This is a genomic window from Flavobacteriales bacterium (genome assembly GCA_016699575.1).
GTDB lineage: Bacteria > Bacteroidota > Bacteroidia > Flavobacteriales_F > PHOS-HE28 > PHOS-HE28.
Map to the genome: position 1 here is coordinate 3,224,356 of CP064979.1, position 57,671 is coordinate 3,282,026.

The following is a 57,671-nucleotide window of genomic DNA, read 5'->3' on the forward strand; positions in this document are numbered from 1 at the left end:
CGACCAAGAGGTCGATGCTGAACTTGAAGAACAGCTCCTTGAAGTCGTCGTGGAAGAGCTTCCAGCCGAGGAATTCGATCTCTTTCATGGTGTGCGATCAGGCGGCGCGTTGCAACCGGTGGAGCTTGCGCAGCACTTCGTTGAAGTTGTTGTGTTTGATGTCGGCGTGCAGCAGCACCATGCCGATGCAGTACTTGCTCATGCCTGCGGGCCGGTAGCCCATGGATCGCATCGTCTCCACCAATGGTGACGAACGGTCCGCCCGCTCCTGCTTGAGTTCGGCGATGCAGATCCCCTCCAGCGAACGTTCACCATCAGCGCTGGTGAAGCGCAGCGAATGGTCGATGGTGAGCCGCTCGGGCCTCGACCTATGCACTAAGGTGTAGCGCGTGAACGAGTTCCAGAGCTTGGCCTCGAACGGACCCTGCATGCCGCTTTTCGCTTCAACGTAGGCCTGCTGCTCCGCATCCAGCTCGGTGGGGATCGTGGGCACTTTGCGGCGTGCTTTGTCTGTAGCGCCGCGACCGGTCTTGCGCTTTACCTCCAAATAGCAAAGCCCACTGCCCACATACTCACGGAAACGCACCTTGCTGCGGAACGTGCGGCCGTTGTGGTGGTCGAAGTAGCTCCTGTCGTCCGCGCGATCGAAGTAGAGAGACCGGTAATCCGTTCCGCGCTTTCCATCCACCTCCAAACATCGGAAGTGGGGTTGGAGTTGATGCAGGACGGTGGCCAGATCACGTTCGGCGAACACGTACTTGGTATCGGTGCGTGTGAGCAGCTGCACGCCGTCCATCTCCTTCAGGGAAATGGGCTGGAAATTGGTGATGACCGTTTGCTTGTCCACGATGGCCGGGCCGCGAACTTAGAAACCCCGGGCGCGCCAAGGCCCATGGCACCGGCGGACTACCTTCGGCACCCTCTGAAATGGCAAGACAACGGACCTACCGGCTCATCTATCTGGAGCATCCAAGTTGGAAGAGCCTCCCAGCCAGCGATCGCGACCTGCTGTTGGCTGCCCAAGCTGCCGCCAGAAAGGCCTACGCCAAGTACAGCAAGTTCAAGGTCGGCGCGGCTTTGCGCACCACCGACGGCAGGATGACCATTGGCAGCAACCAGGAGAACGCGTCCTTCCCGGCGGGCATTTGTGCGGAACGGGCTGCATTGCACGCCTGCATGTCGCTTTCACCGTCCGCCTATGTCGACGTGATCGCGGTTGTGGTCCCGAAGGCGAAAGGCAAGGATCCCATCCCGCCGTGCGGCATTTGCCGGCAGGCTCTGGTGGAGCAGGAACGTCGCCAAGGCGGACCATTGCGCATCCTGCTCGGTTCACCGGGCGGTGAAGTGCTTGAACTGGCCAGTGCCGAGAGCCTCTTGCCATTGAGCTTTGACGCAGGGTACCTGAAGTGACCGCGGCCGGAAGCCCCTGAAAGCCCCGGCTATATTTGGCCCGAACGCGGAAGCCGACATACGCGAACATCCTCTCATGCCCACGAAAACGGCCCCGGCCAAGACCGTCAAGGCTCCAGCGAGCAGCACCTTTACCAGGGAGACCTACCTGCGTTGGTTCAAGGACATGTTGCTCATGCGCCGCTTCGAGGAGAAGACCGGCCAGCTCTATACCATGCAGAAGTTCGGTGGGTTCTGCCACCTGTACATCGGACAGGAGGCCATCCTTGCCGGGATGATAACAGCCATCAAACAGAGCGATAAGGTCATCACCGGTTACCGCGACCACGCGCACCCGCTCGTGCTGGGGACCCCTGCGAAAAACGTCATGGCCGAACTCTACGGCCGAACCACCGGCACCAGCAAGGGCAAGGGCGGCAGCATGCACTACTTCGACAAGGAGCGCAACCTGTTCGGTGGCCACGGCATCGTGGGCGGGCAGATCGGTCTGGGTGCGGGCATCGCCTTCGCGGACAAGTACAAGGGCAACGACAGTGTTACGCTCTGCTCCATGGGTGATGGTGCCGTGCGCCAAGGCATCCTGCACGAGACGTTCAACATGGCCATGACCTGGAAGCTCCCGGTGGTATTCATCATCGAGAACAACCAATACGCCATGGGGACCAGCGTGGAGCGCACCAGCAACGTGCGCGAACTGTACACGCTGGGCGAGAGCTACGACATGCCGGGTGAACCAGTGGATGGCATGAGCTGCGAAGCCGTGCACACAGCCATCGCCAAGGCCTGTGCGCATTGCCGCGAAGGCAACGGTCCGTACCTGCTGGAGATCAAGACCTATCGGTACCGCGGGCACAGCATGAGCGATCCCCAGAAGTACCGCACCAAAGAAGAGGTGGAGGAGTACAAACAGCAGGACCCCATAGAATCCGTGCGCAAGATCATCCTACAGAACAAGTGGAGCAATGAGGCCGAGCTCGAGAAGTGGGACGAGGATGTGAAGAAGGAAGTGGAGGAAGCCGTGAAGTTCGCCGAGAGCAGCCCGTTACCGGCCGCCGAAGAGTTGTACAACGACGTTTACAAGACACCGGACTACCCGTTCATCAAGGACTGAAAATGCCTTCACCACAGAGGCACAGAGCGCACAGAGAAGGGAAGACGACCTCCGTGACCTCTGTGCCTCTGTGGTGAACAAACGACAACGACCATGGCCGAGATCGTACGCATGCCCAAGTTGAGCGACACCATGACCGAAGGTGTTGTCGCCAAGTGGAACAAAAAGGTGGGCGACAAGGTGAAGAGCGGCGACGTCCTCGCTGAGATCGAGACCGACAAAGCGACCATGGAGTTCGAGGCCTACCTCGATGGCACGCTCCTGCACATCGGTGTGCAGCAGGGCCAGACCGCACCGGTCGATTCGCTGTTGGCCATCTTCGGGAAGGAGGGGGAGGACATCACCGCACTGCTCGCCGAAGCCGCAAGTGCACAACCCAAGACGCAGAAAGCCGAGAGCGCACCTGCTCCAGCACCTGCCCCATCAGCAGCACCAGCACCAGTTGCAGCCGCAGCACCAGCGCCTACGGCGAAACCCGCCCCCGCTCCCGTTGCTGCCCCCGCTGCGAACGGCCGGGTGAAGGCGAGTCCCCTGGCAAAGCACCTCGCGGAGGAGAAGGGCATCGATATCGGTCGTGTTCGGGGCAGTGGTCCCGATGGGCGCATCACAAAAGCAGACGTTGAGGGTTTCACAGGCGGGGCTGCGGGTTTCAGCGGTCCGCAGGTGGAACGCTTCACCGAAGTGGCCGTGAGCCAGATGCGCAAGACGATCGCCAAGCGCTTGGCCGAAAGCAAATCCACCGCTCCGCACTTCTACCTCACCATCGAGCTCGACATGTCGCGGGCGATGCAAGTGAGGGAGGCCATCAACTCGAGCATCGCACCGGACAAGGTCTCGTTCAACGACATGGTGATCAAAGCTGTGGCCGTTGCGCTGAAGCACCATCCCAAAGTGAACAGTTCGTGGCTGGGAGATCGCATCCGCTTCAATGAGCACGTGCACATCGGCGTTGCCGTGGCCGTGGAAGAAGGACTGTTGGTGCCCGTGGTCCGCTTTGCCGATGGCAAGCCATTGCGGACGATCGGCGCTGAAGTGCGGGAGTATGCGAAGAAGGCCAAGGAGAAGAAACTGCAACCGCAGGACTGGGAAGGCAACACCTTCACCATCTCCAACCTCGGCATGTTCGGCATCGAGGAATTCACCGCCATCATCAATCCACCGGATGCGTGCATCCTTGCCATTGGCGGCATTCTGGAGAAGCCCGTCGTTCGCAACGGCGCTGTCGTGCCAGGCCACACGATGAAGGTGACACTGAGCTGCGACCACCGTGTCGTTGACGGGGCTACTGGTGCGGTATTCCTCAATACGTTCAAACAACTGCTCGAAGAGCCTGCTTTGTTGCTCGGTCACGGGGCCATCTGACCGTGGTGCATCCAAAGCGCACTTATCTGCCAGCGAGGGCGACCGGAATGACGAGAGCGATCTTTTTGATGCTGCAAGGCCTACTGCCGTGGTCCTTGGGTGGAATGCATGCGTTGGCCCAGACCGGAACAGGCACTGCTCCAACCGTTGCGCCCGATACGGCTGTACTGATCGAGCTGGCCCACGCCGTGGACAGTCTTGTTCGGGCAAGCAGCACGGCTGCGTTGCCACTGGCCCGGAAGGAATACGCCCTAGCGCTGCCACTTGCCGGGTCCAAGTGGGCGGCGATGGCTGATCGCGATATGGGGAGCGCATTGAACCTGGCCGGGCACGCGGATTGCGCATTGGCCCATTACCGCTCGGCCATGGAGCGTTTCGATGCACTGGGAATGGGTTCTGATGCTGCGGCTTGCTTGGAGCGCATGGCAACGCTCAATGTTGTGCTCGGCAACTACTCCGCAGCAACGGAGCTGCTGGACCGGACGATGAGGTCGGAGGTGGTGCTCTCCGAGCCCAAGCTCATGGCGCGTTGTGAGTACGCTCTGGGCTATTTGAACGCGGAGCGCGAACAGATCGATGTTGCCCTTGGCCACTTTGAACGAAGCCGCTCGATCGCGAGCGCGGCATCCATCCGCAAGGCGGAGGCCCTCGCTGTGCACGGGATGGCCCGCGTCCTCTGCATGCGCGGTGCATACGAGAACGCCTTGGCCACCTATGACACGATGATCGCTTTGTCGATGGCCGCGGATGACGCGCTCTTGCAGGCACAGGGCATAGTGGGAAGAGCGGGGGTGCTGGAAGAACTGGGTCGTACGGATGGATCCCGAAAGGACTATGAGAGCGGCTTGAGCTTGCTCACGGGGCTGAACAATCGGCCGTGGATGGCCTTTGTGCATGGACGCATCGCTTCGGCAGCATTGTCCACCGGAGATCTGGCGACGGCAGAGGAGCATGCGCTGGCCGGCTTGGCGCTTTCAAAGCTCATCGGCGCCAAGAGGGATGTCGCGGACCTCTACGAAGTGCTGTACCGCCTGAACGAACGCGCGGGCCGGAGCGACAGGGCTTTGGACTACATGAAGCACCATGTTGATGCATCCGTTGACTTTGCCCGGACCAGCGGCAACGTCAGCTTGGACCAATTGACCGGACAGCTGGCCATCACTGAGCAGTTTTACGCTGACAGCCTTTCCCAGACCCACGTCCACTACAGGAGGTTGTTGGATGCCGGGTCCGCGAAGTCCCGGACATATGCACGCTGGTTCTGGTTCGCTGCCACCATTGCGCTGGTGCTCTTGGGCCTTGTCTTGGTTGGACGACGTGCATGAACCAGATGCCCCGGTGACCGGTCGCGTGTTGAAATAGAAGACGTTGCGGTTGCGTTAGTGCGGCAAAGACCGTCATGCACCGCTCCACCTCTGCTGCCCTGTTCAGGTTCGCGCCTCCAGCGAATTGGGTCCTTCTCTCCATCGGGTTCTGCCTGGCCTTGCTGGCAGGACGGCTCGAATGGAGCGGCCGTACCTCGTTCTACTTTCTCTCCTGGAACCTGCTTCTGGCATTGGCTCCTTTGGTGTTCTCCCTTTTGGCCCTGGCGGTGAGCAAGGCTGGTTGGAAGTATGCGGCCCTTCTGGCCCTGGGGCCTTGGCTGCTCTTCCTGCCCAATGCTCCCTATATCCTCACGGACCTGCTCCACCTCAAGGCCAGGGCGCCCATACCGGTCTGGTACGACCTTACCATGTTGCTCGCTTTCGCGCTCACCGGTCTGATGCTGGGCTATCTCTCCATGGTCTGCGCCGAGCGTGTACTGCTCGGTGTTCTGAGGCGGCCATGGGTGGTGGTCATCCACGGCTTGGTGCTGTTCCTCTGCGGCTTCGGAATCTACCTCGGACGCTTCCTCCGTTGGAATTCATGGGAAGTGGCCACGCGGCCAAGTGCCTTGTTCACGGTGATCGGTGATCGCCTCCTTCACCCGGCAGACCACCCCACAACCTGGGGGACCACTCTGCTGGTCGGTGCGATGCTCATCATGGTTTTCGCTCTGGTGCGGCATGTGGGAGGGAGCATTCGCGAGCACGCGGTGGTCGACCGATGACATAGCGATGGGGACGAAGGCTTGGCGATCTTTCACCCCGTGCAAGCCTTCCTCGATACCCCCATCGAGTACCTGAAGGGCGTGGGCCCCCAGCGCGGGGAGCTGCTGCGCAAGGAGCTGGTCATCGGCACCTTCGGCGATCTGCTCCGGCACTATCCGTTCCGTTACGTGGACCGGAGCCGGTTCCACACCGTTGGCGAGGTGACGGAAGAACTGCTGCAGGTCCAATTGCGCGGCCGCCTCACGGGCATCAAGACGGTGGGCGAGAAGCAGGCGAAGCGGTTGGTGGCCAGGCTCACCGATGACACCGGGGCCATGGAACTCGTCTGGTTCAAAGGCATCCGCTGGTTGCAGCCCGTGCTGAAGGAAGGCGGTGAGTACATCGTCTTCGGGAAACCCTCGCGCTTCCGCGACAAATTCAACATTGCGCACCCTGAGATCGAGGCGGCCGAGCAATGGCAGCAAGCGGGCCAGGCTCAACTGCAACCGGTCTATTCAACCACGGAGAAGGCGGCTGCAAAGGGCTTGAACAGCCGGGGTATCTGGAAACTCCAGCAGGTATTGCTGCCCCAGTTGGCCGGTCAAGTGGAGGAGACGTTGACGGAGGAGCTCGTGGCCGTGCTCGGAGGCATGTCCAAGGAAGAGGCGTTGCGCCAAGTGCACCTGCCACGCGACCAGTCCGGCCTCGACACCGCCGTGCGACGGTTGAAGTTCGAGGAGCTTTTTTTCATCCAGCTCCAGTTGCTCATGCAAAAGGTGCTGATGCAACGCGACGTGAAGGGCAATGTGTTCGGGCAGGTGGGCGATCTGTTCAACTCGTTCTACAAAGAGCATCTGCCGTTCTCCCTTACCAACGCGCAAAAGCGGGTTGTGAAGGAGATCCGGGCCGACATGGGCAGTGGGAAACAGATGAACCGCTTGCTACAGGGCGATGTGGGCAGCGGCAAGACGTTGGTGGCTTTGCTGAGCATGCTCATCGCGCTCGACAATGGTTTCCAGACCGTGCTATTGGCGCCCACGGAGATCCTCGCGCAGCAGCACTTCAACACCTTGGGCCGTTTCGTGAAGGGCATGCCCTTGCAGGTGCGCTTGCTTACAGGCAGCACACCAACGGCTGAGCGCAAGGGGCTGTTGGCGGCGTTGGTGCGCGGCGATGTGCACATCCTCGTGGGCACGCATGCCTTGTTGGAGGACCGTGTGAAGTTCAAGCAGCTTGGGCTCACCGTCATCGATGAGCAGCACCGCTTCGGTGTGGCGCAACGCGCCCGCATGCAAGCAAAGGCCGTTGTGCCGCCACATGTGCTGGTGATGACCGCGACACCCATTCCGCGCACATTGGCCATGACGCTGTACGGCGACCTCGACGTGAGCGTGATCGATGAACTGCCGCCGGGCCGCAAGCCGATCAAGACCGTGCACCGCACCGATGCCGCGCGCAACGCCGTGCTGCACTTCATGGAACAGGAGATCGCGAGAGGGCGCCAGGTGTACGTTGTTTATCCGCTCATCGAAGAGAGCACCAAACAGGACCCGGCCGCTGAGCAGAAGCTGCAGCTGAAGGACCTGATGGACGGCTACGAGAGCATGGTGCGCCGGTTCCCATCGCCCCTGTACGCCGTGAGCATTGTGCATGGCCGCATGGAGCCGGAGGCCAAGGAGTTCGAGATGCAACGCTTCAAGAAGGGTGAGACGGACATCCTCGTCAGCACCACGGTCATCGAGGTGGGTGTGGATGTTCCCAACGCCAGTGTGATGGTGATCGAGAACGCCGAACGCTTCGGGTTGGCACAACTGCACCAGTTGCGCGGACGTGTCGGTCGTGGGGCCGAACTGAGCTGCTGTATCCTGATGACCGGTGATCGTTTGGGCAACGACAGCCGCACGCGCATCGAAACCATGGTGCGCACCCAGGACGGGTTCGAGATCAGCGAAGTGGACCTGCGGCTGCGGGGGCCGGGCGATATCATGGGCACGCAGCAGAGCGGTATACCCCAACTGCACCTGGCCGACCTGATCGCCGACGCTGAACTGTTGCAACAGGCCCGCCGCTATGCTCAACGTATGCTTGATGCCGACCCCGGTCTACGCGATCCGAAGCACGCGCGTACGGCCGGGTCCCTGCGTGATCAGATGAAGGACAAGGCCGTGTGGGGCAGGATCGGCTAGGCGTCCAAAGCCGCCTTCTTGCGGATGCTGTCGGGGTCCAGGATATGCGCCAAGCAGCCCACGGCGATGAGCAGTTGGGCAACTGCATACGCCAGGATCACGAAGGCGGGGTGGACCGTGCCCGGCGAAACGAAACGATCGTTGGCGAGCAACGTGTCGCTGAGCATGAAAAGCAACGCGCCGAGCATGACCATGCGGAAGCTCCTGGCGAAGGTCCGCTGGTATCGGAAGGCTGCGGCTATGGCCATGAGGGTGATCGCCCCGGCATGAACGAGAACAGGCACCAACAGGTCCTGGTCCAATCGCCTTGATAAGTAATTGGCCACGAAAATGCCGGCCAGCAATAGCACCACCCCCAGCACCGAGCCCAGCACAAGCCCATCAGTGCCTTCGGCTTCGAAGATGTTCTGCGCGAAAGCGACGGTGTAGCACAAATGCGCCAAGGCGAACGCAGCCAGACCGATCAGGAAGAAGAACCCATCCACATGGTCGAACATGAGCATCACGTCGCCAAGAAGAGAGAAGAACAAACCCGCTTGCACAAGCAAGGTGAAACGATCACCATAGCGCCTGCTCCGGATGTAGAACCATATGCCCAAGGAGATCATGAGCAGCGGTTTGCACACGTACTCCAATGCGTGCCAGCCACGGGAACGGCCCAGGATGCATCCACCGGTTGCAAGGGCATAGATCACCATGAAAACGATCGTTCCGCGCCGGAGCTTCATCGAGGGCCAAACTATCATCCGTCAGAACGTGGCCCTAAAAACCATGGCGGGCACACCGCGATGCACGGTGTGCTTCTCGAAGTGCATGCCGTTGCGCCGGGCCACCGCCTGGCTCTTCAGGTTCCCGGGGTCGATGAGCGAAATGACCGAGGGCGCAAGTTCGTGCCGTTGCGCGAAGGCTTTGCAGGCCGCGGCAGCCTCAGCCGCATACCCTATACCCGTGGCGGATGGCACCAAGTGGTAGCCCACCTCCAGTTCGTCCACTTCATCCACGCTCTGTGTCAACAGCCCGATCATTCCCACGGGCCGTTCCGTTCCCTTCAGCAGAACAGCATGCAATCCGGAACCATCGGCTACCATCCTGTCCAGGGAGCGCTGCAGGAAGAACGCACAATCAGCGCTGCTGCCCAAGGTGAACGGCATGAAGCGGATGGACCCCGGGTCGTTCATGTATTCCATCCACCACGAAGCATCGTCCGCGACAGGTCGGCCGAACAGCAACCGATCCGTGGTGAGGCCTTCGAGCGTCGGTACGGGCAGCTTGATCACGTTGCGAAAATGGGGACTGGACGCGCTCCTACATTCGCGCGGCTTTCAAAGCCCGTTTTCCCAAACCACCGCCATGCGCATTTCCTGGAATTGGCTCCGCTCACTGATCGATACGGACATCACTCCGCAGCAGGCGGCCGATGTGCTCACCAGCACTGGCCTCGAAGTTGAAAGTGTGGAATTGTTGGAGCCGGTGAAGGGCATGTTGCAAGGTGTTGTTGTGGGCCATGTGTTGAAGCGCGAGAAACATCCCGATGCGGACCGGCTGAGCGTTTGTTCCGTTGATCTCGGCGGCGACGCGCCGGTCGGCATCGTTTGTGGAGCAGCGAACGTGGCCGAGGGCCAGAAGGTGCTGGTGGCCACGGTGGGCAGTGTGCTGCACATGAACGATGGTAGTAGCATCACCATCAAGAAGAGCAAGATCCGTGGTGTTGAAAGCAACGGCATGATCTGCGCCGAGGATGAACTGGGCTTGGGGGACAGCCATGACGGCATCATCGTGCTCGATCCCGCGGCCCCGGTCGGCGCTGCGGCGGCGACTTTCCTTGGGCTGAAGACCGATCATGTACTGGAGATCGGCCTCACCCCGAACCGATCGGATGCGTTGGGCCACGCCGGTGTCGCGCGCGATCTGGTGGCGGCCCTCAATGTGCGGCGGGCAGCAGGCGCGAAGGTGCTGTGGCCTTCCGTGGACGGCTTCAAGCAGGATGACGACGCACGAGCGCTGCAGGTAGAGGTGAAGTCGCCTGCAGCTTGCCCGCGCTATGCCGGACTGACGCTCACCGGAGTGCGAGTGGGGCCCTCACCAACTTGGTTGCAGGACCGGCTGAAGGCCATCGGACTGAAGCCCATCAACAATGTGGTGGACGTGACAAATTATGTGCAGCATGAGGTGGGACAACCGCTTCACGCCTTCGATGCGGACAAGTTGGAGGGCGACCGTGTGGTTGTCCGCAATGCCGGGAACGGTGAGGTGTTCGTTACGCTTGATACCAAGGAGCGCAAACTCTCGTCCGATGATCTTGTGATCGCCGATGCGGTGAAGCCGGCGTGCATTGCAGGTGTCTTCGGTGGTTCTGAAAGCGGCGTAGGCGAAGGCACCACGTGCGTGTTCTTGGAAAGCGCTTGTTTCAGTTCGGCCTCCGTGCGCAGAACAGCGCGCCGTCATCAATTGAACACGGATGCATCCTTCCGCTTTGAACGCGGTGTGGATCCCGAGAACACCGTTTATGCACTGAAGCGCGCGGCCCTCTTGCTCACGGAAGTCGCGGGAGCCAGGGTCTCATCGCCCATTACGGACATCGTAGCGAACGCTTCAGTTTGGGCCCGTGTAGAACTGTGGTTCGATCGCATCAATGCCTTCATTGGTACTGAACTCACCGGCGACGAGGTTTGTTCAGCACTCTCCGCGTTGGACATGCGGATCGTGGAACGAACGACGATCGGGGTTGTGGTGGAGGTGCCCCCGTACCGGACGGACGTAACGCGACCGGTTGACGTGATGGAGGAACTGGTGCGCATCATCGGGTTCGATCGCGTGCCACTGCCCGAGCGGTTGAACATGCCAGCTCTACAGCACGCCGGGGTTTCGCTCGACGGTGTGCAGCAACGCGTGTCGCAGCACTTGGCCGCGCGCGGTTTCCGTGAGACCATGAACCCATCCTTGGTGAACGGCGGTGCTACGGTGAAGGCAGGCGCTGCAGGTACTACTGAAGTTGTGGTGCTGCAGAACCCACTGAGCACGGAATTGGATGCACTGCGGCCCAACCTGCTGTTCGGGCTGATACAGACCGCCGCGCACAACTCGGCGCGCCAGCAGCGCGATCTGCGCTTATTCGAGAACGGCCGGGCCTATGCCGTGAAGAACGGCATCACCGTTGAGGAAGAACGCTGTGCATTGGTCATGACCGGTCGGCAGGAACGCGACCGCTGGCGGGCCGGTGACAAGGCCGTGGAATTGCCCGACATGAAAGCCGAGGTGGAACTGTTGTTGGAACGCACCGGTGCCACCGATGTGCGGTTCGTTCCCATGGACCATGCGCTACTGAGCAATGCGGTGGAAGTGAGGACGGGGAATTCGCAGGTGGGTGCGATCGGCACTGTGCGATCGGAGATCCGTGCCTCCTACGACCTGTCCCGGGACGTGCACTTTGCCGAACTATCGTACGCACCGCTGGTAAACCTGATCAGCGCCAAGCGGACCACCTATGCCGAAGTGCCGAAGTTCCCGGCGGTACGCCGTGACCTGAGTTTGTTGCTGGACCGCTCCGTGACCTTCGAGCGCTTGAAGGACGTTGCCTTGGCCAGTGAGCGAAAGTTGCTGCGCTCGGTGGATCTTTTCGATGTGTTCGAGGGAGGGAAGCTGCCTGTGGGAAAGAAGAGCTATGCACTGAGCTTCCACTTGCTTGACACCTCCAAGACGCTTACGGATGACCAGGTGGACAAGGCGATGGCACGGATCCGCGCAGCCTTCGAGAAAGAGCTGGGTGCTGAGCTGCGTGGATGATCAGCGGCTGCTACAACGTGCAATGGCCGCCAGCGCTTCGGCCTTTCCTCCAACGCTCGCGACACGCGCACCGTCCATCGGGTCGTAATTGGTGAGCCACGTGCAAAGGATGTCCCGCACGCCGGTGGGCAGTTCTTCGAGGTCGTCAACGTCCATGGTCAGCAACGAGCGGTCAAGTGGCAGCGCGATCACCTTGTCGTCGCGTTCGCCTGCATCGATCAGCTCGATGATCCCGATGGGCTCGATCTCCAGCACAGTGCCGGTGGGCAGGGCCGCGCAGAGGACGAAGACGTCGAGTGCGTCGCCATCGCCACCCTTGCTTTTGGACGCCATGGTACCGGGGATGAAACCGTAGTTGGCCGGGTAAGGCAGGTACTTGATGCGCCGCGGTGATCCGTTGCGCATGCCGATCAGGTAGGACCGTGTTGCCGGGTCGTACTCGCGCTTATCGCTGCTGCCCGCCGGTATTTCCACTACGGCCTGCACATGCCCGTTCACGGAGCGGGTGCTCAAACCATCAATGTCAGCCATCCGTTGCGCGCAGGAGCATTTGGCAATGGCGCACGGCAAAGGTCGCGACAAGTCGGCTGGTCAGCGGAACCGATAGGAAAGGCCGAACAACACGCCCATTGAACTGCTGTGGCGGATGACATCGCCACTGCCCAGCGCATTGCCGAAGTGCCCTCGAACACCGGGTTCGATACCAATGGACCAAGCGGTACCAAGGCTGTAGCGCACGTAGGCCCGCGCCGTGTACCCGAATACCATGTCGGTGAACGGAACGGTTCCGCCATCGCTTGACCCCGGGAGCGGACCGCGATGACCGCTGAGGATGCCGACCGTCGGACCGCCGCGCAGACCCACACGCCATCGGCCTTGCGCAAGGTGCGCATCCAACAGCAAGGGGATCTCGAAGTAGCTGGCAACGTTGCGCGTGGCCACCGCCTCTCGCTCACGGATGGTGGTTACTGTGGTGTCCGTGGTCCAATCGAGCACATTGATGGTGGTGTTCACCTGCTGGGTCACGAAATGCATGGTATCGTTCTGGATCACCGTGTCGATGACGATCGTTACGGTTGTGTCGATCGTGTTGAAGAAGTATGAGTTCCGTAACTCCTGTTGGTGCCGTAATACTTCATCCTGGCTGAAGCGCTCTTTGTAGCTGGCGTAATGCACACCAAGGCCGACGCCGAAGTTGCGCCGCATCACCATCAACTCGCCACCGAGATCCCAAGCCTGTTCGCCGCTAACGCCGCCGATCCACTCGGTGCTCGTGCCACCTGAGTACTTGTTGTTCGCCCAGGAAGGACCCGCCCACAACGTGGCCTCCAGAGGCCCCGGTCGTTTGCTCGGTGGCTGGATCACATCAGGCACAACCGCACTGTCCAGTGAAGTTGTTGCTACGACCACGGCATTGCTGTCGACCAATTCGATCCCGGCCTCTGGTGCAGCGGCCACCTCAAGCTGATGGGCGCCGTCTTGTGGTACCGTGACCGGCTCGGCGTTCGGCGGCGGTGCGACTTGCAGTGGTTCCTCAAGCACACCGGTCTGGTCCATTCCGTTGGTTGCGGACCGTGCATCCTGTTTTGATTCGATGTTCGTTCCCGCGCCGGAGAGATCCTCGTTGATCCCGCTTTCCAACGGGCGGTCGGCCACAGTAAGGAGCCCGGCATTTACCTCCAGGGTTGCGGCGTTCGTAGTTGCATTTTGCGCTAAAGGGGCGCTGCGCTTCTCGCTTGCCGCTACTGGAGCGGGGGCTGGTGCTGATCCAACTGCTTCCACGGTCTTTTCGGTTGGCCCTCCGGTCGTTTGTGCCCGCGTTCCCGCCGTTCCCCCGACGGCCTCAGTCGCTGTGGTCACAGCGGCCGTGGACACGGCATCCACCTGAACGGGTGTTCGAGCAGCTTGAACCGACTTCGTGCCTTCGACTTCCACAGTACCGGGTGAGGCCTGTGTTCCCGCCATCGTACTGTCCTCCTGTGTCCCGTACCAAAGTGCGCCACCACCCACAAGAAGCAAGGCCGCGGCCCACAGCCATGCAGCAGGCCGACGCTTGCGTTGGGCATCGAGTGCGGCATGCACGCCTTCCCAATGCGCTTCATCGAACGTGAACCCGCGCTGCGCCAGCTTCCAGCGGGCGAGTTCATCGAATTGCTCTTCGTGCTTCATTTCACGGCGAGTGTTGCGGAGCGGCTGTGGGCCACCTCCAGGATGGCGCGCTGCAGGATGCCGCGCGCGTGGTTCACGTGCCACTTGCTGGTGCCTTCGCTCATGCCGAGCATCGTGGCGATCTCGGCGTGGCTGTATCCGTCCACGGCGAACAGGTTGAACACGCTGCGCGACATAGGTGGTAGTCGCAGCAGCAGTTCGGCGAAGGCTTCCGCCTCCATGTTCTTCAGGTAGTCGTTGGCATCGGCCTGATCGGAGCTTTCCAATGGTCCGTCGTGCGTTTCGGTGGCCTTGCGCTCCTTGTTGCGGCGGAACGCGTCGATGACCGTGTTGATCATGATGCGCCGCGCCCACGCATCGAAGGGCACCTCGGGGCGCCGTTCACCGATGCGCTCGAGGATCTTCAGGAACCCTGCGTTCATGGTGGCCACGGCGTCCTGTTTGTTCCGTTCGTAGCGGGTGCAGATGCCCATCATCATGTGGTGCAGGGCGCGGTACAGTTCGTACTGCGCTTTCGGCTCCTTGCGGATGCACCGTTCGATGAGGCTCTTTTCCATGCCGCTGTTATGGTCGGAAGGGCACCCCGACGGATCGGGATGCCCTTCTTACCAACCTTTGAAACAACCTCAGTTCCCCTTCACAATGCGCTGGTTCAGCACGCGCTCACCATTGCTGATGCGCAGCATGTAGAGACCTGGCGCAAGCTCCTGCGTACCGATGACGAGCTGGCTGCGTCCACCTGCCACTCGGGTTTGTTCGCTCAGCACCACGCGACCGTTGGCGTCAACCAATTCGATGCGTGCATTGCCTCCAATGGCGTCCACTATCGCGATGTTCAGCTCGTCGGTCGTCGGGTTCGGCCACGTTGCAAGGCCACCGTTCACGTTCAGGTCACCCACGCTCTGGATGCCGTTCTGCACATTGATGGTGAAGCCCTGGTCGCGCTGGTCGTTGCCACCACTGAAGCCCGTGTAGAGACCGTTGCTGTCCACGAAAACGGAATCGCAGTAGGTGCTCGTGCAGCCAGCGCCGTCATCGATCGTCAAGCAGAGCGAATAGGGCCCACCGTTGGCGTACTGGTGAGTGGGGAAGGGGTCGGTGCTGCTGGTGCCGTCGCCGAAGCTCCAGAAGTAGGCGTACGCACCGCTGCCGCCGCTGCTCAGGTTCCAGATCCATAGTTCGTTCGGGATGGGCTGCGGATTGTTCAGGCTGTCCACGGTGAAGCCTTGCATAACCCAGAAGCCGGCCTGGCATGGCGCGTTGTTGCTTCCCGCACAAATGCAGTTGGCATCCCACATATCGTTGCTCGTGAGCGGGTCGTTGTCATCGCAGGGAGTGCCCGGCATGGCAGGGCCGTTCAGCAGGCCATTGCAGTCGTACGCGTTCAGTACCACACCAGTGCACACGCAGTTCGCGTTCCAGGTATCCTGCACAGTGAGGCTGTCGCCATCGTCGCAGAGGGTGCCGGGCATGTTGGGGCCATTGAGCAAGCCCAAGCAATCCACCAAGCCGTTCGTAACACAGGTGCAGTTGAGGTCCCAGATCCCCGTAACGATCATACCACCGATGCTGTCCACGCAGGCGGTTCCCGGCATGTTGTTGCCCCCGGGGATGCCCAAGCAGTCCACTTGGCCGCCGCCCTGTCCGACGCAGGCGCACATGTTCGTCCAAGCGTCGCCTAAGGTGTTGGGGTCGCCATCATCGCAAGGCGAACCAGGAGTGTTCGGGCCCCAAAGGATGCCCATGCAGTCGTACCAGGGGATATTGTTGCTCACGATGCCCAAGCTGTCCACGTAGATCGTATCGCAAGTGCTGCTCGAGCAACCGCCGCCATCCGTGATCGAGAGGCACATGGCATAAACACCAGAGGCGTTGAAGGTGAAGGTCGGTTCGAATTGGGTGTTCTGGCTACCGTCGGGCATCCACCAGTTATAGGTCAAAACAGGAACGCCGGTACTTTGATTGGTGGTGGTGATGTTCCATGGAGAGGTTTGCTGAATGCTGAACGCAGCCTGGCAACCGTTCCAGATGCTCCCTTGGCATACGCAGCCGGGTAGCCACGTATCACCCACTGTATTGGGGTTCCCATCATCGCAGGAGGCACCAGTTACGTTCGGGCCGTTGGGTATCCCCAAGCAGTCCAGGTTGCCACCATTGCATGCCCATGACACACTGGTGTAAGCCGTGTCCAAGAGGAAGTTGAACGACGCGGAGTCGTAGTCCGTGATGATCGCCCCGCCGCACATGGTGCTTAGTTCGATCATGCCCCAAACACTGCTGATGCCCAAGGTTGCAGAGAACGTGCAAGTGGCGGAATCGACCGGGACCGTTACCGACAGTTGGGGCATGGTGCCTTGGATGGTCGAAATGGTTACCACTTGACCGGGATAACACCCGGCAATGGTTCCCGAAACGGACCACCAGTAAGGGTACTGGGCCGAGGCCGTCGCGCCGACCAGCAAGATGGCCCCGACGAGCAGTGAGCGTAGTGTGTTCAACATGTTGAAGAGTGTTTGTGTCTTTGGCTTCTGACCACATACACGCGGGATGCTTGCCGCGGGTTGGGTCGGCTTTCACGTTTTGTCCCTTAGCTCAATACCGCCGCGACCAGTCCATCATCGGCCTCGTTCGGCAGGGTCACCTTCAGCAATGGGGTGCGCTTCATCTCCTGCTCGATGCTCCAGACCGCGTTCGGGTTGCGGGCCCAGGCACGGCGTGCAATGCCGTTGTTCACGTCCCATAAGAGCATGCTCTTCAATCGGCGATCGCTGTCCGCGCTGCCATCGAGCACCATGCCGAAGCCGCCGTTGATCACCTCGCCCCAGCCCACCCCGCCGCCGTTGTGAAGACTGATCCACGTAGCGCCACGGAACGCATCGCCCACGAAGTTCTGCACGGCCATATCGGCGGTGAAGCGGCTGCCATCGCGGATGTTGCTGGTCTCGCGGTAGGGACTGTCGGTGCCGCTCACATCGTGGTGGTCGCGGCCCAGCACAATGGGCGCGCTGATCTCGCCGCGTTTGATGGCCTCGTTGAAGGCCTGCGCGATGCGGATGCGGCCTTCGCTGTCGGCGTACAGGATGCGGGCCTGGCTGCCCACCACGAGCTTGTTCTGCTGCGCGCTGCGGATCCAGTGCAGGTTGTCCGCGATCTGCTGGCTTATCGCGGCGGGCGCCTCCTTCAACATGGCCTCCAGCACGTCACCGGCAATGCGATCGCTGGTGGCCAGGTCCTTCGCGTCGCCGCTGGTGCACACCCAGCGGAACGGACCGAAGCCGTGGTCGAAGCAGAGCGGCCCCATGATGTCCTCCACGTAGCTGGGGTAGCGGAAAGGCACCCCCTCCCGACCTCCCCCGGTTGGGGAGGAGGAATGCGGTTTATGTAAAAAAACATCGGCTTCCGCACGACCCGCCTCCAGCAGGAAGGCGTTGCCGTAATCGAAGAAGTACATGCCGTTCTCCGCGAGCGTGTTCACTGCCGTCACGTGGCGGCGCAGGGTCTCTTGCACGCGCTGCTTGAAGGCGGCGGGGTCCTGCACCATCAGCGCGTTGCTCGCCTCGTAGCTGAGGCCCACTGGGTAGTAGCCACCGGCCCAGGGGTTGTGCAAACTGGTCTGGTCGCTGCCGAGGTCCACCTTGGTCTTGCGCGCAGCGAGGCGCTCCCACAGGTCCACGATGTTGCCGAGGAAGGCGATGCTGTGTGCTTTACCCTTCCGCTGCCAGACGAGCGCGGCATCGATGCATGCGTCCACATCGGTGATCACCGCATCCACCCAGCCCTGGCTGTGGCGCTTGTGGGCCGCGGTGGCGTTCACCTCAGCGCAGATGGTCACCACGCCTGCGATGTTGCCGGCCTTGGGCTGCGCGCCGCTCATGCCGCCCAATCCGGAAGTGACGAAGAGCCCCATGACCCCCTCCCGGCCTCCCCCGGTGGGGGAGGAGGAATTGCGCTGGCGCAACATGCGCATGGCGTTCAGCACCGTGATGGTGGTGCCGTGCACGATCCCTTGCGGACCGATGTACATGTAGCTGCCGGCGGTCATCTGGCCGTACTGCGTTACGCCGAGCGCGTTGAAACGCTCCCAGTCGTCTGGCTTGCTGTAGTTGGGGATCATCATCCCGTTCGTCACCACAACGCGCGGTGCGTCTCGGTGGCTGGGGAAGAGGCCGAGCGGATGGCCGCTGTACATCACCAGCGTCTGCTCGTCGGTCATCTCGCTCAGGTACTTCATCACCAAGCGGTATTGTGCCCAGTTCTGGAACACCGCGCCGTTGCCGCCGTAGGTGATCAGCTCGTGCGGGTGTTGTGCCACGGCCGGGTCCAGGTTGTTCTGGATCATCAGCATGATGGCTGCGGCCTGTTTGCTCTTGGCTGGGTAGTGGTCGATCGGCCGCGCGTGCATCGGATGCTCCGGACGCAGGCGGTACATGTAGATGCGGCCGTGCTCCCTCAACTCCTCCGCGAACTCGGGCGCCAGCGTGGCGTGGTGCTTCGGGTGGAAGTAGCGCAGGGCATTGCGCAGGGCCAGCTTCTTCTCTTCGGCGGTGAGGATGTCCTTGCGCTTGGGCGCGTGGCTCACGCCGGGGTCGAGCGGGCGCGTAGGGGGAAGGACATCGGGGATGCCTTCAAGGACGGTTCGTTGGAAGCGAGCGAGGTCGCTTGAAATTGCTGTGACGGACATGTGGCGAAGATCGCCAGTTCGAGCTGATCAGCGAGCGACCACGAGACGTTGGGGTGGGGCGTCATTCACGCGCACCAAGTAGACTCCAATATCCAGATCGGCAATGTCGATCGGCTGTCGCTCCGACGTGATACGGACGGAACGGAGCAATCGGCCTCGGATGTCGTGCAGTCTGACTGTCGCACCCATCTCAGCGCTAGTCAGGGAGAAAGAGTCCTTCGATGGGTTGGGGGCTAAAGTGGATTTGATTGCATCGCCTCTTCGTGGCCAACATTCCAAGTGATAGAAGGAGCATGAAGAACGGTGTCACCACCTATGATCGCGCCAACGAGTTCGACGCGTAGTTCAACGCCATTGGTCGCTCGATACTGAACGCGCCGCAGCCCAAGACTCTCCTCATACCAGGCATCTACAGGCGTCGACAATGAGGGGTGCAATCCAGGTTGTAGTTCCTCGTCAAAATCGAAGCCGCAAGCTGGTTCGCCCCAGTTCGTGAAGTTGAAAGCGTGTGAACGCATCATCCGATGCCCATCTTGGTTCAGCTTGTATGTGCTCACATAGCCGGTGTTGATCCCGCTGTTTCCGGGTACCCAACAAATGCTAGTATCCATGATCATGCCCGGATACGAACCAATGATGGGGTGGTCGAGAAGAACGCTCGTTCGTCCGAAATGCCAACTACCGATTGGCATGGGCCAGACAGGCTCGCCTATCAAGCTCCCATTTTGAACGTTTCCGTTGACCATCGCGAAAGACGTTGAGTAGATCACCGAATCGCCGACGTCTGAGCGTCCTTCGATACGAACGCTCCAAAAGTCGCTTATTGAAGCTGCGTTCGATGTCATAGGAAACCAGTAGGCGCTGATCACCTCGTATGTCAGTTCATCCCCAGCTTGGAAGTCGAAGTAATCCAGCGGATCGGGGAACAACACCCCAACATCAGCTCCTTCCACTCCGAGCAAGCCGTATGGGATCCCGGCATGGGGGAAGTTCAATAGCCCGAATGATCTGCTGAGCACAAGAGTGTCCCCAGTACTCAGTGCTATGCGGCCAAGTGTGTCTGGCAGGCCGAAAACGTTACCAGGCAAGCGAGAAATTACCGTTGCGGTGACTCCGGAGTTCGGCTCGAAGATCCAAGTGGTGCCGACCCCTGCGGCGCTCTTGATCAGAAACGTGTCCATGTGGTTCACCAACCAGTCATCGCCGGATCGAGTGCAGTTCAGACCAAGAAATTGTGGTTGATCGATGCGGACGTAGCATCCATCACACGGCCCACCCAAACTTGCCGGGCACGTATCGCATACCACCCCGATCCTGTTCAGATGGTAGAGGAAGCTGTCGGGACCCAACGTGTCGATGTCCGTAACGAAGATCTGGTTGCTGATGGTGTCGGTGCCGTCGTTGGAGTAGTTGTACTTGTATGCCGGGTTCAGCAATGCCCAGTCTTGTGCGCTTGAAGCGGCAGCTGATAGTATTAGAAAGGACAAGCTCAGGTGTCGCATCGGCCAGGGTTGAACGAATGTAGACCGTCCGGACCCTCACCCGCGCTGCCTCAGCCCACCTTCCCCTTCTTCCGCTTCCCGTGGAACCCGTACGGGCAGTGCTTGCAGCCGCTCTGGCAGCAATGACCACGCTTCAGGTGGTACTGCTCCGTGAAGACGATGTAGCCGTTCTCGGCGAAGTAGTAGTCGCCGGGCTCGAAACCCATTCGCCGCAGCCGCTCGGTGCGTTCGGGGTTCTCTTCCTGTTCGGGCGGCTTTGTCACGGCCACGAAGGTCGGGGTGCTGCGCAATAGGGCCTGCTGGGGGCTGCGTTCTATTCACGCCCGATCGTTGATGGGCCGGTGGACAGGCTGTGGATAATACCCGCTCGGCCCCGGTAGGTTTGGGTTCCCGCTCCAGCACCATGTTCCCCACCAGCCTTGTTCGATCGTTGATAACCGGACCGGTCGCGGTGTACCTGCTGCTGACCCTTCCCGCTTTTGCCCAGGCCGCCCCTCCGCCCGATGGCCCCGGCGACCGCCTGACGGCCGAGGAGTACATCGAACTTTGGAAGAGCGTGGCGGTGCAGAAGATGAAGCAGCACGGCATTCCGGCCAGCATCACCCTGGCGCAGGGACTGCTGGAGAGCGGCAACGGCAACAGCGAGCTGGCGCGGGCCAGCAACAATCACTTCGGTATCAAATGCACGCCCGACTGGAACGGCGGCAAGGTGTACCACGACGACGACCGCAAGAACGATTGCTTCCGCAAGTACAAGGATGCCGCCGACAGCTTCGAGGACCACAGCAAGTTCCTGCAACGCTCGCGTTATGCGTCGCTGTTCGAGCTGAAGACCACCGACTACAAGGGTTGGGCGCACGGACTGAAGAAGGCGGGCTACGCAACTGACCCCAACTACCCGCGCAAGCTCATCGAACTCATCGAGCGCTATGAGCTGCACAAGCTCGACAAAGGGCAGGACGTCAGTTTCCGCAAGCGCGAAAGCACCGATGCGGCAACCGACAGGAAGGACCGCGGAACGAAAGGCAACAGCGGCTCCAAGAAGGAGCGTGGCGACAAGCGGTCGCGCAGCAGCGATGATGAAGTGACCGTGAACATTGGCAGCGGCCGCGCGGTGGAGAAGTTCGAAGGCCGCGTGAAGTTCACCCGCGCCAAAGCCGGTGATTCCATCCGCAAGATCGCGGAAGACATGGAGACCATGCCGGGCTGGGTGGCAGGGTGGAACGACATGGACAAGGACGCCAAGCTCGAAGAAGGGCAGGTTGTCTTCCTCTCACCGAAGCTGAACAAGAGCAAGCGCTCTGCAACCCATGAAGTTCGCGCCGGCGACACGCTCTGGAGCATCAGCCAGCAGCATGGCGTGAAGTTGAGCAAGCTGTGCGCGTACAACGGCCTTGCACCGGATGCCTCCTTGCAGAGCGGAATGACGATCCACTTGCGCAAGCCGCGGTGAACCCCGGGCACTAGCTGCCCACCTTCACCTTCAGCGAAGCCGCCACCAGCACAGCGCGCTCCTTCATCATCTCAGCGTTCGGCCCGGCATAACGCTCATCAAGCGCAGCGTTGAAGTGCCCAAGCCAGATGCGGAAGTGCTCGTCCGTCATGGGCCGTTGTTGGTGGTGCCGCTTGTGCGTGCCCATCATGTCGCCACGGTAGTCGAGGTCGCCGAAGAGCACCATGTTCCAGAACGCGGCGATGCGCGGCAGGTGCTCGTGCAGGTCGAGGTGGCGGAAGTGGTCCGCGATGCCTTCGTCGGCCAGCAGGCGATCGTAGAAGCGCACGACCAACTCGTCCACTTGTTCCTTGGTGGTGATGTCCGTGAGCGGGCTCATGGTTTGTTCAAGGATAGGGGCGCCGCGCGCAGACCGCCGCTGCCATCGCCCACGATCGCTTCGGGCTTGCCGTCATTGTTGATGTCGCCTACCACGATGTAGCGCGCGCCACTGATGGGCAGATCCAACAGGGGCTTGCGATCCGCACCGACCAGCAAGCACTCCTCGTGATCGGCGCAGCACGCCCCGACGACCGTGCCCCATTTGCCGCTGGCGGACAGCGACAGGCGTGCCGCGGAGCACTGCAGAACAGTGTATGTGCTGCTGTTCCCGTTCAGGATGTGCAAGGAATCGCCGGATACGCGCGCGATGAGCAAGGTCTTGCTCGATGCCTCCAACGTGCAGGTCATCGCCGTTGAAGCGCCTGCTGCTAGCGTACTAGTTGCGCCATCGATCAGTGTGCTGCGCAAAGCCCCGGTGCTATCGGCCCAGATCACTGCACAGTTCCCGATGTTCATGCCCAGGCGCACATCGAGCACGCGTGCACCGGTGCCGATGCCTGACTTCGGCTTGTGCCGCACGGCTCCTTTCCGGTCGAGCAGGAGCAATGTGCCGGAATGGTCAGCAACGAAAACGAAGTCGTTGTTCTTCACGCGTAGATGCCGCGCGGCTTGGTCGGTGTAGGTTGCCAACCGCGCAGGCGCCCAGCCTTGCACGGGTTTGCCGTCAGGCATCAGGTTCAACAGGCCGCCTTCTTCGGTCGGCACCACGAAGCGGTAGTCCTTGTTGCCTTCATAGTCGAACACCGCTACCGGTCCGCTGCATTTGTCCTTCACGGCAACGGGCCAGCCTTCCACGTCCTTGCCATTGCGATCGATCATGTGCACATGCTCGGGCGTGCACAGCACCACTTGCAGCTTTCCGTTCTTGAAGCGGTCCACCTGCATTGCATCGCCGAGCATGGGGCCATCCAGCTCGCGGGTCCACATCAGTTTGCCCGTGCTGCCGATGGCGTGCAAGCGATGCTCAGTGTCCTGCACCAGGATGTAGCGCGCGCCCGTCACGTGATCGTTCATCAGCATGGGCGCCCGTGCGATCGGAGAGCGCAATGCCATGCTCCAGAGGCCGTTGCTGGTGCTTGCTGCTGTTGCGCCGGTGTCGTTCGCGGCCGTTCCGCCGTGCTGCAAACGCAGGCTTACGTGGTGGAACCCGTGCTGTCCTGGCGCGATGCTCAGCTCCAGCGCTGAAAAACGGGCGATGGAGGATGCGTGTGCCTCCCAATGATCCATGCCTGCGTTGGAGAGATGCCCTTTCGTCCATGCCCCTGCCGCTGCAGGTGCGCACCACCACGTCAGTGCCGCGGACGTGCTCGCCTCGCCGAGGAGCTCCATGTGGCGCGGGTGCTCGGCCAACGAAGTGCCGTCCGTCCACGCATCAATGGCGCGGTGCACGGTGGCCACGGTGTTCGACAACACCACCTTGTCGCCGAGCAAACACCAGTACGGTTGCTCCAGTGCATCGAACGGCGGGCCGAGCAACATGCCGTACGGGTCGGGGATGGGCAAGCGGGCCACCAGCATGCCCCGATGCCGCGACGTGTCGCAACCTGCACTGTCGCACTGTGCCAGCAACGAACGCTCCGCAGCAGCAGGATCGCTCGCCTGCAACGCCGCCAGCACGGCGAAGCTGCTGTCGCGCGGAACGATGGCCGCAAGCGCCGAGCCCTCCACCCAACGGAAAAGGTCCTGGTCGCGCACGGCATCGGTGCTGCGGCCTTCACCAGCGAGCCATGCTTCAGCATCGCCGATGTGCCGCACGTTGAGTGCCACCGCTTCCGCAGGCACCACACGAAGGGCGGTGTTCAGGCCGGCTTCCTGCTCACGGAGTTCGCGCAACGAACGATCATCGCTCGGCGCAAGCAGCAGCCCGCTCAACAGCAGCGCATCGGGTTTGCTGCGCACGTCCAGAGCCGCCCAGCCTGCGGGCCACTGCAGCGGCTCGGCGCTAGTTGGAGCGAGGTGCTTGCCCAGCATGCGCGCAACGCGTTGGGGATGGAGCAGCACATGCGCCGCCGCACCTGCCCCCAGCGTTGCATGCGCCGCTTTGAAGGTGCTGTCGGCCATCAGGTCGGCACCGTTCTTCAATTGCAGCAGACCTTCCTCCACCATGCCTTCATCGGAGCCGATCAGCAACAGACCGTTCGTCCAATGCACATGCACCGGGCCCATGCGTTCTCCTTTCGCACTGGGGAACGTCTCACCCGGGTTGAAGGTGCGCCCATTGACATCGCCGCCTTTTTCCATGGCGTTCAACAACGCCGGCCAAGGCGCGGCACGATGGTCCTTCGGTCCTGCTAGCACGGCCAACCAGCCCGTTCGTTCACCGCGTGGCATCCACGCAACGAGCGGCAGGCTTTTCGCGCCACTTTCCTCCAGCGCGTTCAACGCTCGGCCCAGGAGCGAGTCGAGCGAAGCCGCCTCGGCAGTGTTGCCAAACGCGCTCCACACCTGGCTAGCGCCGGTGAAGGCGTTCCACGCTTCCCGGCCGCCGCTCAGTTCCACGATCACGGCGCTCTCGGTGGGCACGGCCGCCCACGGGTCGGCGGGCCGCGCTACCGGTCGCCACCACTCGATGAAGGACCACGCGGTGCCCGCCAGCACGGCAGCCAGAACAAGCCAAAGAAGTACGCGGCGCCCGGACATTGTGCGGCGAAGCTATCGGCGCGCGAAGTGGTGGTGGGGTTGCAAAGGCCAGCGTGTGCACACGGTCCTGTGGACCGTTAGGAGTGCACTTCTTCCGCGTATTCCAGCCTGAACGACTTCCTGTGATGTTCGGTAGGTCCATGCAACCGCAGTGCATTCCGGTGCTCTCCGGTGGGGTAGCCCTTGTTCACCGCCCAATTGAAGTGCGGATGGGTATTGTGCAAGTCCTGCATCAGGGCATCGCGATGCGTCTTGGCCAGTATGCTGGCCGCGGCGATGCTCTTGAAGCGGCCGTCGCCTTTGATGTGGCACACGTGCGCAATGCCGAAGTAGGGCGTGAAGCGGTTGCCGTCGATGAGCAGCAGATCGGGACGGCGCTTCAGACCGTCGATGGCGCGGTGCATGGCGATGAAGGAAGCCTGCAGGATGTTGAAGCGATCGATCTCTTCCGGCGTGCAGGAGGCCACGCACCACGCCAGCGCGCGCTCCTCGATCAGCGGCCGCAGGGCTTCGCGGCGCGCCTCGCTCAGTTGTTTGCTGTCGTTGAGGCCCGGCAGGCGCACGCTTGGTGGCAGGATGACGGCCGCTGCCACCACCGGTCCGGCCAAACAACCGCGGCCGGCCTCGTCGCAACCGGCTTCCACGGCGCCGCGCATGTAGTGGTTCGCGAGGGGCATGATCAGTGCTTTTGCATCATGCGTTCAAAGGAAGACCAGAGCGCAGTGGCCGTGCGATCCCAGGTGAAGCGCTGCACGCGGGATAGTCCCAAAGTTGAAAGCCGCTCGCGCAAGGCGGCATCGTTGCGCAACTGGGCCAGCCCGTCGCGCATGCTGTCCACGCTGAAGGGGTCGCAGTACACGGCTGCGTCGCCCGCTACTTCAGGCAGGCTGGTGGCATTCGCAGCAAGCACGGGTACGCCGCACTTCATCGCTTCAGCCACGGGTATGCCGAAGCCTTCGAAGTAGCTCACGTAGGCCAGCGCCAATGATGCACCGATCGCGTTGCGTAGCGCCTGCTGTCCCAGTCGACCGGTGAACACCATGCGGTCCTTGTTCTCGACCTGTTGCCAGGCCTCCTTCATGCGCTTATCCCACCAGAAGGCTTCACCCACGATCAACAGTTTCAATGGCCGCGGATCGCTTTTCACCAGTGCATCGAATGCCAGCAGCAGGCGGGCAATGTTCTTGCGTGGTTGCAACGAGCCCACGCAGATGAAGAAGGGGTCGCCGTTGGTCAGCGCGGCTCTCGTCGCGGCTTGTTCATCGGTGCTCGACGGCGAATACGCTTCGGCCACGCCGTTGTGCGCCACATCAATGCGGTCCAACGGCACACCATATCGTTGGTGGATGTCCTCGCGGCTGAACTCCGACACCGTTACCAGTCGCGCGGCTTTTTGGGCGAAGCGTGGGAACCAGGTGCGGTAGTAGTTGCTATAGGCGCTGGGAAGGTCGGCCGGGTATTGCTCGAAGTTGAGGTCGTGCATCACACCCAGCTGTGGCACTGCGGTGCGCGTGCTCAAGTAGCCGTCAGGGCTGATGAAGGCGTCCGCATTGATGCGGCGCAGGAGGCCCGGCAGCCGGTATTCGAACCATAGCACGTAGAGCAACGGATGGCGCGTGGGCGGCCACAGCGTGTGCATGTGCACGTTGTCGGCGTAGCGGAAGGCAGGGTCCGGCGCACGGTCGAAGACGAAATGGAACTCATGCTCCGGATGCGCCCGCACGATCCGTGAAAGCGCCTCATGCGTGAACCAGCCGATACCTTCGAGCTTGCCGGGGAGAAGGAGGCGGGTGTTGACTGCGATGCGCACGGTGTGTGACCTGGCCGATGTTGGCGGTGAAGATGGAAAAACAGTGGCGGGCATAGTGTCTGGACATCCAACATCAGGACGCCCATTGAAGCCGGTCCGGCGTGTAGCTTCGCCGCCCGAACCTTCACAATGGACCTTACCAAGATCATCTCCGTTTCCGGCAAGAGCGGCCTCTTCAAGATCGTTGCACAAGGGCGCCAGGCCCTCATCGTAGAATCGCTCGGCGAACCCGGCAAACGCATGCCCGTGCCCACAACGGTGCGTGTGAGTTCCTTGGAGGAGATCCAGATATTCACCACCGGCGACGATGTGCCGCTGAAGGATGTGCTGAAGAAGATCCACGAAGTGGAGAAAGGGAAGGAGAGCGTGGACCCGAAGGGTGATGAAGGTGCTTTGTGGGCGAAACTCACTGAGGCGCTCCCCAACAACGACCGCGAACGCATCCATTCCAGTGATGTGCGCAAGCTGTTCCTGTGGTACGGCCAGCTCCTGAAGGCGGGCGTGTTCGATGTGAAGGAGGAGAAAGAGGAGAAGGAAGCCGCCGAGAAGAAGGAGACGAAGGCCACCGGCGAGAAGAAACCCAAGGTGGGCGAGGCCGGTGTGAAAAAGGCCGCCGCGCCCAAGCCGGGTGCCGGAGCGGGCAAGGCGAAGGCCGCGCCCATGCGCAAGGGCAGCCAGCGCGGCAGCTGATCCTTGTCAGGAACCCTGTTGTTGCAACCTCGTTGAAGGCGGCCATTGCCGCGTGCGACTACTTTGGCGCGGTGTGAAAGCAACACCAGCCATGAGGTTCCCTGTGAAGTCCGTCCGGGTGCTCGTCCTTGTTGCCGTGCTCGGTTCCACGTTCCTGTTCATGGCGTGGTCCAACGGTGCTTTGGAAAGCGCTGGCGCGTTCCATTCCAAGGAGGAGATCGCCTTTTTCAAGAAAGGTGGTGGCTCGCTGTCGGTTGGCCAGAACACCTACTTCAAGGCCAGCGGTCATTGCTACGGCTGCCACGGGCCTGACGCGAACAACTTCGCTATGATCGATGAGGACGGCTTCGACGTGAACCCCAGCGACGACTGGCGGAGCACGATGATGGCCAACAGCGCGCGTGACCCTTTCTGGCGCGCAAAGGTGAGCCATGAAGGGTTGGTGAACCCCGGCCACAAGGACGAACTGGAGCACACTTGCACGGGCTGCCATGCGCCGGGCGGCCACCATGACAAGGTGCTCACGAACGCCGGTCTGTACACCATCGCCGATCTGGAACAGGACCCCGTTGGACAGGACGGCGTGAGCTGCGTGCCCTGCCACATCCAGAGCGCGGACAGCCTGGGGCAGTTGTTCAGCGGCGACCTGCGGTTCGACACCTTGGGACGGCCGCTCTACGGCCCCTATGCCGGCATCTTCGGAAGCCCCATGAGCAGCTTCGTGGGTTACGAGCCCCTGTACGGCGAGCACATCAACGACGCCGGTCTTTGCGCCGGTTGCCACACGCTCATCACGCACACGGCCGACCTGTCAGGGCAGTTGACGGGTGGCACCTTCGTGGAACAAGCCACTTACCACGAGTGGCTCAACAGCAGCTTCAACACCGATGTGGACCCCGACAACGGCATCACCTGCCAGGGCTGCCATGTGCCGCGCATCGATGATGCCGTGGTGATAAGCGCCAACTACCTCTTCCTCACGGGCCGCTCCCCCTACGGTCTGCACCACTTCGCGGGTGCCAATACGTTCATGCTGCAGCTGCTGAAGAACAACATCGGACCGCTCGGGCTCACTGCATCGCCTTCCCATTTCGACAGCACGCTCGCCCTCACCTTCGACATGCTCCAGCAGAAGAGCCTCCTGCTCGATGTGGTGATGGAAGGCCGGACGGCGGACACCGCTTTCGTATCCGTGGACCTCACCAACTTGGCCGGGCACAAGTTCCCAAGTGGCTACCCCGCGCGCCGGGCGTTCGTGCAATTGGACGTGCTGGACGCCAACGGCGACACGCTCTTCACCAGCGGCGGTTGGGACGATGCCTACGAGGTGAACGGCCACGACGCGGATTGGGAGCCGCACCACGACGTGATCACCAGCGAGGACCAGGCCCAGATCTATGAACAGGTGATGGCCGACGTGAACGGCAACAAGACCACCGTGCTGGAGCGCGCAGCCAGCTTGCTCAAGGACAACCGACTGGCACCATTGGGCTTCAGCAATACGCACCCCAGCTACGATACCACCATGGTAGTGAACGTGGGCGCGTCGGACATTGACTTCAACCGCGACCAATTGGGCGTGGAAGGCAGCGGAACGGACAAGGTCCACTATCACGTTCCCATGAACGGGTATGTGGGCCCGATCCACGTCTACGGCCGTTTCTGGTACCAGAGCGCTCCTCCCCGTTGGATGCAGGAGATGTTCTCGTTCAACAGTGCCGAGATCGACACGTTCCGTACGATGTACGAGAACGCCGATGGCAGTCCTGTACTGGTGAAGCTCGATTCATTGTTCGACAACTCCGTGGCCATCGACACCCCGGAGGAACTCGGCGTGCGCATCCTGACGAACCCCGTGCGCGACGGTGTGCTGCGGATCGATGGCCTCTCCGGTAAGGTGCTAGGCATCGAGATCTTCGACATCCGTGGTCGCTTGGTGGCCCAGCCCCGGTTGACCGGTCGCACGCGCTTGGAGGTGCCATTGCCACCCGGTGCAGGGACCTACGTTGTTGTGTTCCGAACAGCAGGTGGTTCAGTAGCCGAGCGGGTGGTGTCCCATTGATCTGACCTCCACCGTCTACTTTGCGGCGGCCCCACAAGACCTCCGAATGAAGTCGTTCGTATCCCGATATCCCGTGGCCACGTTCATCGGCATTACGCTGGCGATCCAGCTGATCATTGTCCTCGGCGTGTACGTGGCCTTGCCGCCCGGCGGCATGCTTCACGATGACCCCAAGCTGCACATGTTGTTCAGGCTGCGTGTTTTCGGGCCGTTGTTGGCGGTCTTCGGTATCACGTACGGTCTAGAAGGCATGCCCGGTATGCGCAAGTTGCTGGGCTCGTTCCTTGTGTGGCGGGTGCCGTTGAAGTGGTACGCCATTGCCGGCATCTGGAAGTTCCTCTTCGCCTACATCGGTATCGGTATCGTCATCGCAGCCTTGGGCAAGTGGCCCAGCTTCGGCCTGGTCATACCGCATTTCTGGGACGGTTGGCTGATCACACTGCCGTTCATCTTCGGTATCGCTTTCGTGGAGGAAACATGCTGGATGAAGTTCTGCCTCACGCGCTTGCAGGAGAAATACAGCGCCTTGGTGAGCTGTTTGATCATCGGCAACTTCTGGGGCTTTTGGTACCTGCCCATGGTGGCCATCAACGAAGGTGTTCCGCCCGGGTACCCGATCGTCGTGTTCCACGGCTGCATGATCAGCCTCACCATCCTGCTGGCCTGGCTTTATAACAACACGCATAGCGGGGCGGTGCTCATGCTGGCGCAGGTGGTGAGCAACACGGCTTTCTTCGTCACGCCCATCCTGCCGCCCAACAACGAGATCGCAGCGGGCACCCCCACCATGTTCCAGCCGGAACCCTGGCACAACGCGCTGTTGGACGTGGATTACGTAACATGGTTCAGCTTGATCTTCATTGCGGCCAGTATCCTCATCGTGTGGTTCGCGGGTGCGAAGAACCTTGGCCCACGGCCACGGGCACGCTGGTCCGACCCGGAATAGGTTCCGTGCGGACGTATCCTTCCCGGACTACCTTCGTTCCAAGCCCGATAAGTCCCCAGCCATGGAAGTGAAGAAGGTCGAAGCGTCCGAGATGACGCATGAGCAGTTCGTCGAGGAGCATTGGAAGCCCGGCATCCCGCTGGTGTTCAAGAACGCGACGAAAGTCTGGGGCGCGTACAACACGTTCAGCCCCGATTTCTTCCGCCAGAAGTACGGCGATCGGACGACCGAAGTGAACGGCAACCGCTACACCATGCGCGAGGTGATGGACCTGGTGGAAGGGAAGGACACATCGCGTCCGGTGCCTTATCCGTGCAAGTTCGAGCTCACCAGCCAGTTGCCCGAAGTGTTGCCGATGATCTATCCCATGAACATCGGCTTCGCCAAACCGAACTGGTTGGAGAGCACTTGGTTCAAGCGCGGCTACTGGGGCAGCGCGGTGGAGATGTTCGTGGGCGGCGTGGGCGGGAAGTTCCCGTACGTGCACCTGGATTACTACCACCTAAGCGCTTGGATCAATCAGCTCTACGGGCGCAAACAGTTCACGGTGTGGCCACGCGGACAGGAAGAACTCCTCTATCCGGACCCGAACGACAAGTGGAAGAGCAGCATCCCCGACATCGAGAACGTGGATCTGACAAAGTTCCCGAAGTACAAGGATGCCACGCCGATCACTTTCGTGGTGGGCCCCGGCGAAACCCTCTTCATTCCCTTCGGCATCTGGCACACGGCCAAAAGCCTCGAGCCGACGATCTCCGTGGCCTTCGACCTGCTGAACGACCACAACTTCCCGCTCTTCCTCAAGGACGTGTGGGCGTTCAAGAAGCGGCAGAGCACGGCCAAGGCCATCGCCGCCACCGGTTATGCAGCGCTGAGCGGCACCATGTGCAGGCTTGGCGACATGATCGGTGTTGAGCGCCGCAGCTCGCCCGTGTAGGCGGCTACCTTCGGCAGCGGCCAAGCGCCGTTGCACATGAAGCGTCACATTCTCGCCATTGCCTGCGCGCTGCCCGTTTGCGGCTTCGCACAGCATCCTGTCATCCAAGCCGCGCTCAATGCCGTCAGCATCGATACGTTGGTGAACGACATCGAGCAACTGACCGGTGAAGTGCCGGTGGATGTCGGCAATGGCCCGGTGACCATCGTTAGCCGCCACAAGCTCAATGCGGGCAACGCGGTTGCGCAAACCTGGTTGGAGCAGCGGTTCGCCGCATTGGGATACACACCGACCACCCAATCTTTCAGCAACACGGGCTTCAACGTGCTGGCCGAGAAGACCGGTGCGGTGCATCTGGACAGCCGCGTGATCATTTGCGGGCACTACGACGCCATGCCCGGTGGCATTGCCGCGGCCCCGGCCGCCGACGATGATGGCTCGGGCACGTGCAGCGTACTGGAGGCGGCGCGCGTGCTGGCGCCCTACCAGTTCGAGCACACCATCGTGTTCGCCTTGTGGGACGAGGAGGAGCAAGGGAAGATCGGCAGTGCGTTCTACGCGGGTGCCGCAGCGGCCAACGACGACACCATCCGCGCCGTGGTGAACATGGACGCCATCGCTTACGACGGTGATGCCGATGGCCTTGCGCGCATCCATGCGCGTCCCGTGGCCAATAGCCTGGCCATCAAGGACACTGCCCTGGCCTGCAATGCGGCCTACGGCCTCAACGTGAACCTGGCCATCAACAACCCTGGAGCGACCTATAGCGACCACGCCAGCTTCTGGACGGAAGGCTACGGCGCCATCCTCGTTATCGAGGACTTCGACAACGATGGCAATCCGCATTACCACACACCCACGGACCTCCTTCAATACATGAGCCTATCGATGTGGGAGGACCTCACCAAGTTGAGCATCGCCACGGCCGCCACATGGGCCGTGCCGCTCAATGGCAACCTGGCGGTCGAAGAGGAGCATTTGAGGGCCGCCCAGTTGCAGGCGTTCCCTGTCCCTGCCCGTGACATTGTCCGCGTGCTCACGGACATTCCTTCGGCCGGTATGGCCCGGCTGGCCTTGTTCGATGCCTTGGGCCGCGAAGTGCGCCGAATGCACGAAGGCCCGCTCGCGCAGGGCAAGCGGGCCATCGATGTTGACTTGTCGGGTATGCCCAGCGGGGTGTACCGTGCAGTGCTCACAACCGGCCAGGGACAGGGCGCCCAAGTGGCCGTTGTGCGCGAGTAGGATCAGCTCTTCACGAAGGGCTTCAGCACCGTGCGACGGCCGCGGTCCATCATCACGTAGTACTGGCCGGCAGGCAAACCGGCGAGATCCACCTGGTTCACACGATTGTCCTGCACGGCGGCCGTGCGAACCAGCTTGCCGTCAACGGTGAGGATGTCGATGCTGGTGATGCCCGTGCATCCGGTAAGCCCCACCATCAGCACGTCGTTCGCAGGGTTGGGGTACAGGGTGATGGCCTTCGTGGTGGCTACCACCGGCGTTACGCTGTTCGGATCAAGGACTGTTATGGTGCCGAACTGCGTGGTGGAATGCAGATCACCTTGGAATTCCTCAGTGCAGTGATAATCATACACACCGGGTACAGTGAAGGTGTGTGAAAAGGTCCACGGGGCCTGTTGTGCCATGCCATTACCGAAGCCGGCCGGGTTGTCAGGGAACAGGTCCAACTGACCGTACACGTTGTGCGTTCCGCCCACGTTCGTCCATTCCACGATGTCGCCCAAGTTGATGGTGATGTCCATCGGGTCATAGTACGGCAGGTTGTTCGGATTGGACAGTGTGCCTCCCACTTCCACCTCATGGGTGGTTTGTGCGAGGGCCAAGACCGGGACAAAAGAGAGGAGCGTAGCAAGCTTCTTCATGCGCTGTGGTTTGTGGCACAAAGAAACCTCCTTTCCATGGAAAGGAACACCAACGATCCGACCGGTGGTGGAAGCCTATCGACCGATCTCAACGGCCCGTCCCCATGTGGAGGTCGATATAGTCGAGCACTTTGGTCATGAGATGCAGACGGTCTTTCCCACGCACGTTGTGGGCGTGACCAGGGTATTCGAAGTAATCCACCTGGATGCCCTTGTCCACGGTGTTCTTCAGGAATTGCAGGCTGTGTTCCCGGAGAACCGTGTCGTCCAGCGTGCCGTGGATGATGAGCAGGTCGCCTTGCAGCTTGTCGGCTTTGTCGGTGAGCAGGCTTGCAGCATAACCATCGGGGTTCTCCTTCGGGGTGTCCATGTACCGCTCCGTGTACATCACCTCGTACATGCTCCAGTCCATGACCGGGCCGCCGGCCACGCCGACTTTGAAGAGGCCCGGCTTCTTCAGCATCAGGCTGGTGGTCATGAAGCCGCCGTAGCTCCAGCCGTGCACGGCCATGCGGTCGGTGTCCACGTAGGGAAGCTTCTTCAGGTATGCAGCGCCTGCCGCCTGATCCTCGACTTCCACCGATCCCAACTGCCGGTGAACGGCCTGCTCGAAGGCCAGCCCGCGGTGCTCGCTGCCGTGGCCGTCGACGGTGAACACCAGGTAGCCGCGTTCCGCTGCTTCCAGCATCCACGGCGAGGCGCCACCGAGGAAACTGTTGGTGACCAGTTGCACGTGCGGCCCGTTGTATGTGTACACCAGCACCGGGTATTTCTTGTTCGCGTCGAAGTGGCTGGGCTTGATGAGGCGCGCGTTCAGGCGGTCGCCGTTCATGCCGGGCACCGTGAAAATGTCCACCGTGCCTACGCGGTACTGCGCATAGGGGTTGGGACTGTCCTTGAGCACTTTCATCACCTGGCCCGATGATGCATCGATGATCTCCGTGCGTCCAGGCACACTCGTGCTGCTCCACATGTCGATGAGCTTCCCACCCTCGAACTGCGCCATGTGCGTGGCCGCGTCCTTGGTGAGGCGCGTTACGGTGCCGGTGCCGATCTCCACCCGGTAAGCATGTAATTCCGTGCTGCCCATGCGTGGCATGCGCACGGGTACGGGACGATTTTCCTTGCCGTTCAAGCTTTGGACCATGGGCACGTTCGGGTCGCCATCCTCGGCCGTGCCTTGGAGGTAGAGGAACTGCTCGCGTTCATCCGTGCCGAGGATGTCCGTCACCGTCCACGCGCCTTTGGTCAGCTGGCGCACCAAGCCGTTCTTCAGGTCGTAGAGGTACAGGTGCTGCCAGCCGTCGCGCTCGCTCCACCAGATGTACTGGCCTTTCTTCCTCAGGAAGTGGGCCGGGTGCTCGGGCTCCAGCCACTTCTCGTTCTTCTCCTCGATGAGCGTTTTCACCGGGGCACCGGTGCGCACATCATACTGCACCAGACGCAGTTCGTTCGTCGCGCGGTTCAGGTGCGTGACATAGACATACATCTCGCTGGGGTCCCATGCGATGTTGGTGAGGTACTGGTCCACCGGCTCGCCGGTGCTGAGGTAGGTGGTGCTGCGCGTGCGCACATCGAAGACGCCCACCTGCACATGGTGGCTCGCTTGACCGGCCATGGGATAGCGCAGTTTGTTGAAGGTGCTCGGCTTCGTGCTGATGTCTTCCACGTAGTAGGGTGTCACCATGCTTTCGTCCATGCGGTAGAACGCCAGCTGGCTACCGCCGGGGCTCCAGAACGTGCCTTTGGTGATGCCGTATTCCTGCCGGTGCACGCTCTGCCCGTTCACTATGCCATCCACCGTGTCCTTCGTCACTTGAATGTTGTCCTTCACGCCCGGTGCGGCCACGAAGAGGTTCTGGCCGATGGTGTACGCCACGCGGTGTTGCGCGTCGTCCATATCGTGGTTGGCTCCATCGGGAAGCATGGCCAGGCGTTCGGTTAACTTGTTCGCTGAGCGGTCCCACACGTACACGCGGTTGTTGTGCATGAAGCTGAAGGCCGTGGCGCTTTCCCAATGCACGGCGGGGAAACGCGGCACTGGCTTCTCCTCGACCAGCCCGCTGTTCAGTTGTGCCAAGGTCACGAGCGGCATGTCCAGGCTCTTGCCCAATGTGCCGATCCACAGCGTGTCGCTCTTCATATGGCAGTAATTGCTGCCGCCGGGGATCCACTGCAGCCCGCGCAAGCGTTGCGGTGCCAGGTCGGAGCCGCCCTTCAGCACGGCATCGGAAAGCGTTAAGGTCTTGAGCTTCTCTTGGGCCGGGGCGGTTGCAAGGCAGAGCAGCAGTGCTGCGGAAACGACGTAGCGCATGGTGGGCGATAAGTTGCGCAAAGATGATCGGCCTGAGGACGGGATGTTTCTTTCACCACAGAGGCACGGAGAACACGGAGAAACTCCAAGGAGCGCGCTTTGGACAAGCCTCTGTGCCCTCCGTGGCTCTGTGGTGAATTACTCCTCAGAGAATGTTCACCTCCCGCTCCAGTTCGATCCCGAACTTCTGCTTGATGTCTTCAATGATGCGGCTACTCAGTCGGTAGATGTCGGCGCCCGTGGCTGCGGAGCCTGTCCCGACGGAGGAGGGATGGTTCACCAGCACCAAGGCCTGCCTATCGTGCACGCCGAAAGCGCCTTCGCGATAGCCCTTCCAACCAGCCTGCTCGATGAGCCAACCGGCGGGCACCTTGGCCGTGCCGGGGTCGCCCGGGTAGTTCGGTACGTTCGGGTGGGTGCGCTTGATGTTCTCCACAACCTCGACCGGCACCACCGGGTTCTTGAAGAAACTGCCCGCATTGCCGACCACCGCCGGGTCGGGCAGTTTGCTGCGGCGGATGGCGATGACGGCCTCGCTCACATCGGCGATGGAAGGGGAGGTGATGCCACGCACCGTTAACTCCTGCTGGATGTTGCCGTAGCTCGTGTTCACCTGTGGGTGCTTGCTCAGTTGCAGGGTGACGCTGAGGATGACGAACCGGTCCTTGCCCTCGCGCTTGAAGTAGCTCTCGCGGTAGCCGAACGCGCATTGGGCCGCGTTGAACGTGAGCACCTCACCATCGCTGATGCGTAGAGCTTCCAGCTCCACGAAGACATCCTTCAGCTCCACGCCATAGGCGCCGATGTTCTGCATGGGAGCTGCGCCCACCTTGCCGGGAATGAGGCTCATGTTCTCGATGCCGCCCCAGCCTTGTCCTACACAATGCAGCACCAACTCATGCCAAACTGTGCCAGCACCTGCCTTCACGCGCACATGATCGTTGTTCTCATGTACGAGCGCGATCCCGGGCAACTCGTTCAACAACACCGCTCCGTGGAAGTCTTGGGTGAGCAGGATGTTGCTCCCGCCGCCAAGGATCAGCCGCTGGGTCCCGTCAATTGCATGCAAGAGCTCCCGCAGTTCTTCTACCGTGCTGAAGCGGCCCAACGCATCGGCCGTGGCGTCCACACCAAACGTGTTGAAGGGCCTGAGGGAAACGTTGCGTTGCAGCACGATGCAAGGTTACCGAGGCCGGAGGTTCCATGGCTGCCAAGACGCGGACTGCACGAACGATCGCACGTTGAACTCCGACGTGGCGACGGTTGATGGAATGTGCACAACTCCTTGCCCGGAAATTTGGAGAAGGGGGGAGGTTGTGGCGTAGGTTCACATCACCAATGAATAAGCTACGGGTTTGGGTCTTGGGTGGGGTGCTGGCACCGGCTGTGGTGTTCGGGCAGAATCTTGTCATTAATGGATCCTTCGAGGACTATGTCAATTGCCCGAACGGTCTGAATCAGATGGGCAATGCGGTTGGCTGGACCGCGTATCAGTTCACTCCGGTCTACTACAACACATGTGATACAAGTGGCACGGTGAGTGTTCCGCTCAGCCAATTCTGCGACCAAGTTCCTGCTCACGGTGTGGCATATGCTGGCTGTGTCACATACTGGGAGTTCGCGCCAGATGCTTTGCGGGAATTCATCGGAGCGTCACTTTCGGAGCCATTGGCTACTGGTGAGCCGTATTTCGTTTCGTTTAAAGCCAGCTCAGGCGGCTTCGGCAGCATTGGCAGCATGCGTTGGGCCGTATCGGGTTTGGGTATGCGTTTCAGCACCTTTTCAGACTACTCAGTACTCAATGGTCTTCCGAATGGCGCTGCAGTCAGAATGACGGACATTCTATCGGATACCACTGATTGGGTGACGGTTTCCGGGTGGTACGTTCCAGACTCGGCATATACGCATGTGAGCATCGGAAATTTTTTCAGTGACACCTTGTTGCTCCGACATACTCTCGATGCTCTTGCTGGTGAGCCAGCCGCCTATGCGATGGTGGATTGTGTGTGTGTTGGCCGTGTGCCCAGCGATTGTGATTTCGGGGCTTACGTTGATTCGAAGGATGAAGAAGCGCTGTCAATTTTTCCGAACCCTGTGGAGAGCTATCTCCTGATCGTGGCAGCAGAAGGGCCACTGTGTGATGTAACGCTCATCGATGCTATGGGAAGGATTGTGAACCGTTTCCAGCCCCAGACAAGCTGGGTCCAGTTGGACTGCACCTCCTACTCTGCAGGTCCGTATTGGTTGAATATGAGGTTGTGCGATGGCGCCTCCGTGACCAAGTCCATCGTCGTAGGGAAATCAAACTGAACAAACCATGAGGAACATTGAATTGAGGCCCATGCGATGGTATGGAGCGGTAGTGCTTGCCTTTGGAGCCTATAGTTCGAGCGCCCAATGGATAACCGGGTTGGTGGTTCGCAGACCTTGACTGGAAGTCCGCCAGGGGTGAGTGTCGGTACCACTCTTGGTAGCGCTCCGTTTAATGTTCGGGCTCACGAGCTCAGTGGCTTCACTGCCGGCGAGCTTATGTGGCTTCAGACACCATTGGGTCAGAATGGCCAGATGCGTTTTCAGCGTGGTACTCTTGGTATTCCAATGAACCTAGGACGGATTTACACCACAGCGAACTTCAATGACTTCAGGATACGTGCTGAGCAGGGTAACGGTCCCGATCCTGGCATACTGTGGCTGGAGAACAGCGATGCTGATGGATTCATGTTGCGAGCGAACGGTTCTCAGACTGCGGTGAACACGTATCCGCTGACGCTTGATGGGTTCATGTCGATTGGTAAGCGAGGTACTGTTTTGACACCTGCAATGCAGCAAATGCCCTCAAGAGCGAGGCTTCATTTGGTAGACCTCGACGGCCTCGTCGAAGAACCTTGGCGCCCGTACTTCCGCAACGGCGTGCTCTTCACCGGCAACAACGACATGGGTTATATCGGCCATGTATACCACGATGCCAGCAATGGCACCACACCATGGTCCTACACGTTGGACCGCAGTGATTTTGTGATCAGCGCTGGAGAGAACGATTTGACCGAAGCCTTCAGACAGCGCATCCGGTTCATCTATACCACCACACCGGTGGCGGGTGGTACCGGCGCCGAGAGCTACAATGGCTTGGAGTACATGCAGCTCTTCCCCTTCAACAAGGACCAAGGCTTTGTGGGCGTTGGCGACTTTACGGCCGTTGGCCAAAGCCCCACTGAGCGGCTACATATGCGCAATGGAAGGTTACGTATCGAGCAACTTCCGAGCGACCCTGTGGCGAACACGCTCACGAAAGTCATGGTCGTGGACGATACACCGGGCGCCAACTTCGGTGTGGTGAAATGGCGCGATGCCTCCACGTTGGGTGGCACCGCTTGCGATTGGACAGTAAGCGCCGGGCCGAACCATGTGTGGACGGCCACTGGTGCTCTCAACCCCAATTGCCCTGATGCAACCGAGAACGTCGGCATTGGGCTTACAGTTCCGGTGGCCAAGTTGGATGTGGCACGAACAGTGAATAGCGGTGGTGCAACAAGCCTTGGTTTCAACGTCCTGATGACGACGAACTCGACGAACAACGTAGGCGGTGTGTTCACCGCTGAAGTAGGTGGTGGGGGTGGCGGCCAAAATGTTGGAGCCAGAGGCATCGTGCGGAACGGACCACGCAACTGAGGCCTTGATGGCAATGCGGCAGTGAACAACCTGTTCTGGAGCACACAGCCTGTTTGGACTACCGGTGGTCGTGTGGTTGGTGTTCGAGGTTTCGCTGACGGCAATACTACCGCTGGTTTGGCTGGGACCAGGGGAGTGTGGGGTATTGCGATAAACGCGGATGCATCAGGTGGTCCGGGTTATGCGGGTTGGTTCGATGGCCACGTCAATATCCAGGGCGGTAGCCTTTACCTGAACCAGATTTTCGCGCTCTCAGACGCAGGACTCAAAGACAACGTTCAGCCTTTCAGTGGAGGGGCGGCGCTCATTGCCCAGTTCGAACCCAAGAGTTACACGTTCAATACCCAACTCCACCCTGAACTCGGTCTGCCAATAGCCGCCCAAGTGGGTCTGGTGGCCCAGGATGTAGAGCAGGTGCGTCCTGAACTAGTTTCGGAGATATGGCATGACGCCGTATTGGACAGTTTGGGCAACGAGATATCTCCAGCTTACGCGTTGAAAGGCGTGAACTACATGGTCATCATTCCGATCTTGATCTCAAACGCAAAGGAGCAGCAGTCCCGCATTGATTATTTGGAACAGCAGGTCGCATCATGCTGTGCCCTCGACGACGGCACCCGTATGCTACAAGGTGCTGGATTCGGCTACATCGACATCAACCGCCAACCCGACGCAACGGCCTCTGCGCCCTTGGCCGAGAACGCCTTGGTCGTCATCCCCAACCCTTTCCAAGACAACCCCACCATCAGCTACCGCATCGGCACCAGCGGCCGGGCACAGTTGCGCGTGGCCGATGGCCAAGGCCGCGTCATGGGCACTCTCATGGATGCCGGTATGCAGGCCGGGCAGCACACCATGGTTTGGAACACTGCAGGCATGGCAGCCGGTACCTACTGGCTCACGCTCACCTTGGATGGGGAGCGCATCACCACCCAAGCCGTTATGGTGGACTGAGCCAAACATCCTTTGCGCAACGCCCCGGTATGCTCGCATGCCGGGGCGTTCGTTTTCCGCCCATTACAAGCCGGTTTACTTTGAGCGCCCGACCGTCCGGGACTTCCACCGGCCCGATGCGTCGGGATGTACCGCATGCCCACCGCGCAGCAACGTGCCATAGTCAGCGTGACCAACGACCTGGCCACCGACAATCGCGTGCACCGCACGTGCACGGTGCTACAGGAGCTCGGTTACGATGTTCTGCTGGTCGGCCGCGTGCTGCCTGGAAGTCGGGCTCTGGAGCGCCCTTACGGAACCCGGCGCATGCGGCTGCTCTTCAACAAGGGGCCGCTGTTTTATGCCGAGTACAACCTGCGGCTGTTCTTCCTGTTGTTGTTCCAGCGTTCGGCCTTGCTTGTTGCCAACGACCTGGACACGCTGCTGCCGAACTATCTGGTGGCGTGGTTCCTGGGGAAGCCCTTGGTGTACGACAGCCACGAGTTCTACACCGAAGTGCCCGAGCTAGTGCACCGGCCTTGGGTGCGACATGTGTGGTTGGCCATTGAGCGAGCCATCTTCCCGAAGCTCCGATCGGTCATCACCGTGAACGGTAGCATCGCCAAGGCGTACACGGAGCGTTACGGTGTGCAGGTGCAGGTGGTGCGGAACATTCCCATGTGCACGCCGATGGGCGAGAAGGTGGATCGTGCCGCTATGGGCCTTCCCATGGACCGGTTCATCCTTGTGATGCAAGGTGCTGGCATCAACGTGCAGCGCGGCGCCGAAGAAGCGGTACTGGCAATGCGCGAGTTGGAAGGATGCTTGCTGCTCATCATCGGCAGTGGCGACGCCTGGCCGGTGCTGGAGCGTATGGTGGACGAGCACCGGCTGAGCGACCGTGTGCGTTTGCTGGGTCGCATGCCGTATGACCGAATGATGGCCTACACGCGCAACGCGGACTTGGGACTCACCCTCGACAAGGATACCAACCTCAACTACCGCTTCAGCCTGCCCAACAAGCTGTTCGACTACCTGCACGCGGGCATCCCGGTGCTGGCCACCGACCTGCCGGAAGTCGCGGCCATTGTGCGGCACTACGATGCCGGAGTGGTGCTGGCCCACGCGGAGCCCGCTGCCATAGCCGCAGCCGTAAGGGCGCTGAAGGCCGATCCCGCACGCCGGACCGCGCTGGCCCGGAACGCTACTTTCGCCGCCGCTTCGCTGGACGGTGAGGCGGAGAAGACGAAGTTGAAAGCGTTGCTCGCTGAAGTTGGCCGAACCCCACCTGCATATCGTTAGCCTCGACGTTCCGTGGCCACCCGATTACGGTGGGGTCATCGATGTGTTCTACAAGGTGAAAGCCTTGCACGACATCGGCGTGAAGGTGCACCTGCATTGCTTCGAGTACGGGCGTGGCGAGCGCAAGGAGCTGGAGCCGTTCTGCCACAGCGTGCACTACTACAAGCGCCAGATGGGCAAGGTGCAGTTGCTCAGCAGCCTGCCTTACGTGGTGGTGAGCCGCCGCAGCGATGAACTGGTGGACCGGTTGCTGAAGGACGATCATGCCATCCTGTTCGAGGGGCTGCACAGCTGCTACCACTTGGGCGATCCACGGCTGCACGGGCGCAGGCGCATCGTGCGTGCGCACAACGTGGAGCACGATTATTACAGTGCCCTTGCCCGCGTGGAGAAGAGCGCGTTCAAGCGCAGCTATTTCAACGCCGAGGCCACCAAGCTGAAGCGTTACGAACCCGTGCTGAGCGAAGCCGATGCCGTGCTGGCCATCTCACCGAAGGATGAGGCTTATTTCGCGCAGCACTTCCGCAACGTGGTGCACATGCCCGCCTTCCATTCCTGCGAGCGGGTGGAAGTCCCGGGCGGCTTGGGCGATTTCGCTTTGTACCACGGCGCGCTCGGCGTTGCCGACAACAACAAGGCCGCGCTCTGGCTGCTCCGAGAGGTTTTCAGCGGGCTTGATGTGAAGTTCGTGATCGCGGGCAGCGATACCAGCAGCGAGTTGAAGGCGGAAGTAGCAAAGCACAAGAACGCACAACTGCTCGAGGACATTTCAACGGAGCACATCCACCGGCTCGTGCGCGAAGCACAGGTGCATGTGCTCCCCACCTTCCAGGCCACCGGCATCAAATTGAAGTTGCTGCTCTGCTTGTTCGCCGGGCGCCATGTGGTATGCAACCCCGCCATGGTGGAGGGCACTGGCTTGGAGGAGTTGTGCCACGTGCACGGCGATGCGGTCACCATGCGCGCCAGTGTGCTCGCGTGCATGGGCAAACCTGCCAATGGTCAGGCACTTGAAGTGAGGGCGAAGGTCCTGGAAGAGCGGTTCAGCAACCGGAGGAATGCGTTGCGGATCGTCGACCTGTTGGGGTGAAGGCGTTCAAACCACCGTCGCTCCCATCTCCAAAAGCTTTCCGTCCTCGCACTTCACCACGCGGTTGCCGAACTTCTTCATGTGCGTGTAGTCGTGCGTGGCCATAATGACGGCGCGGCCGCTACGGCTGATCTCCATCATCAGGTCAAGGATGCCTTCGGTGGTCTCGGGGTCCAGGTTGCCGGTGGGTTCGTCGGCCAGCAGGAGTTCGGGGTCGTTCACCAAGGCGCGGGCAATGCTCACGCGCTGCTGCTCGCCTCCGCTCAGTTCGTGCGGCAGTTTGTAGCCCTTGTTGCCCAGCCCCACACGGTCCAGCACTTCCTGGATGCGCAGGTCGATGAGCTTGGCGTCCTTCCAGCCGGTCGCTTTCATCACGAACTGCAGGTTCGCCATCACGCTGCGGTCGGTGAGCAGTTGGAAGTCCTGGAACACGATGCCGATCTTCCTCCGGAGGTAGGGCACTTGCGAGCGTTTGAGCTTCCGCAGGTCGAAGCCGCAGCAATGGCCTTCGCCTTCGTTCAGGTGGAGGTCGCCGTAGAGCGTGCGCATCAAGCTGCTCTTGCCGGTGCCCGTGCGGCCGATTAGGTAGATGAACTCGCCCTTGTACACCGTGAGGTCCACGTTGTTGAGGATGAGGTTCTCGCGTTGGAAGATGCGGGCGCTGCGCAGCTCGATGATCGGTTCGGCGGACATAGGGGCCAAGGATAGTTCCGCTGACGGCCGTTGTGCCGCTTGTTCGTCACGAGTCTTCACCGGTCCATGGTCAGTAACGCACGATGAAGGGCACGGTCTTCGTTGGTAATGGTGCGTGCTGTCCCCACGTCCACACTGCCGCGTGAAAAAGTCGGGCCGGTGTTTCCCGGGCACGCGTGCGCGCGTGGGCACCTTTGACCACTTGACCATGACCATGCAGCGATCCGTCCTTTCGGCAATGGGCCTTGTGCTGGCCGCCTCGCTCTTCGCGCAGCGCCCGGCGCACTTCGAGCACCGCAACGCCGACCTGGTGCACGCGCTCGACCTGTTCGACAAGGAGAAGTACGGCGCCGCCCAGACCGAACTGGAGCGCGTTACCGCCCGCATCAGCGACCCGCACGACGGCACGCGCGTGGAAAGCGAGTTCTGGAGCGCCATCTGCGCCGTGCGCCTCTTCCACAACGATGCGCCCCTGCGCCTGTTGGGCTTTATCGATGCGCACCCCGAGAGCCAGCACGTGCCGGCCGTCCGACTGGAACTGTTCCGCCACTACTTCGCCCAGAAACGCTGGGAGGACTGCCTAACGTGGGGCACGAAAGTCGAGCCGCTGACCCTGGAGGTGAAGGACCAGGAGGAGTTCTACTTCAAGCGGGGCTACGCCAGCTTCATGGAGGAGAAGCACGACGCGGCCATGAACGACTTCACCCGCATCAAGGACGGCGCCAGCGGCCTGCCCGGAAGTCCCGGCAACTATGTGTCACCGGCCACCTATTACAGTGCCCACATCAACTACGAGCGCGGCGAGTACGAAACGGCGCTCAAGGGTTTCGAGAAGTTGAAGGGCGACGAAGCGTTCGGCGATATCGTGCCGCACTACATCAGCGAGATCCTCTTCCTGCAAGGGAAGTACGATCAGCTGAACGAATACGCCAGGCCCATCGTCGAGAACCCCGACGGCAAGCGCCGCATCAATGAAATGAGCCGGTTGCTGGGCGAGAGCAACTACCGCCAAGGGAACTATGCCGAAGCCATCCCGCACTTGGAGAAGAGCGTGCAGCGTGCGGGCGTGACGCGCGAGGACCGCTACGTGCTCGGCCATGCCTACTACAAGACCGGCAATTGCGAGAAGGCCTTGCAGCAGCTGACCATGGTGGCCAACGGTACCGACAGCCTCGCGCAAGCCGCCGCCTACCACATGGGCGATTGCTACATGAAGCTCGACCAGAAGAACTACGCGCGCACGGCGTTCAAGAAGGCGTACGACCTGAAGCAGGACCCGCGCGTGACCGAAGATGCCCTCTTCAACTACGCCAAGCTCGCTTATGAGCTCAGCTTCGATCCGTACAACGAGGCCATCATCGCGCTGAAGAACTACCTGAAGGCGTATCCCGACTCACCCAAGCGCGACGACGCTTACGGCTTCCTGCTGAACGTGTACCTGAAGACGCGCAACTACGAAGCGGCGTTGGAAGCGCTCGACAAGATCCAGCAGAAGGACATCGCCATGCAGGAGGCCTACCAGAAGCTGGCCTACGACCGCGGTGTGGAGCTGTACGACGGCCGCAAGTTCAAGGATGCGGCCCTGTTCTTCGACCGCGCGCTGAAGTACCCGGTGAACAAGGACCTGAACGCGCGCTGCCACTACTGGACGGCAGAGTGCTTCTACGCCGAAGAGGACTACGCGGCCGCACTGCGCAAGTACGATGTGTTGCGCAATGCAAGCGGTGCATATGCCACCGACCTGTACGAGCAAGCGGGCTACAGCCAGGGCTACTGCTACTTCAAGATGAAGGAGTACCCCGATGCGGCCACGAGTTTCCGCCGTTTCGTGGGCACCACGGCGGGTGAGCCTGCTCAGCGCGCCGACGCCAAGCTGCGTGTGGGCGACTGCTACTACATGGCCAAGGACTGGGCGCAATCCATCAACTGGTACGATGATGCCCTGCGCAGCAACACCAGCGACCGCGATTACGCGACCTACCAAAAGGCCATGTGCCAGGGCCTCACCGGTCTGCAAGGTGCCAAAGTGGAAACGCTGAAAAAGCTGCTGGCCGAAAAGCCGAACTCGCGCTACGCACCGGATGCCAAGTTCCAGTTGGGTGAGACCTACATCCGGTTGGACAACGATGCGCAGGCTGCCACCTACTACCAGCAGGTCATCTCGGACCACAGCGAGAGCCCGTTCGTGCAGAAGAGCATGCTGCAGGTGGCGCTCATCCATAAACGCCAGGGCGACAACGAGACCGCGCTGCAGGAGTTCAAGGCGATCGTGGCCAAGTACCCGACACGCGAAGCAAGCGCTGATGCGTTGGCCAGCATCGAGGCCATCTACGTGGAGACCGGTCGTGTTGCGGAATGGGAGAGCTACTTCCGCGGCCTCTCGTTCGTGAACCAGAGTGAAGCCGAAGCCAAGCTGGACGAGAATTATTACCGCAGCGCGGAGCAGCTCTACTTCGACGGCAAGTGCGATCAAGCGATCGGTGCCTTCGGCAGCTATCTGACGAAGTACCCCAATGGCGCCAACGCCACCAAGGCGCACTTCTACAAAGGCGACTGCCACTACAAGGCAGCCCAGTACAGCGAGGCACTGGCCGATCTGGAGGAAGTGGTGAAGGTGGAAGGCAACGAGAACATGGAAAAGGCGCTGTTCTACACCAGCGATATCCTTTACCGCGACAAGCGTTGGGAGGGTGCCTTGGAGCACTTGGTCCGCTTGGAGCGCATTTCGACCTACCCCGACAACGTCCTCGCTGCGCAGGTAGGCCAGATGCGTTGCGCGCGCGAGCTGGGCCGCAATACGGAAGCTGCAGCGGCCGCGGAGAAGGTCGTGGCGAACACCCACAACAAGGATGCCCTTGTGAAAGCCGAGGCGCAGCTCATCATCGCCAACCAAACGCTGGATTTGGATGACAAGGATGGCGCGTACACGAAGTACAAACAGATCGCGGCAGGCAAGCACGGGGCCATGAGCGCCGAGGCCAAGTACCGCATGGCCTACATCAAGCACTTGCAAGGCAAGTACAAGGAAGCGGAGAAGGAAGTGTTCGCGCTGGCCAACGACTTCGGCGGGTACCAGCACTGGATCAGCATGGGCTTCATCCTGCTCGGCGATGTGTACGTGCAGCTCGGCGACCGCTTCCAGGCCAAGGCAGCGTGGCAGGGTGTTATCGATAACAGCGATGAACCGGACCTGGTGGCCGACGCGCGCAACCGACTCAACATCCTCCTGAACGAGGAGCAACAGAAGAATTTACCAACGCCGGGGCAAGACGGCGACGGCAACTGAAAGCGATGAAACACATGCACAAGAGCATCCAGCACATCGCAACGGCCCTGTTGCTGTTCGCCTGCGCCGCCACCTTTGCGCAGCGCGACTCCACCAATCTTGGTGGCAACTACGAGATCTCCGGCACCTTCAATCCCACTATGGCCGATGCGCGCAAGATCGACCTGCGCCCGGAGCTCATCGATACCATTCTGCCGATCGCGCCGGTGTCGTACAACCTCATGGACGTGAAGGGCCACGTGCCTGCGCGCGTGGACAGCATTTCTGCCGTGAAGCTGGGCATCAACACGCTCCAGACCAAGCTCTACAAGGGCTTCGCGAAAGCGGGCTTCGGGCTGTACACCACGCCATTGCTCGAACTCTATTACGACCAGACGCGCAGTCGGGAGAACGGCTGGGGCGTGCACTACAAGCACCTCAGCAGCAACGGTGGCATCAACAACATGGGTGAGAGCCAATACAGCTTCAACGCCATGGACGCGCACTACACGCACTACCTGAAGAAGCACGAGGTGGGCGGCAGCGTGGGCTTCGACCGCAGGCGCATCAGCTACTACGGCGGCACGGACGATCTCGCGCTGGCCAGCTTCGATCTCGGCAAGGTGGAGGACGACCGGTTGAAACAGGTGTACAACGACCTGGGCTTCGGTGTGCGGGTGCGCAGCATGTACAAGGACAGCAGCATGATCGCGCACGACGTGAAGCTGGACTTGCACCAGTACAACAACACGAGCGACAGCAAGGAGACCAACGTGAAGGTGATGGCCGACCTGGCCATGGAGCAGGGGAGCGAGACCTATGGCGGGCGGATCCTCGTGGACAACAACAGCTACCGCGCCAAGCAAGGCATCGTGGACTTCAAGCAGAGCGGCTTGCTCATCGGGCTGCTTCCCCAAGTGAGCACACGCAGCGATAAATACCTGGTGCAAGTGGGCGTGGGCATCTACCTCGATGCGGCCAACTCCGATGTGCTCTTCCTGGACGACCGCGCCGACCGCACCACGTTCCACTTTTTCCCGCGTGCCTATTTGAGCTACAGCCTCTTCGACGACATCCTGGTGCCCTACGTGGGTGTTGACGGTGCCCGCGAGCGCAACAGCCTACGCAGCCTCACCCGTGAGAACCCCTGGCTCATGGGTGCTCCGGTGCTCAGCAACACCAGCAAGATGTACGACATCTACGGCGGTATCCGGGGCAGCGTGAGCAGCCGCTTGGGCTTCGATGTGCGCGTAAGCTCTGCGCGCTGGAAGGACAAGATGCTCTTCATCTCGCAGACGGACACCATCCTCGGCGACCGCTTCTTCACCGTGTACGACCAAGTGGACGTGCTGGACATAAGTGGCGAGCTGATGTACCACATCGGTGAGCACACCAAGCTGAACGGCCGCGTGGACATTTACACGAACGAGGCGCGCGGCCAGGCCGAAGCTTGGTACATGCCCAACTACCGCGTGGCCTTGGGCGGTGTGTACGACATCCGCAACAAGCTCATCCTGAAAGCCGAAGTGGAAATGCTCGGTGCGCGCTATGCCGCGAGCATCCCCGGCAACGAGCCGACGTTTGATACGGGTTCGTCGCTGGCCTTGGAGCAGTTCGAACTGGGCAGCTACTTCGACCTGTATTTGGGCGTCGAGTACCGCTACACCAAGCGCTTCAGCATCTGGCTCGATTGCAGCAACCTGGGCGCCGACAAGTACGAGCGCTGGCTCAACCACCCTGTCCAGCGCACACTGGTCATGGGCGGCGCCACGATCTCGTTCTGACAGGTCGCGCAGGGGTGGAATTTTGGTACTGTGCCTAGTGCATACTTGGTCGTTTAACCGGAGTGCTTTTTCGGGGAGCGTGCGGCGAGCCTGAAGGGTGCTTGTCCCCCTTGGAATGGGGGGAGGGGGATGAGAACGGAGGATCCATCAACACCCGCCCCAACACCCTCCAAATCCCTTTTTCAACAGAGGGGCGGTCCGTGTTGGTAAAATGAGCCTGAAGGCCCCGTCAACGCTGGAATAGAGCCGTCGGCGAAGGGGGCCTTGGCGGTACATTCGCGGGCCTTCCGGCAACGGCGGGTTCACCTACAGGAAAAATGGCAGAGACAGCAGAAATGAGCGAGACGAAAAAGGCGGCGGCCACCACGTATTCGGCGGACAGTATCCAGGTGTTGGAAGGCCTCGAAGCGGTGCGGAAGCGCCCCGCCATGTACATCGGCGATATCGGCGTGAAGGGATTGCACCACTTGGTGTACGAGGTGGTGGACAACAGCATCGATGAAGCCCTGGCCGGGCATTGCGACACCGTGGAGGTGAGCATCCTGCCGGGCAACAGCATCCGTGTGAAGGACAACGGCCGCGGCATTCCCGTGGACATGCACACGAAGGAGAAGCGCAGCGCCCTTGAGGTGGTGATGACCGTGCTGCACGCCGGTGGCAAATTCGATAAGGACAGCTACAAGGTGTCCGGCGGTCTGCACGGTGTGGGCGTCAGCTGCGTGAACGCGCTCAGCAGCGACCTGAAGGTGGAGGTTTACCGGCAGGGCAAGAGCTACATGCAGGAGTACAAGGCAGGTGCTCCCCAATACCCCGTGAAGGAAACCGGCACTACGGACTACCGTGGCACCATCGTCACCTTCACCCCCGACCTCACCATCTTCCAGGTCAGCGAGTACAACTACGACACACTGAGCGCGCGCCTCCGCGAACTGGCCTACCTCAATAAGGGCATCAAGCTCACCCTCACGGATGAGCGCCGCACCAATGACGACGGAACGTTCTACTCGGAGACCTACCTCAGTGAGAAGGGCCTCATCGAGTTCGTCCGCTACCTCGATGGCACGCGTACCCCCCTTATCGAAGAAGTGATCTACATGGAAGGGGAGAAGCAGGGGATCCCCGTGGAGATCGCGATGATCTACAACGACAGCTTCGGCGAGAACATCCACAGCTACGTCAATAACATCAACACCCACGAGGGCGGCACGCACCTGGCCGGTTTCCGCAGCGGCCTCACCCGCACGTTGAAGAAGTATGCGGACAACAGCGGCGCCACCAGCAAACTGAAGTTCGAGATCAGCGGCGACGACTTCCGTGAAGGCCTCACGGCCGTCATCAGCGTGAAGGTGCAGGAGCCGCAGTTCGAGGGGCAGACCAAGACCAAGCTCGGCAACAATGAGGTGAGCGGTGCGGTGAACATCGCCGTGAGCGAGATGCTCGAGAACTACCTCGAAGAGCACCCGCGGGACGCCAAGACCATCGTGGACAAGGTGATCCTGGCCGCCACCGCACGCCATGCCGCCAAGAAGGCGCGCGAGATGGTGCAGCGCAAAGGCTCACTGAACGGCATGGGGCTGCCCGGTAAACTGGCCGACTGCCAGGAGAAGGATCCCGCAGCCAGCGAGCTCTTCCTGGTGGAGGGCGATTCCGCCGGTGGAACCGCCAAGCAGGGCCGCAACCGCGAGTTCCAGGCCATCCTGCCGCTTCGCGGGAAGATCCTCAACGTGGAGAAGGCCATGGTGCACAAGGTCTTCGACAACGAGGAGATCCGGAACATGTACACCGCCTTGGGCGTGAACATCGGAACGGAGGAGGACAGCAAAGCGCTCGACATCAGCAAGCTGCGCTACCACAAGGTCATCATCATGTGCGACGCTGACGTGGACGGCAGCCACATCCAGACGCTCATCATGACCTTCTACTACCGGTACATGAAGGAGCTGATCGAGGGTGGGCACGTGTACATCGCCACTCCGCCGCTCTACTTGGTGAAGAAGGGGAAGGAAGGCGTTTACTGCTGGAACGAAGCTGAGCGCGATGCCGTCATCGAACGGATGAAGAGCGCTGGCAAGGAGGTAAGCGTGCATGTGCAGCGCTACAAGGGTCTTGGCGAAATGAACGCCGAGCAGCTCTGGGAAACCACCATGGACCCCAACCGCCGCACGCTGCGCCAGGTCACCATCGAGAACGGCGCCGAGGCCGATCGCATCTTCAGTATGCTCATGGGCGACGATGTACCCCCGCGCCGCGAGTTCATCGAGAAGAACGCCATCTACGCGAAGCTGGACGTGTAGGACTGGCCATCAAGAACGAAGAAGCCCCGGTGATGAGCCGGGGCTTCCTGTTTCAGAAGATACGGTCGTAGTTCCGGCTCCAACGTCCGTTGCGGGACCTCTTGACCGCTTTGAGGAATTCGCGCATGCTCTTGTTCAACGGCATCCTTCCTGTAGTACAACCAATGCAACTCGGCACAAGTGCCTTCGATGTGCGCAGTTCATTGGCTTTTTACGTGGCCCATTCGGGAAAATCCATACCTGTCTTATCGATCCTGATGACTGCTTCGGCTGCATAGGCCTGCCTTACCAAGCTGGTATCATTGAGCCAGTTGAAGATGCCAGCGGTGTCGTGCGCTGCGATGAGTTCCTCGATCTCGTATCTCAGCTTGGGAGGGGCTCCGACAATCCAACAGCGCCATCCGTATAGCGGGCTGCGGGGAGAAATCTCTTGAGCCTGGATCAACGGGGTCAGACCAATGACAAGAAGAAAAGCCAGTGCTGCCCGCATCATGGCTAGGAACGCACTACCTGTCTTGATCGTTGCTCACTTCAGCACGCTCACATGCCCGGTGAACTCCTTCTTGGTCTTCAGCGTGGCACTGCGGGCGCGGAGCTTCCACGGGTAAACACCGTCCTGCACCACGAAGCCTGAAGCGTTCATATAGCCGCCGTTCCATGTCTCGCTCGGCGCGTTGGTTTTGAAGATGACCTCACCCCAGCGGTCGAAGACAAGCAGTTCGAACTCCTCGGTGTCGATGTCCGTGCCGCCCACGAAGAACTGGTCGTTCGTGCCGTCGCCATCGGGTGTGAAGGCGTTGGGCACCCAGATGGCGAAGTCGTCGTTGATGATGATCTGCTGAACAAGGGTGTCCGCACAGCCCAGGAAATTCGCCACGATCAGCTCCACGTCATAGACATCTCCTTCGTCGTTCGGGAACTCGAACGCGGGGTCCACGTCCGTGCTCCCGCCCAGCCCACCGAAATCCCAATACACCGAGTCGTAGTAGAGCGATTGGTTGTCGAATACGATCACGGGATCGTTCACCGTGGTGGGTTGTGGCGCCCACAAGAAACCGGCCTCGGGCTGGGGCAGCACTTGGATCAGGTTGTTCAGCAGTGAATCGCTCTCGCAGCCATTGGGCCATTCGACTTCCACCGTCAGGTCGTAGATGCCTTCCTGGCCGTAGGTATGGCTGGAGCTGTCGTCCTGCACCGTGAACGAGCCGTCGCCGTAGGTCCACGTCACCTGGGCTTGTCCGGTGGTGTCAACAATGCTGAAGTTGACGGCTAGCGGTTCGCAACCCAATACGGTGTCCACTGAAATGATCAGTTCGGGCACCGGGGTGATGATGGCCAGGACGCACTGCACGATGGCCGGAGTTTCGCAGCCGTCCGTCAAGGTCACGCATACCGTGCCGGTGCTGTTCAAGGTGAAGTTCACGCTATCGCCGAACTGCTGGCCTGCTGTCCACTGGTAGTTGTATTGGCCGTCCCCGCCGCTCATGTTCTGTGCGCTGATGCCGATCGGCACACCTGCGCAACTGTACACCGTATCGACCAAGCTGAACTGAAGGGAGTCCTGGACGCTCACATCAATATCAAGCGTGTCCGTCACGCAGCCGTTGGCATCCGTGCCGAAGACGGCGTACGTCGTGTTCACCGGCGGGTCCACGTTGTGCGGGCCATTGCCAACGAGCCCTTGGTCCCAGGTGTAGGTGAAGCCGCCGGCGCCGCCGGAGCCTGAGGCGCTCAGCGCGGCTGTGCCATCAAGGCAAATCAGCGTGTCGTTGCTCACCGTTAGGTTGGCAGGTACGGGCTCGTAGATGGTTGCGCTTAGCGTATCACTGCAGCCACTCCCGTTGATGCCTTCATAGACGATGACCGTGTAGGTCCCCGCAGCACCGGTGAACGTATCGCCGTTGGCAGCCAGCGTGGTCTGTACAGCAGTTCCGTTGGCATCCGTCCATTCATAATCCCAAGGTCCGCCATTGCCCGTGGTAATGATGGTGATGGTGCCATCGGCCAGTCCGTTGCAGCTTGCGTCAACCACCAGGCTGTCGTTGTCCAGACTCGTCAAAGCTTGTCCTACGGTAACAGGCTCGCTCACTGAGCATCCGATTCCGTCCGTGACCGTAAGGGTGTAGGTCCCTGGTTGCACGTTCAGGAAGTTGCCGTTGTTGAGCTGCTGCATGGCATCGAGCTCATAGAGCCAGTTCGGGAGGCCTCCGATAGCGTTGGAGAGAACTTGTCCATCAGCACCACCGCATCCTGCTGCCACCACTTGGAAGTCGACATCCAGTACGCTGTCCAACGTGAAGGTGACCGTGCCCGTGTTGCCGATGTTGCCGCAGAGATCCTCCACGTCGTCCACGAGTTCCAACGTGTAAGTGCCGGCTTGCAGGGGCGGGGCTACGGTGAGTACGTAAGTGTTGTCCTGGTTGCCACCGTTGTTGCAGATGCCACTGATGGCGGAAACGATCGTGTACGGACCACCCGGGCCGGTAAGCGTGAAGTCCGTGGTTTGCACGCTGCTGCACAGGACGAATTCGCTGAAAAGCGCTTCCAGTTCGGTGTGGCTGCAATCGACGGACAACAGAGTGTCCAAGGACGGCGGGGTAAGGTCGAAGATGCTCGCGGTGGCGCCGCCGACACCGAAATCGACAGTGTAGCCGTTCGGGCTCTGGCTCCAGTTGCTGATGTACAGCGCAAGGGTTTGTCCGACCACCACGGGGATGCACGGTTCATTCTGGCCGCCCGCTAACCCGTTGGCACCTGTTACACCGGCCAGACCGCTGAAGTTGCAGCTGATCTCCATGCCGGGCGTGTTGAAGATGTCCGCACAACTGTTGTTGGTGAGGTCATAGACCGCCCAGTCGTAGTCGTCGGTCAGGTCGTTCGGCGTGATGGAGAAGCACACATTCCCGGCGTTCTGTACAGTGAACGTGTACCACTGGCCATCTACTTCACCACCGCCCAGGCAACTGGTGCCGTCGTTGATCTCGTTCGGGTAGTTCCCTTCGCCGACGGGGCTGTTCAACTCCTGGTAGGTGCTTTGGCAAACAGGAATAGAGCCGAAGCAATCTTGGCTTGTGGGTGGCGGAAAGGCCCCGGGCGCGGAAATGGCCAGATCGTAGTTGGGGTGGCAGCTCGGTGCAGGCCAGCTATCGACCATCAAGAAGTACTGGGTGCCAGCTGTAACAGAGGCTTGGATGAACTGACTGCCGCCTGCGCTGAACGCTTGACCCGCACACGCCCCGCCCAAGCCAGGGCAGCCGGCATAGAGGAACATGCCCACGAACGAGGAGCCACTTGTGAGGTTGATGGTAACGACCCCTGAGGATGTCGGCGTGAACGCGTACAACTGGTCCTCACCACCCATGTACAATGCAGACCCACAGATCGTGGCATTGCCGCTATCGTAGTCGTCTCCGCTACCACAGTTCGTCAGTCCCGTCCCGTTGAAGGGAAGTGTCAGAGGGGCCGCAGCGGCACTTGTGCAATCAGGACCACCTTGCGAAAAGGCGGTGCTGGCGAGCGTCAACAGGGCAGTAACGAGCGGGAGTCGTTTCATCATCGCGGCGAAGGTCGGGCTATCGACGTTTGCGGAGGGGCGACCGGCGCTTCCGCATTCACCTTTTCGATGTTCACACCATACCGAAAGACGAACGCCCCTCCGACCGGTCGGAGGGGCGTTCGCAAAAGTTCAACGACAGGTCAGCGGACCAACGTCACATGGCCGTTGTAGGTCTCTTTGCCCAGGTCCACCACCCAGAGGTACTGGCCGGTGGGAAGCAGGTCCTTGCCGAGGTTGTTCACACTGCCGTCCCAAGGCATGGTCGGGTCGGTGGTGCGGTAGAGAAGGCCGCCCTTGGCATCGTACACCAAGAAGGTGAACTTCTGTTGCATCGTGCGGAGCGCCTCGGGAATGAAACGGTCAAGCGTGCCGTCGCCGTTCGGGCTGAAGCTCGGGGCGGCCATGAGGTTGAAATCCTCGGTGATGATGATGTCCTTCTTCGAGCGGTCAATGCAGCCCTTCTCGTTCGTAACGGTCAGCTCAACTGGATAGGTCCCCTTCTTCTTGAACAGATGGTCAGGGTGGGCCTCGGTGCTGATCATGCCATCGCCGAAGTCCCAGTGGTAACTGGCACCGCTGTGGCTCTTGTTCTCGAAGTGCATGGTGGGCAGGTTGTCCGTGCCCACGCGCTTCATCGGGGTGAACGAAGCATCAGGGGCCTCGTGGATGATGATCTTGTCGCTGGCGTCCTTGTTGTTGATGGCGCCGCCGCTGGTATTGCTCAAGGAGAGGATCACCTTGTAGGTGCCGCTCTTGGTATAGGTGTGCTCCGGAGCGTTCTTGTTGCTGAAGCTGCCGTCACCGAAGTTCCAAAGGAAAATGCCCCCACCGTTCGTTTCAGCAGAGGCAGCGGCGAACTCGATGGTGGTACCCGGGCAGCCTTCGCTCAGGCTCGGTTTGATCATCAACGCATCGCTCTTGCTGGTGTTCTCCACGGCCTTGGCGCGCACCTCTGCCCAGATCGGGTCTTCGGCCTGCTTATGGATCACACGGGGCTGCTTGTTGGCATCGGCACTTTCGGACTCCTGTGCCAACTGTTGCTTCGGGTTCTTGGGAGCGGCAGGCTGCTCCAACGCCTTGTCAGCGACAGGTTCCCCGGCTTCAACAACCAGCTTGTCCGTCGGCACATCCTGGGGCTGCGGCACTTCAACCTGCGGCTGCACCTGCGCTTGGGCAACGCTGGGTGCATCGGGCATGCTGCGGGTGCTCAGGAGGTAGGTGCCACCGGCAACGGTTATCCCGGCTGCCAGCAAGGCGGCCAGGAACCCACTGCCTTTGAACCACGCGCCGCGTTCCTTGCCGTCCAGGGCTTGTTCCAAACGCGCCCAATCGGCGGAGTTGTAAGGAACCTGGAAGTCCTCCAAGGCATCCTTCACCGAGCGTTCGAATCCTTCCATCTGCTTCATATGATCAAGGGAGCTTGTGCTCCTTTTTAAGGATCTTCTTCAGGTTATGTTTCGCTTTCGCGAGGTTGCTCTTCGAGGTGCCCACATTGATGCCGAGCGCGTCAGCGATCTCCTTGTGGGTCATCTCCTCGAAGACGTACAGGTTGAACACCGTTCGGTAGGCCGGTGTGAGCTTTTGCATCGCGTTGATGACATCGGCGGGCTGCACATTGAACTCCTCATCGGGACCCTCGTCGGCCATGTTGTCGTCCTCGTCCACGTCGCGGAAGTCCTCGATGCTGCGCTCTTCGCCCAACAAGAGGTAGGCGTTCTTGGTGCGGCGGAAGTGGTCGATGGCGGTGTTCACCATGATCCGGCGGATCCACCCTTCGAAGCTACCGGCCCGGTTGAACTTGTCCACGCTGCGGAAGACCTTGATGAACGCTTCCTGCAGAATGTCCTTGGCCTGGTCAGTGTTCTTCGTGTAGCGCAGGCATACGGCCATCATCTTGCCGTAGAACAACTCGTACACCCGTTGTTGGCTGCGGCGATCCTGGACAATGCACCCGTCCACCAGCGGCGCATAGGCCGGCTCAAGCTGCTCCGTTCCGGTCCACACGGGACGCAGACGGGGAACAGGGGTGTCGGTTGCCGTTCCGGCTTCCATGGGTTGGCTTCTCAGCGCCGTGAATGTAGCCATACGTCCCAAAGACGGGTAGTGTTGAAAAGGGATGCCTGCCGACAGCACTGACGTGGGGGGTGGTTGATAAGTTTGCCCGCCGAAGGACGGAAGTCGCGGCCGGGAAGCCCCACCAAGCAGGAGGAAACGGGTTTTCGGGGCGCCGGGGCCGCCGCCGGTAACGAACAACGAAAATCTGAACGACCGATGAAAGTAACCGTGGTAGGGGCCGGCAACGTGGGTGCAACCTGCGCCGAAGTGGTGGCCCGTTGGGAATTGGCCAATGAGGTGGTCCTCTTGGACATCAAGGAGAACTTCGCAGAGGGCAAGGCTTTGGACATCTGGCAGACCAGCCCCCTGCACCTGTTCGATAGCCGCATCACCGGCAGCACGAACGACTACAGCAAGACAGCTGGTAGCGACGTGGTGGTCATCACCAGCGGACTGCCGCGTAAGCCGGGCATGAGCCGCGATGACCTTATCGCCACCAACGCCAACATCGTGAAGAGCGTGACGGAGCAGGTGGTGAAGCACAGCCCGAACGCCATCATCATCGTGGTGAGCAACCCGCTCGATGTGATGACCTACTGCGCCTTCATCAACAGCAAGTTCCCCGCGAACCGGGTATTCGGCATGGCCGGCATCCTGGACACGGCCCGCTACCGCGCCTTCCTGGCCACCGAACTGAACGTGAGCCCGAAGGACATCCAGGCAGTGCTCATGGGCGGCCACGGCGATACCATGGTGCCCCTGCCGCGCTACACCACCGTGGGCGGCATTCCGGTGACCGAGCTGATCAGCAAGGAGAAGCTCGATGCCATCGTTGAACGCACGAAGAAAGGCGGCGGCGAGATCGTGAACCTGTTAGGCACCAGCGCATGGTATGCCCCGGGCACGGCGGCTGCTCAGATGGTGGAGTCCATTGTGCGCGACCAGAAGCGCGTGTTCCCCTGCTGCGTATGGCTGCAAGGCGAATACGGCCTGAAGGACATTTACATGGGCGCCCCGGTGGTGCTGGGCCGCAACGGCGTGGAGCGCATCATCGAACTGAAACTCAACAAGGACGAGCAGGAGCTGTGCAATGCCAGCGCCAAGGCTGTGAAGGAGGTGATGGATGTGCTGGACAAGATGAACGTGCCGGCGTAGGTTTTCAAACACAGAGACACGGAGTAAGCGAAGGCGCCCGAGAGGGCGCCTTCGTCATTCAGGCTTGATGATGAAGCGATCCCCGGACCACAGTAAGGTAGTGCGGCGGCCAGTTGGTCGGCTCCATGGAACATCCTCATCCTCAACCGGCTTGAACTCATTGTGGGATATGGCCCGCGCGCCTTCATCGTAGCGCATATCAATGCGATGGCTCCGTTGTGTGGAAATGACATACATGGAATCCGAAGACCAATAGCCTTCACCGAACACGGGAAACACCCGGTCAAGCTGATCGAGGTGTTCGCTCCTGATCCGCAACGCAATGGCCACAACATGATGACTGCCTCCCCCGTGGGTGCCCCAGCCGATCAACAAATAGCTGGCGTTTTCATTGTCCTGGAGCTTGTGGATGCGATAGAATTCCACATCAGCTATGTCGTTCTCGTCCGATGCTGGACATAGCACCTTGCTGTGTACTATGCCCGA

General features: G+C 60.7%; 47 protein-coding genes (2 of these 47 only partly in view). 22 read left to right on the forward strand and 25 right to left on the reverse strand.

Translation table 11 applies throughout. The features are described from left to right. Together IPJ76_13450 and IPJ76_13455 are read right to left on the reverse strand one after the other, a co-directional pair. Positions 1 to 88, reverse strand: partial view of a DUF4956 domain-containing protein gene (locus tag IPJ76_13450; GenBank protein ID QQR85607.1) — the 5' end (the start) only. The gene continues 569 nt to the left of window position 1, outside the view; only the first 88 of its 657 coding nucleotides appear in the window; the start codon lies at positions 86 to 88; its stop codon lies off the left edge, out of view. 9 nt (positions 89 to 97) lie between these two features. Further along, complete coding sequence (locus IPJ76_13455) at positions 98 to 847, reverse strand: polyphosphate polymerase domain-containing protein (GenBank protein ID QQR85608.1); 750 nt, start codon at positions 845 to 847, stop codon at positions 98 to 100. 80 nt (positions 848 to 927) lie between these two features. Between IPJ76_13455 and IPJ76_13460 the strand changes: the two genes are divergently transcribed. The 6 genes from IPJ76_13460 to recG all read left to right on the forward strand — a co-directional run bounded on the left by IPJ76_13460 (position 928) and on the right by recG (position 8,138). Beyond that, a complete protein-coding gene (locus tag IPJ76_13460) occupies positions 928 to 1,410 on the forward strand; it encodes a cytidine deaminase (protein QQR85609.1) in 483 nt (160 codons plus the stop codon). A gap of 76 nt (positions 1,411 to 1,486) precedes the next feature. Then, on the forward strand, positions 1,487 to 2,521 hold the full coding sequence (gene pdhA / locus IPJ76_13465) for a pyruvate dehydrogenase (acetyl-transferring) E1 component subunit alpha (GenBank protein ID QQR85610.1): 1,035 nt from the start codon (positions 1,487 to 1,489) through the stop codon (positions 2,519 to 2,521). Positions 2,522 to 2,614: 93 nt separating this feature from the next. After that, complete coding sequence (locus tag IPJ76_13470) at positions 2,615 to 3,883, forward strand: pyruvate dehydrogenase complex dihydrolipoamide acetyltransferase (protein ID QQR85611.1); 1,269 nt, start codon at positions 2,615 to 2,617, stop codon at positions 3,881 to 3,883. A gap of 68 nt (positions 3,884 to 3,951) precedes the next feature. Next, positions 3,952 to 5,208, forward strand: a complete 1,257-nt coding sequence (locus tag IPJ76_13475; GenBank protein QQR85612.1) for a hypothetical protein — start codon at positions 3,952 to 3,954, stop codon at positions 5,206 to 5,208. Positions 5,209 to 5,282: 74 nt separating this feature from the next. Continuing rightward, positions 5,283 to 5,972, forward strand: a complete 690-nt coding sequence (locus tag IPJ76_13480; GenBank protein QQR85613.1) for a DUF1361 domain-containing protein — start codon at positions 5,283 to 5,285, stop codon at positions 5,970 to 5,972. 39 nt (positions 5,973 to 6,011) lie between these two features. Continuing rightward, on the forward strand, positions 6,012 to 8,138 hold the full coding sequence (recG, locus tag IPJ76_13485; GenBank protein ID QQR85614.1) for an ATP-dependent DNA helicase RecG: 2,127 nt from the start codon (positions 6,012 to 6,014) through the stop codon (positions 8,136 to 8,138). Here the strand turns inward: recG and IPJ76_13490 are convergent. Together IPJ76_13490 and IPJ76_13495 are read right to left on the reverse strand one after the other, a co-directional pair. Continuing rightward, a complete protein-coding gene (locus IPJ76_13490; GenBank protein QQR85615.1) occupies positions 8,135 to 8,866 on the reverse strand; it encodes a lysoplasmalogenase in 732 nt (243 codons plus the stop codon). The genes recG and IPJ76_13490 overlap by 4 nt on opposite strands. Before the next feature lie 21 nt (positions 8,867 to 8,887). Then, positions 8,888 to 9,415: a GNAT family N-acetyltransferase gene (locus IPJ76_13495; protein QQR85616.1), complete on the reverse strand. Its 528-nt coding sequence runs from the start codon at positions 9,413 to 9,415 to the stop codon at positions 8,888 to 8,890. Positions 9,416 to 9,488: 73 nt separating this feature from the next. Between IPJ76_13495 and IPJ76_13500 the strand changes: the two genes are divergently transcribed. Beyond that, the gene (locus IPJ76_13500) at positions 9,489 to 11,921 is read left to right on the forward strand and encodes a phenylalanine--tRNA ligase subunit beta (GenBank protein QQR85617.1); all 2,433 of its coding nucleotides are present in this window, start codon (positions 9,489 to 9,491) and stop codon (positions 11,919 to 11,921) included. Here the strand turns inward: IPJ76_13500 and IPJ76_13505 are convergent, their stop codons facing one another. From IPJ76_13505 to IPJ76_13540, 8 genes are all read right to left on the reverse strand, one after another. Next, positions 11,922 to 12,434, reverse strand: coding sequence for an inorganic diphosphatase (locus tag IPJ76_13505; protein QQR85618.1), 513 nt, complete (start codon positions 12,432 to 12,434; stop codon positions 11,922 to 11,924). Between the two features lie 78 nt (positions 12,435 to 12,512). Beyond that, complete coding sequence (locus IPJ76_13510; protein ID QQR85619.1) at positions 12,513 to 14,090, reverse strand: hypothetical protein; 1,578 nt, start codon at positions 14,088 to 14,090, stop codon at positions 12,513 to 12,515. After that, on the reverse strand, positions 14,087 to 14,647 hold the full coding sequence (locus IPJ76_13515) for an RNA polymerase sigma factor (protein ID QQR85620.1): 561 nt from the start codon (positions 14,645 to 14,647) through the stop codon (positions 14,087 to 14,089). The genes IPJ76_13510 and IPJ76_13515 overlap by 4 nt, the downstream gene beginning before the upstream one ends. Positions 14,648 to 14,716: 69 nt before the next feature. Next, positions 14,717 to 16,591 carry a T9SS type A sorting domain-containing protein gene (locus IPJ76_13520; GenBank protein QQR85621.1) on the reverse strand — a complete coding sequence of 625 codons (1,875 nt, stop codon included), beginning with the start codon at positions 16,589 to 16,591 and terminating at the stop codon, positions 14,717 to 14,719. Between the two features lie 86 nt (positions 16,592 to 16,677). Continuing rightward, positions 16,678 to 18,771 carry a urocanate hydratase gene (locus IPJ76_13525; GenBank protein QQR85622.1) on the reverse strand — a complete coding sequence of 698 codons (2,094 nt, stop codon included), beginning with the start codon at positions 18,769 to 18,771 and terminating at the stop codon, positions 16,678 to 16,680. Positions 18,772 to 18,798: 27 nt separating this feature from the next. After that, entirely contained in the window at positions 18,799 to 19,050 is a 252-nt protein-coding gene (locus IPJ76_13530) for a T9SS type A sorting domain-containing protein (GenBank protein QQR85623.1), read from the reverse strand. Continuing rightward, positions 19,005 to 20,273, reverse strand: coding sequence for a hypothetical protein (locus IPJ76_13535; protein ID QQR85624.1), 1,269 nt, complete (start codon positions 20,271 to 20,273; stop codon positions 19,005 to 19,007). The genes IPJ76_13530 and IPJ76_13535 overlap by 46 nt, the downstream gene beginning before the upstream one ends. A gap of 50 nt (positions 20,274 to 20,323) precedes the next feature. Then, a complete protein-coding gene (locus IPJ76_13540) occupies positions 20,324 to 20,479 on the reverse strand; it encodes a hypothetical protein (protein ID QQR88465.1) in 156 nt (51 codons plus the stop codon). 197 nt (positions 20,480 to 20,676) lie between these two features. Here IPJ76_13540 and IPJ76_13545 point away from each other — a divergent pair, with 197 nt between their 5' ends. Beyond that, positions 20,677 to 21,726: a glucosaminidase domain-containing protein gene (locus IPJ76_13545; protein ID QQR85625.1), complete on the forward strand. Its 1,050-nt coding sequence runs from the start codon at positions 20,677 to 20,679 to the stop codon at positions 21,724 to 21,726. A 10-nt stretch (positions 21,727 to 21,736) separates the two neighbouring features. On the opposite strand, the gene IPJ76_13550 is transcribed toward IPJ76_13545, so the two are convergent. The 4 genes from IPJ76_13550 to IPJ76_13565 all read right to left on the reverse strand — a co-directional run bounded on the left by IPJ76_13550 (position 21,737) and on the right by IPJ76_13565 (position 26,557). Continuing rightward, on the reverse strand, positions 21,737 to 22,105 hold the full coding sequence (locus IPJ76_13550; GenBank protein ID QQR85626.1) for a group III truncated hemoglobin: 369 nt from the start codon (positions 22,103 to 22,105) through the stop codon (positions 21,737 to 21,739). Then, positions 22,102 to 24,747 carry a PQQ-binding-like beta-propeller repeat protein gene (locus tag IPJ76_13555; protein ID QQR85627.1) on the reverse strand — a complete coding sequence of 882 codons (2,646 nt, stop codon included), beginning with the start codon at positions 24,745 to 24,747 and terminating at the stop codon, positions 22,102 to 22,104. The genes IPJ76_13550 and IPJ76_13555 overlap by 4 nt, the downstream gene beginning before the upstream one ends. 77 nt (positions 24,748 to 24,824) lie before the next feature. Continuing rightward, positions 24,825 to 25,424 carry a ribonuclease HII gene (locus IPJ76_13560; GenBank protein QQR85628.1) on the reverse strand — a complete coding sequence of 200 codons (600 nt, stop codon included), beginning with the start codon at positions 25,422 to 25,424 and terminating at the stop codon, positions 24,825 to 24,827. A 2-nt stretch (positions 25,425 to 25,426) separates the two neighbouring features. After that, complete coding sequence (locus IPJ76_13565) at positions 25,427 to 26,557, reverse strand: glycosyltransferase family 4 protein (protein ID QQR85629.1); 1,131 nt, start codon at positions 26,555 to 26,557, stop codon at positions 25,427 to 25,429. Between the two features lie 129 nt (positions 26,558 to 26,686). On the opposite strand from IPJ76_13565, the gene IPJ76_13570 reads away from it, so the two are divergent. The 5 genes from IPJ76_13570 to IPJ76_13590 all read left to right on the forward strand — a co-directional run bounded on the left by IPJ76_13570 (position 26,687) and on the right by IPJ76_13590 (position 32,434). Continuing rightward, a complete protein-coding gene (locus IPJ76_13570) occupies positions 26,687 to 27,247 on the forward strand; it encodes a DUF5606 domain-containing protein (GenBank protein QQR85630.1) in 561 nt (186 codons plus the stop codon). 91 nt (positions 27,248 to 27,338) lie between these two features. Then, a complete protein-coding gene (locus IPJ76_13575) occupies positions 27,339 to 29,309 on the forward strand; it encodes a T9SS type A sorting domain-containing protein (protein ID QQR85631.1) in 1,971 nt (656 codons plus the stop codon). Between the two features lie 46 nt (positions 29,310 to 29,355). Next, on the forward strand, positions 29,356 to 30,255 hold the full coding sequence (locus IPJ76_13580) for a hypothetical protein (protein ID QQR85632.1): 900 nt from the start codon (positions 29,356 to 29,358) through the stop codon (positions 30,253 to 30,255). A 61-nt stretch (positions 30,256 to 30,316) separates the two neighbouring features. Next, a complete protein-coding gene (locus IPJ76_13585) occupies positions 30,317 to 31,192 on the forward strand; it encodes a cupin-like domain-containing protein (protein QQR85633.1) in 876 nt (291 codons plus the stop codon). A gap of 36 nt (positions 31,193 to 31,228) precedes the next feature. Further along, a complete protein-coding gene (locus IPJ76_13590; GenBank protein QQR85634.1) occupies positions 31,229 to 32,434 on the forward strand; it encodes a M20/M25/M40 family metallo-hydrolase in 1,206 nt (401 codons plus the stop codon). A gap of 2 nt (positions 32,435 to 32,436) precedes the next feature. Here IPJ76_13590 and IPJ76_13595 read toward each other — a convergent pair whose 3' ends face one another. From IPJ76_13595 to murB, 3 genes are all read right to left on the reverse strand, one after another. After that, positions 32,437 to 33,075 (reverse strand): T9SS type A sorting domain-containing protein, encoded by a 639-nt coding sequence (locus IPJ76_13595; GenBank protein ID QQR85635.1) that lies wholly within the window; start codon positions 33,073 to 33,075, stop codon positions 32,437 to 32,439. Positions 33,076 to 33,163: 88 nt separating this feature from the next. After that, positions 33,164 to 35,389 carry a DPP IV N-terminal domain-containing protein gene (locus tag IPJ76_13600; GenBank protein QQR85636.1) on the reverse strand — a complete coding sequence of 742 codons (2,226 nt, stop codon included), beginning with the start codon at positions 35,387 to 35,389 and terminating at the stop codon, positions 33,164 to 33,166. Positions 35,390 to 35,534: 145 nt separating this feature from the next. Then, on the reverse strand, positions 35,535 to 36,566 hold the full coding sequence (gene murB, locus IPJ76_13605; GenBank protein ID QQR88466.1) for a UDP-N-acetylmuramate dehydrogenase: 1,032 nt from the start codon (positions 36,564 to 36,566) through the stop codon (positions 35,535 to 35,537). Positions 36,567 to 36,727: 161 nt separating this feature from the next. Between murB and IPJ76_13610 the strand changes: the two genes are divergently transcribed. The 5 genes from IPJ76_13610 to IPJ76_13630 all read left to right on the forward strand — a co-directional run bounded on the left by IPJ76_13610 (position 36,728) and on the right by IPJ76_13630 (position 42,383). Beyond that, on the forward strand, positions 36,728 to 37,699 hold the full coding sequence (locus IPJ76_13610; GenBank protein ID QQR85637.1) for a T9SS type A sorting domain-containing protein: 972 nt from the start codon (positions 36,728 to 36,730) through the stop codon (positions 37,697 to 37,699). A 519-nt stretch (positions 37,700 to 38,218) separates the two neighbouring features. After that, complete coding sequence (locus IPJ76_13615; GenBank protein QQR85638.1) at positions 38,219 to 39,058, forward strand: hypothetical protein; 840 nt, start codon at positions 38,219 to 38,221, stop codon at positions 39,056 to 39,058. A gap of 21 nt (positions 39,059 to 39,079) precedes the next feature. Then, positions 39,080 to 40,012 (forward strand): tail fiber domain-containing protein, encoded by a 933-nt coding sequence (locus IPJ76_13620; protein QQR85639.1) that lies wholly within the window; start codon positions 39,080 to 39,082, stop codon positions 40,010 to 40,012. Positions 40,013 to 40,147: 135 nt separating this feature from the next. After that, complete coding sequence (locus tag IPJ76_13625; protein ID QQR85640.1) at positions 40,148 to 41,293, forward strand: glycosyltransferase; 1,146 nt, start codon at positions 40,148 to 40,150, stop codon at positions 41,291 to 41,293. Further along, the gene (locus IPJ76_13630; GenBank protein QQR85641.1) at positions 41,265 to 42,383 is read left to right on the forward strand and encodes a glycosyltransferase; all 1,119 of its coding nucleotides are present in this window, start codon (positions 41,265 to 41,267) and stop codon (positions 42,381 to 42,383) included. Before IPJ76_13625 ends, IPJ76_13630 begins: the two co-directional genes overlap by 29 nt. A gap of 6 nt (positions 42,384 to 42,389) precedes the next feature. Here the strand turns inward: IPJ76_13630 and IPJ76_13635 are convergent, their stop codons facing one another. Then, complete coding sequence (locus IPJ76_13635; GenBank protein ID QQR85642.1) at positions 42,390 to 43,076, reverse strand: ATP-binding cassette domain-containing protein; 687 nt, start codon at positions 43,074 to 43,076, stop codon at positions 42,390 to 42,392. A 208-nt stretch (positions 43,077 to 43,284) separates the two neighbouring features. On the opposite strand from IPJ76_13635, the gene IPJ76_13640 reads away from it, so the two are divergent. The 3 genes from IPJ76_13640 to gyrB all read left to right on the forward strand — a co-directional run bounded on the left by IPJ76_13640 (position 43,285) and on the right by gyrB (position 50,419). Beyond that, positions 43,285 to 46,362, forward strand: a complete 3,078-nt coding sequence (locus tag IPJ76_13640; protein ID QQR85643.1) for a tetratricopeptide repeat protein — start codon at positions 43,285 to 43,287, stop codon at positions 46,360 to 46,362. A gap of 5 nt (positions 46,363 to 46,367) precedes the next feature. After that, entirely contained in the window at positions 46,368 to 48,125 is a 1,758-nt protein-coding gene (locus IPJ76_13645; protein QQR85644.1) for a hypothetical protein, read from the forward strand. A 335-nt stretch (positions 48,126 to 48,460) separates the two neighbouring features. Then, positions 48,461 to 50,419 carry a DNA topoisomerase (ATP-hydrolyzing) subunit B gene (gyrB, locus tag IPJ76_13650; protein ID QQR88467.1) on the forward strand — a complete coding sequence of 653 codons (1,959 nt, stop codon included), beginning with the start codon at positions 48,461 to 48,463 and terminating at the stop codon, positions 50,417 to 50,419. Positions 50,420 to 50,630: 211 nt separating this feature from the next. On the opposite strand, the gene IPJ76_13655 is transcribed toward gyrB, so the two are convergent. The 4 genes from IPJ76_13655 to IPJ76_13670 all read right to left on the reverse strand — a co-directional run bounded on the left by IPJ76_13655 (position 50,631) and on the right by IPJ76_13670 (position 56,027). Then, positions 50,631 to 50,912, reverse strand: a complete 282-nt coding sequence (locus IPJ76_13655; protein ID QQR85645.1) for a hypothetical protein — start codon at positions 50,910 to 50,912, stop codon at positions 50,631 to 50,633. A 33-nt stretch (positions 50,913 to 50,945) separates the two neighbouring features. Beyond that, a complete protein-coding gene (locus IPJ76_13660) occupies positions 50,946 to 53,975 on the reverse strand; it encodes a gliding motility-associated C-terminal domain-containing protein (GenBank protein ID QQR85646.1) in 3,030 nt (1,009 codons plus the stop codon). A gap of 140 nt (positions 53,976 to 54,115) precedes the next feature. After that, complete coding sequence (locus IPJ76_13665; protein ID QQR85647.1) at positions 54,116 to 55,372, reverse strand: PKD domain-containing protein; 1,257 nt, start codon at positions 55,370 to 55,372, stop codon at positions 54,116 to 54,118. Positions 55,373 to 55,385: 13 nt separating this feature from the next. Further along, complete coding sequence (locus IPJ76_13670) at positions 55,386 to 56,027, reverse strand: RNA polymerase sigma factor (protein QQR88468.1); 642 nt, start codon at positions 56,025 to 56,027, stop codon at positions 55,386 to 55,388. 219 nt (positions 56,028 to 56,246) lie between these two features. Here IPJ76_13670 and mdh point away from each other — a divergent pair, with 219 nt between their 5' ends. Continuing rightward, complete coding sequence (gene mdh / locus IPJ76_13675; GenBank protein ID QQR85648.1) at positions 56,247 to 57,185, forward strand: malate dehydrogenase; 939 nt, start codon at positions 56,247 to 56,249, stop codon at positions 57,183 to 57,185. Between the two features lie 54 nt (positions 57,186 to 57,239). Here mdh and IPJ76_13680 read toward each other — a convergent pair whose 3' ends face one another. Next, positions 57,240 to 57,671: the 3' portion of a hypothetical protein gene (locus IPJ76_13680; protein QQR85649.1), read on the reverse strand. It continues 324 nt past the right edge of the window; 432 of the gene's 756 nt are visible here — the last part of the coding sequence; its start codon lies beyond the right edge, outside the window; its stop codon occupies positions 57,240 to 57,242.

Coding starts and splice junctions, on each gene's coding strand:
- IPJ76_13460 (QQR85609.1), top strand. CDS start 928: ATGGCAAGACAACGGACCTACCGGCTCATCTATCTGGAGCATCCAAGT.
- pdhA (QQR85610.1), top strand. CDS start 1,487: ATGCCCACGAAAACGGCCCCGGCCAAGACCGTCAAGGCTCCAGCGAGC.
- IPJ76_13470 (QQR85611.1), top strand. CDS start 2,615: ATGGCCGAGATCGTACGCATGCCCAAGTTGAGCGACACCATGACCGAA.
- IPJ76_13475 (QQR85612.1), top strand. CDS start 3,952: ATGCTGCAAGGCCTACTGCCGTGGTCCTTGGGTGGAATGCATGCGTTG.
- IPJ76_13480 (QQR85613.1), top strand. CDS start 5,283: ATGCACCGCTCCACCTCTGCTGCCCTGTTCAGGTTCGCGCCTCCAGCG.
- IPJ76_13490 (QQR85615.1), bottom strand. CDS start 8,866: ATGAAGCTCCGGCGCGGAACGATCGTTTTCATGGTGATCTATGCCCTT.
- IPJ76_13500 (QQR85617.1), top strand. CDS start 9,489: ATGCGCATTTCCTGGAATTGGCTCCGCTCACTGATCGATACGGACATC.
- IPJ76_13510 (QQR85619.1), bottom strand. CDS start 14,090: ATGAAGCACGAAGAGCAATTCGATGAACTCGCCCGCTGGAAGCTGGCG.
- IPJ76_13515 (QQR85620.1), bottom strand. CDS start 14,647: ATGGAAAAGAGCCTCATCGAACGGTGCATCCGCAAGGAGCCGAAAGCG.
- IPJ76_13520 (QQR85621.1), bottom strand. CDS start 16,591: ATGTTGAACACACTACGCTCACTGCTCGTCGGGGCCATCTTGCTGGTC.
- IPJ76_13525 (QQR85622.1), bottom strand. CDS start 18,771: ATGTCCGTCACAGCAATTTCAAGCGACCTCGCTCGCTTCCAACGAACC.
- IPJ76_13535 (QQR85624.1), bottom strand. CDS start 20,273: ATGCGACACCTGAGCTTGTCCTTTCTAATACTATCAGCTGCCGCTTCA.
- IPJ76_13540 (QQR88465.1), bottom strand. CDS start 20,479: ATGGGTTTCGAGCCCGGCGACTACTACTTCGCCGAGAACGGCTACATC.
- IPJ76_13545 (QQR85625.1), top strand. CDS start 20,677: ATGTTCCCCACCAGCCTTGTTCGATCGTTGATAACCGGACCGGTCGCG.
- IPJ76_13550 (QQR85626.1), bottom strand. CDS start 22,105: ATGAGCCCGCTCACGGACATCACCACCAAGGAACAAGTGGACGAGTTG.
- IPJ76_13555 (QQR85627.1), bottom strand. CDS start 24,747: ATGTCCGGGCGCCGCGTACTTCTTTGGCTTGTTCTGGCTGCCGTGCTG.
- IPJ76_13560 (QQR85628.1), bottom strand. CDS start 25,424: ATGCCCCTCGCGAACCACTACATGCGCGGCGCCGTGGAAGCCGGTTGC.
- IPJ76_13570 (QQR85630.1), top strand. CDS start 26,687: ATGGACCTTACCAAGATCATCTCCGTTTCCGGCAAGAGCGGCCTCTTC.
- IPJ76_13575 (QQR85631.1), top strand. CDS start 27,339: ATGAGGTTCCCTGTGAAGTCCGTCCGGGTGCTCGTCCTTGTTGCCGTG.
- IPJ76_13580 (QQR85632.1), top strand. CDS start 29,356: ATGAAGTCGTTCGTATCCCGATATCCCGTGGCCACGTTCATCGGCATT.
- IPJ76_13585 (QQR85633.1), top strand. CDS start 30,317: ATGGAAGTGAAGAAGGTCGAAGCGTCCGAGATGACGCATGAGCAGTTC.
- IPJ76_13590 (QQR85634.1), top strand. CDS start 31,229: ATGAAGCGTCACATTCTCGCCATTGCCTGCGCGCTGCCCGTTTGCGGC.
- IPJ76_13595 (QQR85635.1), bottom strand. CDS start 33,075: ATGAAGAAGCTTGCTACGCTCCTCTCTTTTGTCCCGGTCTTGGCCCTC.
- IPJ76_13600 (QQR85636.1), bottom strand. CDS start 35,389: ATGCGCTACGTCGTTTCCGCAGCACTGCTGCTCTGCCTTGCAACCGCC.
- IPJ76_13610 (QQR85637.1), top strand. CDS start 36,728: ATGAATAAGCTACGGGTTTGGGTCTTGGGTGGGGTGCTGGCACCGGCT.
- IPJ76_13615 (QQR85638.1), top strand. CDS start 38,219: ATGCCCTCAAGAGCGAGGCTTCATTTGGTAGACCTCGACGGCCTCGTC.
- IPJ76_13625 (QQR85640.1), top strand. CDS start 40,148: ATGCCCACCGCGCAGCAACGTGCCATAGTCAGCGTGACCAACGACCTG.
- IPJ76_13635 (QQR85642.1), bottom strand. CDS start 43,076: ATGTCCGCCGAACCGATCATCGAGCTGCGCAGCGCCCGCATCTTCCAA.
- IPJ76_13640 (QQR85643.1), top strand. CDS start 43,285: ATGACCATGCAGCGATCCGTCCTTTCGGCAATGGGCCTTGTGCTGGCC.
- IPJ76_13645 (QQR85644.1), top strand. CDS start 46,368: ATGAAACACATGCACAAGAGCATCCAGCACATCGCAACGGCCCTGTTG.
- gyrB (QQR88467.1), top strand. CDS start 48,461: ATGAGCGAGACGAAAAAGGCGGCGGCCACCACGTATTCGGCGGACAGT.
- IPJ76_13655 (QQR85645.1), bottom strand. CDS start 50,912: ATGATGCGGGCAGCACTGGCTTTTCTTCTTGTCATTGGTCTGACCCCG.
- IPJ76_13660 (QQR85646.1), bottom strand. CDS start 53,975: ATGATGAAACGACTCCCGCTCGTTACTGCCCTGTTGACGCTCGCCAGC.
- IPJ76_13665 (QQR85647.1), bottom strand. CDS start 55,372: ATGGAAGGATTCGAACGCTCGGTGAAGGATGCCTTGGAGGACTTCCAG.
- IPJ76_13670 (QQR88468.1), bottom strand. CDS start 56,027: ATGGAAGCCGGAACGGCAACCGACACCCCTGTTCCCCGTCTGCGTCCC.
- mdh (QQR85648.1), top strand. CDS start 56,247: ATGAAAGTAACCGTGGTAGGGGCCGGCAACGTGGGTGCAACCTGCGCC.